General features: G+C 71.1%; 45 protein-coding genes, 2 tRNA genes and 1 pseudogene. 27 read left to right on the forward strand and 21 right to left on the reverse strand.

What is annotated here, in order from left to right; genetic code table 11:
• A pseudogene (locus tag IEY82_RS36730) lies at positions 1-797 on the forward strand (serine/threonine protein kinase); the annotation flags it as partial.
• Positions 798-816: 19 nt separating this feature from the next.
• On the opposite strand, the gene IEY82_RS36735 reads toward IEY82_RS36730, so the two are convergent.
• Complete coding sequence (locus IEY82_RS36735; RefSeq protein WP_372459761.1) at positions 817-1,848, reverse strand: M48 family metallopeptidase; 1,032 nt, start codon at positions 1,846-1,848, stop codon at positions 817-819.
• A gap of 87 nt (positions 1,849-1,935) precedes the next feature.
• Here IEY82_RS36735 and nadD point away from each other — a divergent pair, with 87 nt between their 5' ends.
• The 5 genes from nadD to IEY82_RS36760 all read left to right on the forward strand — a co-directional run bounded on the left by nadD (position 1,936) and on the right by IEY82_RS36760 (position 5,087).
• Positions 1,936-2,556, forward strand: a complete 621-nt coding sequence (gene nadD / locus IEY82_RS36740; RefSeq protein WP_189128906.1) for a nicotinate-nucleotide adenylyltransferase — start codon at positions 1,936-1,938, stop codon at positions 2,554-2,556.
• A 91-nt stretch (positions 2,557-2,647) separates the two neighbouring features.
• The gene (gene rsfS, locus IEY82_RS36745) at positions 2,648-3,043 is read left to right on the forward strand and encodes a ribosome silencing factor (protein WP_189128907.1); all 396 of its coding nucleotides are present in this window, start codon (positions 2,648-2,650) and stop codon (positions 3,041-3,043) included.
• Positions 3,040-3,669, forward strand: coding sequence for a histidine phosphatase family protein (locus IEY82_RS36750; RefSeq protein ID WP_189128908.1), 630 nt, complete (start codon positions 3,040-3,042; stop codon positions 3,667-3,669). Before rsfS ends, IEY82_RS36750 begins: the two co-directional genes overlap by 4 nt.
• Before the next feature lie 112 nt (positions 3,670-3,781).
• Positions 3,782-3,854: transfer RNA gene (locus IEY82_RS36755), tRNA-Ala, on the forward strand.
• A 252-nt stretch (positions 3,855-4,106) separates the two neighbouring features.
• Positions 4,107-5,087, forward strand: coding sequence for a zinc-binding dehydrogenase (locus IEY82_RS36760; RefSeq protein WP_225264251.1), 981 nt, complete (start codon positions 4,107-4,109; stop codon positions 5,085-5,087).
• 108 nt (positions 5,088-5,195) lie between these two features.
• Here IEY82_RS36760 and IEY82_RS36765 read toward each other — a convergent pair whose 3' ends face one another.
• Positions 5,196-5,555 carry a MerR family transcriptional regulator gene (locus IEY82_RS36765; RefSeq protein WP_308425904.1) on the reverse strand — a complete coding sequence of 120 codons (360 nt, stop codon included), beginning with the start codon at positions 5,553-5,555 and terminating at the stop codon, positions 5,196-5,198.
• A gap of 10 nt (positions 5,556-5,565) precedes the next feature.
• Here IEY82_RS36765 and IEY82_RS36770 point away from each other — a divergent pair, with 10 nt between their 5' ends.
• Positions 5,566-6,537 carry an NAD(P)-dependent oxidoreductase gene (locus IEY82_RS36770; RefSeq protein WP_229697784.1) on the forward strand — a complete coding sequence of 324 codons (972 nt, stop codon included), beginning with the start codon at positions 5,566-5,568 and terminating at the stop codon, positions 6,535-6,537.
• A gap of 216 nt (positions 6,538-6,753) precedes the next feature.
• On the opposite strand, the gene IEY82_RS36775 is transcribed toward IEY82_RS36770, so the two are convergent.
• Complete coding sequence (locus IEY82_RS36775) at positions 6,754-7,386, reverse strand: pyridoxamine 5'-phosphate oxidase family protein (protein ID WP_189128910.1); 633 nt, start codon at positions 7,384-7,386, stop codon at positions 6,754-6,756.
• A gap of 346 nt (positions 7,387-7,732) precedes the next feature.
• Here IEY82_RS36775 and IEY82_RS36780 point away from each other — a divergent pair, with 346 nt between their 5' ends.
• The gene (locus IEY82_RS36780; protein ID WP_189128911.1) at positions 7,733-7,957 is read left to right on the forward strand and encodes a hypothetical protein; all 225 of its coding nucleotides are present in this window, start codon (positions 7,733-7,735) and stop codon (positions 7,955-7,957) included.
• Here the strand turns inward: IEY82_RS36780 and IEY82_RS36785 are convergent.
• The 12 genes from IEY82_RS36785 to IEY82_RS36840 form a co-directional block, all read right to left on the reverse strand.
• Positions 7,924-8,970, reverse strand: coding sequence for an agmatinase family protein (locus tag IEY82_RS36785; RefSeq protein WP_189128912.1), 1,047 nt, complete (start codon positions 8,968-8,970; stop codon positions 7,924-7,926). The two genes, IEY82_RS36780 and IEY82_RS36785, sit on opposite strands and share 34 nt — an antisense overlap.
• A gap of 25 nt (positions 8,971-8,995) precedes the next feature.
• Positions 8,996-9,781, reverse strand: a complete 786-nt coding sequence (locus IEY82_RS36790; RefSeq protein WP_189128913.1) for an amino acid ABC transporter ATP-binding protein — start codon at positions 9,779-9,781, stop codon at positions 8,996-8,998.
• Positions 9,778-10,749 (reverse strand): amino acid ABC transporter permease, encoded by a 972-nt coding sequence (locus IEY82_RS36795; RefSeq protein ID WP_189128914.1) that lies wholly within the window; start codon positions 10,747-10,749, stop codon positions 9,778-9,780. The genes IEY82_RS36790 and IEY82_RS36795 overlap by 4 nt, the downstream gene beginning before the upstream one ends.
• Positions 10,736-11,644, reverse strand: a complete 909-nt coding sequence (locus tag IEY82_RS36800; RefSeq protein WP_189128915.1) for an ABC transporter substrate-binding protein — start codon at positions 11,642-11,644, stop codon at positions 10,736-10,738. The genes IEY82_RS36795 and IEY82_RS36800 overlap by 14 nt, the downstream gene beginning before the upstream one ends.
• A 259-nt stretch (positions 11,645-11,903) precedes the next feature.
• Positions 11,904-13,199, reverse strand: a complete 1,296-nt coding sequence (locus IEY82_RS36805) for a PucR family transcriptional regulator (RefSeq protein ID WP_189128916.1) — start codon at positions 13,197-13,199, stop codon at positions 11,904-11,906.
• 57 nt (positions 13,200-13,256) lie between these two features.
• On the reverse strand, positions 13,257-14,366 hold the full coding sequence (locus tag IEY82_RS36810; protein ID WP_189128917.1) for an L-2-amino-thiazoline-4-carboxylic acid hydrolase: 1,110 nt from the start codon (positions 14,364-14,366) through the stop codon (positions 13,257-13,259).
• Entirely contained in the window at positions 14,363-15,601 is a 1,239-nt protein-coding gene (locus tag IEY82_RS36815) for a metal-dependent hydrolase family protein (RefSeq protein WP_189128918.1), read from the reverse strand. The genes IEY82_RS36810 and IEY82_RS36815 overlap by 4 nt, the downstream gene beginning before the upstream one ends.
• Complete coding sequence (locus IEY82_RS36820) at positions 15,601-16,476, reverse strand: dimethylsulfonioproprionate lyase family protein (protein ID WP_189128919.1); 876 nt, start codon at positions 16,474-16,476, stop codon at positions 15,601-15,603. Before IEY82_RS36820 ends, IEY82_RS36815 begins: the two co-directional genes overlap by 1 nt.
• A gap of 178 nt (positions 16,477-16,654) precedes the next feature.
• A complete protein-coding gene (locus IEY82_RS36825) occupies positions 16,655-17,245 on the reverse strand; it encodes a TetR/AcrR family transcriptional regulator (RefSeq protein ID WP_189128920.1) in 591 nt (196 codons plus the stop codon).
• 24 nt (positions 17,246-17,269) lie between these two features.
• Positions 17,270-17,995: an ABC transporter ATP-binding protein gene (locus IEY82_RS36830; RefSeq protein WP_189128921.1), complete on the reverse strand. Its 726-nt coding sequence runs from the start codon at positions 17,993-17,995 to the stop codon at positions 17,270-17,272.
• Positions 17,992-19,134, reverse strand: coding sequence for an ABC transporter permease (locus tag IEY82_RS36835; protein WP_189128922.1), 1,143 nt, complete (start codon positions 19,132-19,134; stop codon positions 17,992-17,994). The genes IEY82_RS36830 and IEY82_RS36835 overlap by 4 nt, the downstream gene beginning before the upstream one ends.
• A gap of 69 nt (positions 19,135-19,203) precedes the next feature.
• On the reverse strand, positions 19,204-20,208 hold the full coding sequence (locus IEY82_RS36840) for a helix-turn-helix transcriptional regulator (RefSeq protein WP_189128923.1): 1,005 nt from the start codon (positions 20,206-20,208) through the stop codon (positions 19,204-19,206).
• A 46-nt stretch (positions 20,209-20,254) separates the two neighbouring features.
• Between IEY82_RS36840 and IEY82_RS36845 the strand changes: the two genes are divergently transcribed.
• Positions 20,255-20,707 (forward strand): hypothetical protein, encoded by a 453-nt coding sequence (locus IEY82_RS36845; RefSeq protein WP_189128924.1) that lies wholly within the window; start codon positions 20,255-20,257, stop codon positions 20,705-20,707.
• Here IEY82_RS36845 and IEY82_RS36850 read toward each other — a convergent pair.
• Positions 20,685-21,437, reverse strand: coding sequence for a hypothetical protein (locus IEY82_RS36850; protein ID WP_189128925.1), 753 nt, complete (start codon positions 21,435-21,437; stop codon positions 20,685-20,687). The genes IEY82_RS36845 and IEY82_RS36850 overlap by 23 nt on opposite strands.
• An 84-nt stretch (positions 21,438-21,521) precedes the next feature.
• Complete coding sequence (gene nhaA, locus IEY82_RS36855) at positions 21,522-23,351, reverse strand: Na+/H+ antiporter NhaA (RefSeq protein WP_189128926.1); 1,830 nt, start codon at positions 23,349-23,351, stop codon at positions 21,522-21,524.
• A 208-nt stretch (positions 23,352-23,559) separates the two neighbouring features.
• Here nhaA and IEY82_RS36860 point away from each other — a divergent pair, with 208 nt between their 5' ends.
• Positions 23,560-25,104: a M28 family peptidase gene (locus IEY82_RS36860; protein ID WP_189128927.1), complete on the forward strand. Its 1,545-nt coding sequence runs from the start codon at positions 23,560-23,562 to the stop codon at positions 25,102-25,104.
• Between the two features lie 13 nt (positions 25,105-25,117).
• Here IEY82_RS36860 and IEY82_RS36865 read toward each other — a convergent pair whose 3' ends face one another.
• Positions 25,118-25,699 carry a TetR/AcrR family transcriptional regulator gene (locus IEY82_RS36865; RefSeq protein WP_189128928.1) on the reverse strand — a complete coding sequence of 194 codons (582 nt, stop codon included), beginning with the start codon at positions 25,697-25,699 and terminating at the stop codon, positions 25,118-25,120.
• Positions 25,700-25,796: 97 nt separating this feature from the next.
• Here IEY82_RS36865 and IEY82_RS36870 point away from each other — a divergent pair, with 97 nt between their 5' ends.
• The gene (locus IEY82_RS36870; RefSeq protein ID WP_189128929.1) at positions 25,797-26,639 is read left to right on the forward strand and encodes an SDR family NAD(P)-dependent oxidoreductase; all 843 of its coding nucleotides are present in this window, start codon (positions 25,797-25,799) and stop codon (positions 26,637-26,639) included.
• A 195-nt stretch (positions 26,640-26,834) separates the two neighbouring features.
• Positions 26,835-30,449, forward strand: coding sequence for a S8 family peptidase (locus tag IEY82_RS36875; protein ID WP_189128930.1), 3,615 nt, complete (start codon positions 26,835-26,837; stop codon positions 30,447-30,449).
• A 135-nt stretch (positions 30,450-30,584) separates the two neighbouring features.
• Here IEY82_RS36875 and IEY82_RS36880 read toward each other — a convergent pair whose 3' ends face one another.
• Positions 30,585-31,574: a helix-turn-helix domain-containing protein gene (locus IEY82_RS36880; RefSeq protein ID WP_189128931.1), complete on the reverse strand. Its 990-nt coding sequence runs from the start codon at positions 31,572-31,574 to the stop codon at positions 30,585-30,587.
• A gap of 78 nt (positions 31,575-31,652) precedes the next feature.
• Entirely contained in the window at positions 31,653-32,147 is a 495-nt protein-coding gene (locus IEY82_RS36885; protein WP_189128932.1) for a 2-thiouracil desulfurase family protein, read from the reverse strand.
• A gap of 105 nt (positions 32,148-32,252) precedes the next feature.
• On the opposite strand from IEY82_RS36885, the gene IEY82_RS36890 reads away from it, so the two are divergent.
• The 15 genes from IEY82_RS36890 (at position 32,253) to araA (ending at position 45,817) form a co-directional block, all read left to right on the forward strand.
• Complete coding sequence (locus tag IEY82_RS36890; protein WP_189128933.1) at positions 32,253-32,618, forward strand: hypothetical protein; 366 nt, start codon at positions 32,253-32,255, stop codon at positions 32,616-32,618.
• Positions 32,615-32,995: a hypothetical protein gene (locus tag IEY82_RS36895; RefSeq protein ID WP_189128934.1), complete on the forward strand. Its 381-nt coding sequence runs from the start codon at positions 32,615-32,617 to the stop codon at positions 32,993-32,995. The genes IEY82_RS36890 and IEY82_RS36895 overlap by 4 nt, the downstream gene beginning before the upstream one ends.
• Positions 32,996-33,026: 31 nt before the next feature.
• Complete coding sequence (locus IEY82_RS36900) at positions 33,027-33,641, forward strand: SRPBCC family protein (protein WP_189128935.1); 615 nt, start codon at positions 33,027-33,029, stop codon at positions 33,639-33,641.
• A gap of 162 nt (positions 33,642-33,803) precedes the next feature.
• A complete protein-coding gene (locus IEY82_RS36905) occupies positions 33,804-33,980 on the forward strand; it encodes a hypothetical protein (protein WP_189128936.1) in 177 nt (58 codons plus the stop codon).
• Positions 33,977-34,810, forward strand: coding sequence for an alanyl-tRNA editing protein (locus IEY82_RS36910; RefSeq protein WP_189128937.1), 834 nt, complete (start codon positions 33,977-33,979; stop codon positions 34,808-34,810). Before IEY82_RS36905 ends, IEY82_RS36910 begins: the two co-directional genes overlap by 4 nt.
• 79 nt (positions 34,811-34,889) lie before the next feature.
• Positions 34,890-34,962 (forward strand) — tRNA-Ala (locus IEY82_RS36915).
• Positions 34,963-35,239: 277 nt separating this feature from the next.
• Positions 35,240-36,022: a calcium-binding protein gene (locus IEY82_RS40050; RefSeq protein ID WP_189128938.1), complete on the forward strand. Its 783-nt coding sequence runs from the start codon at positions 35,240-35,242 to the stop codon at positions 36,020-36,022.
• Positions 36,023-36,247: 225 nt separating this feature from the next.
• Positions 36,248-37,231 carry a LacI family DNA-binding transcriptional regulator gene (locus IEY82_RS36925; RefSeq protein WP_189128945.1) on the forward strand — a complete coding sequence of 328 codons (984 nt, stop codon included), beginning with the start codon at positions 36,248-36,250 and terminating at the stop codon, positions 37,229-37,231.
• Positions 37,232-37,300: 69 nt separating this feature from the next.
• Positions 37,301-38,287, forward strand: coding sequence for an ABC transporter substrate-binding protein (locus IEY82_RS36930; RefSeq protein ID WP_225264247.1), 987 nt, complete (start codon positions 37,301-37,303; stop codon positions 38,285-38,287).
• 3 nt (positions 38,288-38,290) lie between these two features.
• Positions 38,291-39,886, forward strand: coding sequence for a sugar ABC transporter ATP-binding protein (locus IEY82_RS36935; RefSeq protein WP_308016015.1), 1,596 nt, complete (start codon positions 38,291-38,293; stop codon positions 39,884-39,886).
• Entirely contained in the window at positions 39,883-40,896 is a 1,014-nt protein-coding gene (locus IEY82_RS36940) for an ABC transporter permease (RefSeq protein ID WP_189128939.1), read from the forward strand. Before IEY82_RS36935 ends, IEY82_RS36940 begins: the two co-directional genes overlap by 4 nt.
• The gene (gene yjfF / locus IEY82_RS36945) at positions 40,893-41,885 is read left to right on the forward strand and encodes a galactofuranose ABC transporter, permease protein YjfF (RefSeq protein ID WP_189128940.1); all 993 of its coding nucleotides are present in this window, start codon (positions 40,893-40,895) and stop codon (positions 41,883-41,885) included. The genes IEY82_RS36940 and yjfF overlap by 4 nt, the downstream gene beginning before the upstream one ends.
• Positions 41,886-41,949: 64 nt before the next feature.
• The gene (araB, locus tag IEY82_RS36950; RefSeq protein WP_263648843.1) at positions 41,950-43,611 is read left to right on the forward strand and encodes a ribulokinase; all 1,662 of its coding nucleotides are present in this window, start codon (positions 41,950-41,952) and stop codon (positions 43,609-43,611) included.
• A 68-nt stretch (positions 43,612-43,679) separates the two neighbouring features.
• A complete protein-coding gene (locus IEY82_RS36955; protein ID WP_225264258.1) occupies positions 43,680-44,366 on the forward strand; it encodes an L-ribulose-5-phosphate 4-epimerase in 687 nt (228 codons plus the stop codon).
• Positions 44,363-45,817 carry an L-arabinose isomerase gene (gene araA / locus IEY82_RS36960; protein WP_189128942.1) on the forward strand — a complete coding sequence of 485 codons (1,455 nt, stop codon included), beginning with the start codon at positions 44,363-44,365 and terminating at the stop codon, positions 45,815-45,817. Before IEY82_RS36955 ends, araA begins: the two co-directional genes overlap by 4 nt.
• A gap of 299 nt (positions 45,818-46,116) precedes the next feature.
• Here the strand turns inward: araA and IEY82_RS36965 are convergent.
• A partial coding sequence (locus IEY82_RS36965; RefSeq protein ID WP_229697785.1) for an RNA-guided endonuclease InsQ/TnpB family protein occupies positions 46,117-46,464 on the reverse strand: 348 nt, incomplete at its 5' end.

The following is a 46,464-nucleotide window of genomic DNA, read 5'->3' on the forward strand; positions in this document are numbered from 1 at the left end:
TCCAGCTCGCCGCCGCCGCGGGAGCGCGCGGCCGTGCGGCCGCCGACGGAACGGCGCGGAGTCGCGCCGCCGCCGAGGGGCCGGCGCGGAGCCGTACGGCGACCGAGGGGGCGGCCCGGACGCGCACGGCCGCCGAGGGGAAGGTGCCCGCGCCACGCGGACGGGTCAATGACGCCAGGGTCCGGGCTCGTGCGGCGGAGGCCGCCAAAGCAGGACGGGCCCGGACCAAGGCCGCGACCGGCACCGCCAAGCAGCGCCGCGCCGAGTCGGGCGCCACCACGCTGCCGGCGGGCAACACGGCGCTGCTGCTGCTGGCCGTGCTGGCCGTGCCGTGTGTGGTGGCGTCCGTGATCTGGCCGATCGCGACCATCGTCATCACCGCGGTGTTCGTGGTGCTCATCAGGCTGGTCTGGATGAGCCACTGGATGGTGCGGAAACGCACGTCACGGCGGTGGCGGACGGCACTGCGGGTGCTGTTGTTCCCCTTCGCGCTCGCCGGGTCGGCCGTGACCGCGGTGGTGTGGCCGGGTGTGCCCGTCTCGGTGGCGGCCGGCGGAGCGCTCTGGCTCATCGGCGGCGGTCAGATCGCCGCCGACTGGTGGCTGCAGCCCGCTCCGGTCACCGCCGCCGGCGTGGTGTTCGGCATGCTGTGCGGCGGCATCACCGGCCGCGAGATCGAGCGGATCGGCGAGCACCTGCCGGAGCTGCGCCGGGAAGGGCTGCGCGCACTGGCCGTGCTGGGCGGGTTCGTCGCCCTGTGCGCGGCTGCCGTACGCGCGATCGCCCTGCTGCTCTGACCCCTGCTGCTCGGACGGATCAGCCCTGGCCGCCGTCACGGCGGGAGAAGCGGTTGAAGATGCGCTCGCCCGCGTTGACCGCGCCCTCGGCCACGTCGCGCAGCACGCCGATGAACGGGTCCTGCGACTGTGACCAGGACTCGCGGTAGGACTCGGCCGCCGCCTTGACCTCGTCGGTGACCCTGGCGTTGGCGTCGTCCTCCCTGCGCGGGTAGTCGCCGCCGAGAATGCGGTCGTAGTCGCCGCTGCGGTGCCACTTGTCCAGCTCGGCCACGCGCACCACGGCGAACGGGTGGGTGGTGCCGAGCAGGTTGAGGACCTTGAGGAAGCCGTCGCGCAGGTCGCCTGCGGTGTCGTACTCGTGGTACTGCTCCAGGAACGCCTCGATGTTCATCTCGTGTGTGTAGTCGCCGCCGGCGAGCTTCATCAGCGCGCGCTTGGCCGCCTCGGGGTCCTGGCCGGTGAGCAGGCCGCCGCGGTCGGAGGACAGCTCGGACTTGCGATACCACTCTTCGAGCCCCGCGACGATCGCGCGCAGGCCGATGTAGCCGAGCGGGATCCAGGCGACGCGGGTGGCGAGGCGGGTGAGGATGTCGAGCATCGTCCGGTAGACCGCGTGACCCGACAGGATGTGCGAGGTCTCGTGGCCGATGACGAAACGCTGCTCCTCCTCGTTCATGAGGTTGAGCAGGCCGGTGGTCACGACGATGAACGGGTCGTCGAAGCCGATGGCCTTCGCCTGCACCTGGGGGTCCTGCTGAACGTAGATCTCGGGGATCCGGTGCAGGTCGAGGGTGTAGGCGGCGTCGCGGCCCATGTCGTAGAGGGAGCGGAACTGGGTCTCGCTCACGCGCACGGCCGACGCGAGGTACATCAGGCGCAGTCGGCGCTCGCTGATCAGGCCGGACATCTGCTTGAGGACCGTGTCGAACCCGCTCAACTTACGCAGAGCGACCAGAGCCGACCGGTCTGCGGGGTGTTCGTAGGCACGGGACGAGATGCCGGGCAGTTGGACGCGGTTGCGGTCCGGGGTGGTCGTCATGCCCGGCATGCTACGTCCGCCGGGGAAGGGATGCGCGTTCATCACGAAGGGGGGTGCCATCATGTTGGGTCGCGGCTTCCGCGTAAGGTCCGTTTCATGATGAACGCGCCTGGCGCTCAGGGGAAGCGACGCGTTGGTGTCATGGGCGGGACGTTCGATCCCATCCACCACGGCCACCTGGTCGCCGCCAGTGAGGTGGCCCATCACTTCGACCTCGACGAGGTCGTCTTCGTGCCGACGGGGAGGCCGTACCAGAAGGCGGAGCGCGAGGTGTCGGCGCCCGAGGACCGCTATCTGATGACGGTCATCGCGACGGCGTCGAACCCGCGTTTCTCGGTCAGCCGGGTCGACGTCGACCGCCCCGGGCCGACCTTCACCATCGACACCCTGCGCGATGTCTCGGACATCTACCGGCACGACTGCGAGCTCTACTTCATCACCGGTGCCGACGCGCTCGGCGCCATCCTCACCTGGCAGGACGCCGACGAGCTGTTCGAGCTCGCCCACTTCGTCGGCTGCACCAGGCCCGGGCACACCCTGCACGATCCCGGGCTGCCCGAGGGCAAGGTCACGCTGCTGGAGATCCCGGCCCTGGCCATCTCGTCGTCGGAGTGCAGGCAGCGTGTGGCCAAGGGGGAGCCGATCTGGTACCTGGTGCCCGACGGCATCGTCCAGTACATCAACAAGCGCGGGCTCTACCGGGCCGCGGGCGCCTAGGGTCTTCGAGCCGTACGTGAGGTGTCTGTGCCGGGAAGGGTAGGCTCGGGGGCAAGGGCATGCTGCCGACACAGGAGGACAGACCCGCATCGTGACCGCATCTGAGAGAGCCGTCCAGCTGGTGCAGATCGCCGCCGAAGCCGCGGCCGACAAGCTGGCCGATGACATCCTCGCCTACGACGTGAGCGAGCAGCTCGTCATCACCGACGCGTTCCTGCTCTGCTCCGCCACGAACGACCGCCAGGTACGCGCCATCGTCGACGAGATCGAGGACAAGCTGCGCACCGAGGCCGACGCCAAGCCGGTGCGCCGCGAGGGCGAGCGCGAAGGCCGCTGGGTGCTCCTCGACTACATCGACATCGTCGTGCACGTCCAGCACGAGGAGGACCGCACCTTCTACGCGCTCGAGCGCCTGTGGAAGGACTGCCCGGCCATCGCGCTGCCGGAGAGCGTGATGCAGGCCAACATCCAGCGGGCCCGCACTTGAGCAGGCGCATCGTCTGCCTGCGGCACGGCCAGACACTGTGGAACGTCGAACAGCGCTTCCAGGGCCACTCCGACATCCCGCTCGACGAGACCGGCCAGGCCCAGGCGGCCAGGGCGGCCTCCCTGCTGGCGTCGCTGCGTCCGACGCTGATCGTCTCCTCCGACCTGCAACGGGCCAACGACACCGCGCTCGCGCTCGGCCGGATCGCCGGCCTGGACGTGCTGGTCGACAAGGACTTCCGAGAGCGGGGCGGCGGCCAGTGGGAGGGGCTCACCCGCGAGGAGATCGCCGCCCGCTGGCCGGAGGAGTACGTGGCCTGGGAGGCGCCCGACGGCGAGCTGGTCGGTGACGTCGCCCTGAGGGTGGCCGCGGCCATGCGCCGCTGGGCGTCCCGGCTGGAGGACGACGGCCTGCTGGTCGTCGCCTCGCACGGCGCCGCGCTGCGGCTCGGCATCTGCGAGCTGCTCGGCCTGCCCGAGCAGCTCTGGCCGGCCCTGGGCGGGCTGGGCAACTGCTCGTGGTCGGTGTTGCAGGAGGGGCGCAAGGGGTGGCGCCTCCTGGAGCACAACGCGGGCACGCTGCCGGAGCCCGTCAACAGCGACGACCGTCCCGACGCCGTGGCCTGATGACACATGAGCACGGGCCGCATGGTGCGCGGCCCCGTGCGATTAGGCGAATCCCGGGGTTGGATATATGCTGCCGGAGCGCCGCCCGCGAGCAGACTCGTGGCGGTGACCAGGGGCTATGGCGCAGTTGGTAGCGCGCCTCCATGGCATGGAGGAGGTCTGGGGTTCGAATCCCCATAGCTCCACATCATCCACCAGGTCGAAAGCTCGGTTCCAGAACATGGAGCCGGGCTTTCGTCGTACCGGGGCAGAGCAGGGGCAGGTCGGCGGTCCGACGGTGGCTTGCTCGCCGCCGACAGGTGGTGTGTGGCAGGCGGATGCGGCTCGTCCGCGACCGGTGCAGGGCCGCATGCCGTAGTACATCATCATTTGACCTCAACCTCGGTTGAGGGTGAAGAGTGCTCTGCGTCGCTGTCGGACAAGCTGAGCGCAGGGGAGTGATCGACGTGCGAGTGGTGCGGGCGACACGTTTCGGAGGTCCTGAGGTTCTGGTTCCAGGTGAGGCGCCGGAGCCGGTCGCCGGACCGGGACAGGTAGTGGTCGACGTATCCGTTGCGGGCATCACGTTTGTCGAGACGCAGATCCGGCGTGGGGTCGACAAGTGGCATGACAGACCCGCACTGCCGTACGTGCCGGGCGGTACGGTGGCCGGCCAGGTGGGTTCGGTCGGGGAGGGCGTGGATCCGAGCTGGTCCGGACGGCGTGTCCTCGCCGATGTGGGGGAGACCGGCGGGTTCGCCGAGCGTGCGGTGGCCGTGGTGCAGAATCTGATTCCGGTGCCGGATGGGCTGAGGCTGCCCGAGGCCACCGCTCTGCATACCGACGGCGGCACCGCACTGGGGCTGGTCGAGGGAGCTCGGATTCTTCCCGGGGAGTGGGTGCTGGTCGAGGCGGCAGGCGGAGGTGTCGGTACTCTGCTGGTGCAGTTGGTCCGGGCGGCAGGCGCCAGGGTCGTGGGAGCCGCGCGCGGTGCACGGAAGCTGGAGATGGTCCGTGATCTGGGCGCGGATGCCGCGGTCGACTACTCGGACCCGGATTGGGCGAAGCAGGTATGCGAGGCCACCGGTGGTGCGGGTCCTGATGTGGTGTTCGACGGGGTCGGCGGAGCGATCGGCCAGGCCGCGTTCGAGGTGACGGCGGTCGGCGGCCGCTTCTCCGTCCACGGTGCTTCCAGCGGTCACGTCACGGAGATCGATCCTGCCCAGGCGCGACGACGCGGAGTCGAGGTGATCGGGATCGAGCAGCTCTTCGGCTTCGGGCCGAAGATGCGAGGCTGGGCCGAGCGGGTGATGTCGGAAGCGGCGGCGGGCCGGATCCAGCCGATCATCGGGCAGACTTTCCCCTTGGAGCGCGCTGCGGACGCGCACGCCACGATCGAGTCGCGAAGTGCCCTGGGCAAGACTCTCCTGCTGATCTGACGGCGCTCCAGAGCGCTGCTGCGGCGCAGGACCGTCTCCCCGGTTTGAGGGGACTGACAGGTGAGCTTGAACGCCCCCTGGGCCCCTTGCCGAAACCCAACAGATGGCTCAGGCGGGGACGGGTTCCTGGTCAGCGTCGTCAAAGGGCGGGTAGCTCTCGCCGGCCATTCGATCGGCTGCGTCGATGTAGTGGGTGAGCGCGTCGCGGGACTGGGCGAGCCTTGCCATCTGATCGTCCAGGCGCTGCAGCCGTGACCGCATCGCGGCCAGCAACTCGGGACATCCGAGCAGCTCCGGGGCCTCACCGACCGCGCAGGGCAGCAGGTACGCGATGTCCTCAGAGGACAAGCCCGCACCAAGCAGGTGCCGGATCTGCTTCACCCGCAGCACGGCGCTCTCGTCGTACTCGCGGTAACCGTTCGCGCCCCGGTCCGCCTCCAGCAGACCCTGGGTCTCGTAGTAGCGCAACTGATGGGCGTTGACGCCCGTCCGACGACTAAGTTCCCCGATCAGCATCGAACCCTCACTTGACCTTCACACCGGTATCAACGTTGACGATGCTGCCATGAACCGCAAAACGGATACACCCGTGACAGTCATCGGACTCGGACTGATGGGCCGGGCACTCGCCGGCGCGTTCCTGAAAGCCGGGCATCCCACCACCGTGTGGAACCGCACCACCTCCAAGGCCGACCAGCTGGTGGCCGAGGGGGCACGGCTGGCGCCAACGGTCGGCGACGCGCTCAGGGCTGGTTCCCTGACGATCGTCTGCGTCACCGATTACCAGGCCGTGTACGAGCTGCTCGGTGTGAGCGACAGCGAGCTGGACGGCAAGATGTTGATCAATCTGACCTCGGGCGACTCGGCCCAGGCCCGGGAAGCCGCCCAATGGGCCGAGCAGCGTGGCGCCCATTACCTGGACGGGGCCATCATGGCCATCCCGCCGGCGATCGGGACCGCCGAGGCGGTGATTCTGCACAGCGGGCCGCGGTCGGGCTTCGAGATCCACAAGGCAACGCTCGACGCGCTCGGCACCGTCACCTACCTTGGTGCGGACCATGGGCTGGCGTCCCTGTACGACGTGGCCGGCCTCGCCATGATGTGGAGCGTCCTGAACGCCTGGCTCCACGGCACGGCCCTGCTCAGGACGGCCGGTGTTGACGCCGCGACGTATGCGCCGTTCGCGCGGCAGATCGCCGCCGGTGTGGCCGAATGGCTGCCCGGATATGCCGAGCAGATCGACAGTGGCTCCTTCCCGGCCGAGGTGTCGGCCCTGGAGACCGACGTGCGGGCGATGGCACACCTGATCGAGGAGAGCGAGGCAGTGGGGGTCAACGCCGAACTGCCGAAGTTGATCAAGGCGATGGCCGACCGCTCGATCGCCGCCGGACACGGTGGGGAGCAGTATCCCGTGCTGATCGAAGAGTTCAGCAAACCCCGCAACGACTGACCGATCCCGATACCGGGATCTCGGCGCTGTCGGTGAAGTCGAGTCCGTGGTGGGGGCCCGGAAACGATCATCTCCATCTCGTAAGGCGATCTTCCAGGCTCCGCCCCGCCCCAGCTCACCCCCACTAGTGAACACACCACCCAGGTCAAAGGCCGTTTCCCAGTCGTGGGAAGCGGCCTTTCGCGTCGCTGGGTGACCAACTGAGTGCGCGGGACGTCAGTACTGGTTCGTCCTGGCGTCCAGGTCGAGCCCCTCGTCGAGCTCCTTGGCGGATACGCCCTTGATGCGCAGCTGGTCCTTGGCGATCCGGCCGAGCGTGGGCAGGCCGCCGCGATCCGGCCAGGTCTCGGGCCGCCACAGCGACGAGCGCAGGAACGCCTTCGCGCAGTGCATGTACAGCTCCTCGACGTCGACGAGCACCGCCAGCCGCGGCCGCTTGCCCTGGACGGTCAGGTCGTCGAAGAACGGGGCGTCCGACACGAGCGTCGCGCGGCCGTTGACGCGCAGTGTCTCGTTCATCCCCGGCACGATGAACAGCAGCCCGACGTGGGGGTTGTGCACGATGTTGCGGAGGCTGTCGAGCCGGTGGTTGCCGGGCCGGTCGGCGAGCACCAGCCGGTGGTCGTCGAGGACCAGGACCGACCCGGCGGGGTCCCCTCGCGGCGAGAGGTCGCAGGCTCCGTCCGCGTTGGAGGTCGCCAGCAGGACGAACGGAGAGTGGGCGATGATCGTGCGCGCGTGCTCGTCGATCCGGCCGATGTCCTTGTCCCAGGCGTTCTGCCTCGGCTCCACTACGATCTCCCGGAGCTCGGCCTCGGTCGCCACCGTACGGATTTCAGAAGGGTTCACCCCCCAAGCCTAGTCAAGCCGGGCGTTTCACGATTTTCCCGGCTGGGGAGCCCGAGGGTGCCGCCCGGTCGTCGTGCTGCCGCGCTCACTAGGGTGGGGGAATGCCGCTCGCGCTCCACCGCGTCCTCCCATGACCAGAGAGGCCCGCATCCATCCTGCCCGCCCTCGCGGCGGGGTCGGTCGAGACGCCGTTCGTGATCCTCGGCTGGAGCGAGACCATCGCCCGCGACACCACCTGGAACGAGCACTCCCACCCCTTCCACGAGCTGCTCTGGAACGAGCGGGGCGCGTCCACGGCCGTGGCGGGGGCGGAGGTCTGGACGGTCACCCGTCCCTGGGGCTGTGGATGCCCGCGGGCACGCTGCACTCCGGCTCGGCGATCGCCGGCACCTGGTGCGGCGCCAACTTCTTCGGCTTCGGCAGCATGACCGCGATCTCTCCCACGCCCATCGGCGTCGAGATCACCCCGCTGCTCAGGCTGCTGCTGGAGCGGCTCGCCGACCCGGAACTGCCCTCCGGCTCACGGGCGGCGGATCGTCAGTCCTCGTGGGTGATGGGGGTCGGGTCGTAGCCGCGCCAGCCGTCGTTGCGGCGCAGGAAGAGGCCGGCCAGGAAGCTGAGCAGGCCCCCGGTCATGGTGCGGCCCGTCATCGCGGAGACGTCCCGGGACGGGTCGTGCTCCACGAAGTCGATCGCCGCCACCTTCGGGTGCTGGCCCAGCGCGTACAGCGCCTCGTACAGGTCGACCGGGTGCAGGCCCTCCGGGGTGGCCGCTCCGGTGCCGGTCGCGTAGCCGAGCTCCAGCACGTCGACGTCCACGGTGACGTAGATCGCGTCGGTGCCGTCGCCGGCGATCCGCACCATCTGCTCGATCACGGCGTCGATGCCCGTCCGGCGCACCTGGCGGCCGGTGATGATGGTGCCGCCCTGTCCCTCGACCCACCGCTTGTAGTAGCTGGCGTTCATGAAGCCGTGGATGCCGACCTGCACCAGGTTCTTGCCCGAGAAGGGGAGACCGGATTCGAGGAGCTGGCGGATGGGCGTGCCGTTGGTCGGGCCGTGGTCCATGACCCGTACGTCGTTGTGCGCGTCGAAGTGGATGAGGCCGAGCTTCTGCCCGGGGTGGGTGCGGGCGAAGGCGCGCGCGGCCGGCGCCGTGATGGCGTGGTCGCCGCCGATCAGCACCAGGAACGAGTCACCCGAGGCCCGCCACAGCGCGGACATGGTGTCCTCGATGCGCCGCAGGCCCTCGTACTGGTCCAGCACCGGCACGGCGATGTCGCCGAGATCCCGGGCCGTCATGCTGGCCAGGTCCACGTCGAAGTCGGGGCTGTAGGTGGTGAAGGACGGCGTGGACAGCCGCAGCGCGTCCGGCGCCGCGAAACAGCTCGTCGGCAGGATCGAGGTCGTCGACAGGCCCACACCCACCAGACCGACGTCGAAGGACGAGTCGAAGTCCCAAGGACGCAGCCAGTTCCACACCCGGGGCTCGAAGCGGTCCTCGAACCTGCCGTTGAGCACGATGCCGGGCTCCTTGAGGTGCGCCACGTCGTGCGCGCGCAGCCATTCCTCGCGTGCGGTCATCGTTGTCTCCTTCCTGTGTCCCGAGCTAGAGGACCCGGCGCAGGAAGGCCTGGGTCCGTTCGTGGCTCGGGCGCTCCAAAATCTCGGACGGGTGGCCCTGCTCGACGAGCCGCCCCTGGTCCATGAACACCACCCGGTCGGCGACCTCGCGGGCGAACCCCATCTCGTGGGTGACCACGATCATGGTCATGCCGTCCCGGGCCAGGTCGCCCATCACCGCCAGGACGTCGCCCACCAGCTCCGGGTCCAGCGCCGACGTCGGCTCGTCGAAGAGCATCAGGCGCGGGCGCATGGCCAGCGCGCGGGCGATCGCCACCCGCTGCTGCTGGCCCCCGGAGAGCTGCCTCGGGTACGCCGACTCCTTCTCCGCGAGACCGACCCTGGCCAGCAGTTCGCGACCGGCGGCCTCGGCCTCCCGTTGCCGCATCTTGCCGAGCCGTACTGGCGCCTCGACGACGTTGCCGAGGACGGTCATGTGGGGGAAGAGGTTGAACTGCTGGAAGACCATGCCGATCTGCTCGCGCTTGCGGCAGATCTCGCGGTCCTTCAGCTCGTAGACCTTGTCGCCCTTGCGGCGGTAGCCGACGAGTTCGCCGTCCACCTCGATCCGGCCGCCGTCGACCTTCTCCAGGTGGTTGACGCAGCGCAGCAGCGTGGACTTGCCCGAGCCGGACGGCCCGATCAGGCAGACGACCTCGCCGGGCCACACCTCCAGGTTGATGCCGCGCAGCACTTCGAGCCGGCCGAAGGACTTGCGGACGCCGCGGATGCGGACCGCGGGCGGGGACGCGGACGCTTCGGATGTCGTCATGGGCGTTCCCTCCCCGCGGTCACCCGCGTGTCGTGCGGCCGGAGCCGGCGCAGCAGGCCGCCGGCGAAGGTCTCGGTCGTCCGCCGGTGGCGGGACGTCCTGCGTTCCAGATAGGTCTGGCCGAGGGTGAGCACGCTGGTCACGATGAGGTACCAGAGGCTGGCCACCATCAGCAGCGGGATCGTCTCGTAGGTCCGCGAGTAGATGACCTGTGCCGAGTAGAGCAACTCGGGCATCGCGATCACGCTGATCAGCGAGGTGTACTTCAGCATCGAGATCGTCTCGTTGCCGGTGGGCGGCAGGATGACCCGGATGGCCTGCGGCAGCACGATGCGCCGCATGATGACCGAGCGGCGCAGGCCGAGCGCCTGGGCGGCCTCGGTCTGGCCGTGTTCGACGGAGTTGATGCCGCCCCGCACGATCTCGGCCATGTAGGCGGCCTCGTTGAGCGACAGCCCGATGATGGCGACCAGCGCCGGAGTGAGGATGTCGTTGGCCGGGATGTCGAAGAACTTGGGGCCGAACGGCACGCCGACGGTCAGCACGGGATACAGCGCGGAGATGTTGAACAGGAAGATCAGCTGAACCAGCAGCGGGGTGCCGCGGAAGAACCACGTGTAGAGGTTGGCGCCGCCCTTCAGCACCGGATTCGGCGAGAGCCGCATCAACGCGATGATGATGCCGAGGACCACCGCGATGGTCATGGACACCGCGGTCAGCCAGAGCGTGGTCCACAGGCCGGACAGGATCGCCGAGGAGAAGAAGTACTCCCCGACGACGTCCCACTGGAAGCGCTCGTTGGTGACGAGGGAGGAGGCGACCGCCACCGCGACGACGAGCACGAGTGCCGAGGCGACCCAGCGGCCGGGGTGCCGCAGCGGCACGGCGCGTACGTCGTCGCCGTGCCCCCGCGGGTCCCCTGCCACGTTGCCGTCGTCCAGGGAGGTCGTACGGTCAGCTTCGGGCATCGTTCACAGTGATCTTGGTCAGCGCGCCGTCCGCGACGCCGTACTTCTCCAGGATCTTGAGGTAGGCGCCGTCGTCGACGAGCTTCTGCAGGGCCTTCTGCAGGACCGGCACGAGCTTGCTGCCCTTCGGCAGGGCCATGCCCACCGGCGCCTCGTTGATCGCCTCACCGACCTGCTTGATCTTGGAGTCGGGCTTGGCCTCCAGGTAGGCGTTCTGCAGGCTGTCGCCGCACAGCGCCTCGATGCGGCCGCTGGTGACGGCCAGCATGGCCTGCTGGAGCTGCTGGAACACCTGCAGCTTGACGGCGGGCTTGCCGGCCTGCTCGCACTTGGTGCTCTGCTCCGACAGGTACATCTCCTCGGCGCTGCCCCGCACCACGCCGATGGTCCGGCCGCAGCTGGTCTCCAGCGTCAGGTCGTCGATGTCGCTGTCGGCGGTGACGACGAAGCCGGAGGAGTCGATGATGAAGTCGACGAAGTCCACCTGCTCCTGGCGCTTCTTGTTGTCCAGCATCGCGGAGATCGTCACGTCGTAGCGGCCCGCCGCCAGCCCGGGGATCAGGCTGTCGAAGCTGGTGTTCTGCAGGTCGATCTCGGTGCCCAGCACATCGCCCAGGGCCTCGCCCAGGTCGATGTCGAGCCCGGCGGGCTTGCCGCCCTCGTCCACCGCCCACGGCATGCCGATCGTGAGGTCGGTCGCGCCCTTGAGCGGGCCGGTGAACCCGGCGGCCTTGAGCTCCTCGGCCAGCGCGGGATCGGCGCTGGCCCAGGTGCCGGCGGGCTTGGCGGTGGTCTGGCCGGCGCCCGAGCCGGCGTCGCCGGAGCCGCCACCGCACGCGGTCAGCGCGAGCGTGGCGGTCAGCGCGAGGGTGAGCAGTCTCGTCGTCCGGTTCATCGTCCGCCCCCTACCTGGAACACGACAGTGGAGCGCGGAGTGCCCGCCGGGGCGGGATCCGGTGGAGAGCGGTCATCGAACCTCCAGGGAAGGGGTGGGATTGCCGGAATCTTCGCAGAGTGACCTTCCGCTGACTGCCGACAGATGTTGCACGTCGGGACGGGTGGAGCGACATTTGTCAACGCGACGCGAACCGGCGGGCGCGTCGAGGGCGGGGATCATGACCGGCGGGCGTCTCCGGCCGTTGGCGTACGCTCGCCTACGTGTCGCTTAACGCGGGGGAGCCGGTGCTCGCGGCGCCGGCCGCGTCCACGCCGTACGGCTGACGCAGCCGCAGGAGCCGGGCCAGTTTCAGCTCCAGATGGGCGACCAGGCGATCGTGGCCGTTGCCCAGGTCCAGGCCGGTGAGCTCCTCGATGCGGCGCAGCCGCCCGTAGAGCGAGGCGCGGTGCAGGTGCAGCCGCTGGGCGGAGCGCGCCACGTCTCCGGCGTTGTCGAGGAAGACCTCCAGCGTCTCGGCCAGCGGGGCGCCCACGCTCTCCCGGTCGATCAGCAGGCGGATGCCGGGATGGAGGACGACCTCCTCCGGCTGGTCGTTCACGAGCTGGGCGATGCGCGCGTACACGCCGAGGCCGCTGTGGTGCACGGTCCGGGCCATGCTGCCGAGGGAGGCGGCCACCTGGGCGCCGCGCAGCGCCTCGCGGTAGGAGGCGACCAGCTCCGTGAGCTGCGGGCACGCGTTGCCCACGCCGGCCCAGACGGTGAACGGACCGGTCGCCGACAGGGCCAGCTCGATCTTCTCCCGGGCCGTCTCGGCGAGTCTCTGGTCCAGGGTGTGCCTCGGCACCGCCCCGTCGTCCGGCCTGGCCATCACCAGGAGGCCGTGGTTCTGGCGTACCAGGCTCAGGGTCTGCCTCGCGGGAAGGGTCATCCGCACCGATTCGAGGGCCGCCGACAGGCTCGACCGCTCGGCCTCGCCCAGCCCGGCCCCGGTGCCGGAGACAGGCAGGAACACCGCCACGGCGGCCGGCCATTCGTGCCGGAAGATGTCCGCGTCGGCGATGCGCTCGACCGCGCGGACGCGGGCCTCGATGTCGTCGGACAGCAGCCGGATCAGGCTCTCCCGCTCGCTGAGGCTGCGCAGCTCGTCGATGTGCCGCTGGCGCTGGAACACCTCGGCGACGCTCTCGGCGGCGGCCTCGATCCGGCGTCGCCGCGACTCGGCCAGCTCGGGATCGTCGACCTGCACCCAGATGTAGGCGACGGCCTTGCCGCCGACGCGGGCGACCGCGGCCCAGCGCGGGCAGGTCATCCCGATGGCGGGGTTGGCGGGGAGCAGGAAGGCGCCCTTGCGTTCCGGGGCCCGGTGGACGGTGATCCAGCGCAGGATGTCGGGGCCGGCGTGACGGCGCAGGATGGCCTGCTCACGGGCCGGGTCGTTGCCGCTGGGATGGTAGGTGTAGACGTACTGCCGGAGCTGCGTGTCGTCGATCGCCACCGGCCGGTCAAGGGCCGCCCCCAACCGGTCGGCGATGCGTTGCAGCTCGGCAATCATGCCGCCATCGTAGGGGCAAAACCCCCTCACCTGGGCAAATAGCTATTAAAGCGATATTTAGCCCAGACGGTCGAACTCCTCAGGGGTGGGATCGTCCTCGGTGAGCAGCCCGGGAACGGTGAAGCGGAACCTGCAGACCTGGTCGCCGCGCGACTTCACCGACGTCCAGCGCACCTCGGTCTCCGGGTTGTAGCCCTGGAAGAGCCCCCGGTGGTTGGAGGAGTCGAACAGGTAGCCGAGCCGCAGTCCTTCCTCGCCCTCCGACGCCCAGACCTCCGCCAGGGGGCAGTAGGTGCAGTCGAGGTAGTAGGCGCCGTCGCTGATGTGCTGGCGCTCCTTGAAGACGAAGACCGCCTCGCTTGGGTCGCGCTCCTGCAGGCCGTCGGTGCTCGCGAAGTTGGCCATGGTCAGCGGCTTGCCCAGGGCGAGCATGCGGTCGCGGATCGCGCCGCCCCGGTCGGCGCCGAACCGGTAGGCCGCCTGCCGGATGGTCTCCTCGCCGGAGGCGTCGTAGGCCCGTACCAGCTCTCGCGAGATGTACATCTGCATCGCCGCGAGCAGGCCGGTGGTGCGCCGGTTCACCTCGATCAGCCGGACCGGATCCGCCGCCAGGGCGCCGAGGCGCGGCGCCCGCTGCGCCGGATCGGCCCCCGTGACGCGCAGGCGCCAGGGACGGGCGGCCACGTCGTCGGCCTCGATGCCCACCCCGGCGCCGTAACCCGTCGCGATGCCCGCCGACAGCTCCGGCCAGTAGAGGCGCAGGGCGGACAGGGCGGCGGTCTCGCCGATCTGCTCGGTCAGGTACGCCCGGCCGGGAGCCTCCGGCAGGGTCAGCACGACGGCCGGCCCGTCGGTGGCGACCGAGAGCTCGCCGTCGGCGGCGGCCAGCTCCCATTCGCCGCTGTCCCAGTGTTCGAGCAGCGCGGCCGGGTCGCGGCCGGTGACGAACGAGGCGGCCTGATCGCGCATGGCGGTGCCGCGGAAGACGCCCTCCTGGCGGACTCCGCGGGCGATCGCCTCCAGGCCCGGGGCGCCGTGCTGGCGCTCGACCGCCTGGTAGAACACCTTCAGCTTCAGCCAGTGGTAGTCCTGGAAGGACCGCAGCGACGCGAGAGACGACGCTCCCGTCTCCTTCGTCCCGGACGCGGTGGCGTGGTCGGCGGTCATGAGCGGTTGCCGTCCTCTCTTCGGTTGTACACGCGGCGGCCGGCCTGCCACGTCTCGGTCACCCGGCCGCGCAGGTCGGACAGATCGGTTAGTTCGCCTTCGAGCAGCACCAGGTCCGCCGTCAGGCCCGGCGCGACGCGGCCGATCCGGTCCGAGAGGCCGAGCAGCTCCGCCGCCCGGGAGGTGGCCGCGGCCCACACCTCGTACGCGGGCAGCCCGCACTCCGCGAGCAGCGGAAGTTCGCGCAGGTTGTCGCCGTGCGGGCCGATTCCGGTATCGGTGCCGAGCGCGATGTCGACGCCCGCCTCGATGGCCTTGGCGACGGCGTCACGGTGCACGGACGCGACTTCGAGCGCCTTGTCGAGCACGGCGGGCTCGTGCAGTTCGCCGCGCTGGGCCGCCTCGATGACCGACGTCGGCGCGATGAGGGTGGGAACCAGCCAGGTGCCGTGCGCCAGCATGAGCTCGATCGCCTCGTCGTCGAGGAAGATGCCGTGTTCGATGGAGCGGACCCCCGCGCGTACGGCGTTCTTGATGCCCTCCACGCCCTGGGCGTGCGCCATCACGTGCACGTGCGCCGCGTTGGCCTCGGCGACCAGCACGGCGAGCTCGTCGGGGCGGAAGTGGGCATGGCGCGGATCGTCCGAGGGCGACAGCACGCCGCCCGTGGTGGCGACCTTGATCACGTCAGCGCCGGCCCGCAGCATGGTGCGGACCGTCCTGCGCATCTCGTCGGGGCCGTCGGCGATCCCCGACGGCACGCCCGGATGCTGGGCGAAGAGGGCCAGGTCCACGCCACAGCTCAGGTTGCCGTCGTTGTGCCCCCCGGTCTGGCTGATCATGTTCACCGCGATCAGGGTGCGCGGACCCTCGATCAGGCCCCGCGCCAGCGCCTGCTTCAGGCCGAGGTCGGCGCCCGCCGCGTCCCGCACGGTGGTGATGCCGGTCTCCAGCGTCTTGCGGCAGTTGACCACCGCCTGGAAGAAGTGCAGCGAGAACGGGTTGGAGACGCGGTTGACCAGGTTGATGTCGGAGAGCGTCAGGTGCACGTGCGTGTCGATCAGGCCGGGCAGGACGATCCGGCCGGTCGCGTCGACCACCCGGTCGCCGTCGCCGATGGCGAGCTCGGTGCCCACCCCGACGATGACGCCGTCCTCGACGAGTACGTCGGCGGCTTCGGGAGCGGTGCCCGTGCCGTCGAAGACCCGGCCGCCGGTGAAGAGGGTGCGGCCCATCAGACGTGACATCCCCGGCGGGGGCCCGTCTCCAGCGGACGGCGCGGCGGCGTGGAGTAGACCGGCTCCAGCGGCTCCCAGGCCCAGGTGCCGTCGCACGCGTCGAGTGTGTAGAACCAGTACATGCGCAGCTCGGAGTCGCCGGTGTCGATGCCGTGCGGAGCCCACGCCGGCACGTACACCGTGTCGCCCGGCGCGACCTCGTAGGCGTCGTCGCCCACGTAGATCGTCGCGGTGCCCTCGAGCACGTGGTAGATCTCCGCCGGGGCGTGGCGGTGGATCGTGTAGTGCAGGTGCGGGTCGACGCCCGCCGTGCCGATCACGAACTCCTTGGTGCCGGACGCCGGCTCCAGCAGGTAGCGGCAGCGCAGCCGCATCCCCTTCGACGGCTCGACCGGGACCCACGAGACCATGTCCTCGGCGACCGCCCACCGGTCGAACAGCCCCGTGGACGGGGCGGTGTTCGGGTTCGCGCCCGATTCGAGCGCCGTGTCGGGCAGCAGCCGGGAGGTCACGGTCTTCTCGTGGCCGCCGGTGGCGTAGGCGACGAAGAAGCGCGCGGGCTCGGCGCCGAGGTTGGCGATGGAGTGCGCCTCTCCGGGCGGGAAGTAGGCGGCGCCCGGAGCCGACAGCTCCACCGAGCCGCCCGGTCGCCACAGCCGCAGCGTGCCCTCGGCGATGAAGATCGCCTCGGCGTGCCCGTTGCTGTGGGTGGGCACGACCTGGCCGGGCGCGAGCGTGACCTCGCCGAAGGTGATGTCCGCGTCGGCCCCGAGGGTGTCCGGCAGCAGGCCGAGCACCTGCGTGTCACGGAATTCGGGCAGTTGGTGGAGGTTGTCTCCGGAACGCGAGGCGACAGACCGCGGAAAGTGCATCGAAGCGGGCAACAAAGCTCCCAGTGCGACAAAAGCCGTTTTCGGGCATAGAGCCCGTTTCGCCGACGATGCTAGGCGGGGGCGGGATCTCACGGACCGGGTATTCGTCGCGTGCATCCGGCGGGCGGCGCAACATCTGTCGAGCCGTCTCGTCCTGGTGGAGACGAGGCGGCCCCGCTCAGGCCGTCGTCTCGCCCGCGGCGCGTACGAACGGCTCCAGCAGGGCCCGCGCGGACTCCCAGACGGTCTCCAGCTCGGTGCCGGACTCGATCAGCCGGGATCCGGCGAACACGATGGCGTTGATCATCTCGGCCGTCTCGGACACCGCGGGGACGCCGAGGTGGCGCAGCGCATCCACCAGCGGCTCCAGCAGCTGCTCGTGCATGGCACGGCTCTGCTCGGCGACCGCTTCGCCCGGCGCGACCTCCGCCAGGACGGTGGCCAGCGCGTGCTCGCCCTCGGTGATGAGCTCGAAGTTGGTCAGCACGTAGGCGAGCACGCGGTCGGCGGGGGTCGCGGCGGCCTCCATCGCGGCGGCGACCCGGGCCGACCAGCGAGGGAAGACGTCCTCCACCAGCGCGTTGAGCAGGTCCTCCGATGACCGGAAGTACTGGTAGAGGCTGGGCCGGGCCAGCCCGGCGCGTGCCGCGACCCGGGTCAGCGTCGGTGGCCGGCCGGTCTCCGCGAGGATCTGCCTGGCCGCGTCGAGCAGCGCCCGGTGCTGGGCGGCCCGATGCTCGGCGACGGTCGGCGCCTGGATGCGTGGCACCTGCCCTCCTCCACCATGGTCGGCCTACTCCGACAGTCTCCCATCCACCATCGACAGGACGCGGTCGCAGTGGCCGAGCACGTCGTGATCGTGGGTGACCATGATCGTGGCCACGGCGGACTCGTGCGTCTCGTGCGCGAGCAGCTTGACGATGTCGTCACTGCGGGCGCGGTCGAGCGCGGCGGTCGGCTCGTCCACCAGCAGCACGGCCGGGCGGGTGACGAGCGCGCGGGCGATGCCCACCCGCTGCCGCTCGCCGCCGGACAACTGGTGGGGGCGGTGCCCGGCGCGGTGCCCCATGCCGACCCGGTCGAGCAGCTCTCGCGGGTCGTGCCCGTCACCCGCGCGCTTGCCCGCCACGTCGAGCGCGAAGCGGAGCTGGTCGAGCGCGGTGAGGGCGGGGATGAGGTTGCCGGACTGGAAGACGAACCCGATCCGCTCGCGGCGGTGGCGCGCCTTCTCGCGGGAGCTCGCCCGCGAGATGTCGACGCCGTCGAGCAGGACCCGGCCGGTGTCGGGCGTGGTGAGCGCGCCGGCGACGGCGAGCAGGCTCGACTTGCCGGAGCCGGACGGCCCGACGATGGCGACGAACTCGCCGGACGCCACGTCGAGGTCGACGTCGTCGAGCGCGGTGACCGTGGCGTCGCCGTCGCCGAGGGACAGGGTGACGCCCTCCACCAGCAGGCCACCCCGTTCCTGGGCGCCGGCCCGGCGGGAGTCCGGGTGCGGGGACGTGGAGCGGGTGGTCATCGTTGCCCTCCCAGGGCTGCGAGCGGGTCGACGCGGACGATGCGGCCCACGGCCGCCGCGGCGCCGGCGAGGCCGAGGCCGACGAGGAGCAGGGCGGCGAAGACGAGCGGGCCCGCCTCCAGCGCGAACGGCATGGGGGTCGTGGTGAGCAGGGTGCCGCCGCCCACCCCCAGCAGGAAGCCCGCGGCGGTGGACACGGTCAGGATCACGGTCGCCTGGATCATCGTGTCCCGCATGAGATAGCCGGTCGAGGCGCCCATGGCCCGTACGACGGCGAGCTCGTGCTTGCGCTGGATCGTCCAGACGGTGAAGAACGTTCCGACGACGAGCGCGGAGATGGCGTACAGGAAGACCTGGATGAGGGTGAGGGTGGAGGTCTCGGCGGAGTAGCCGGGGGAGGCGCTGAAGGACTCGTCGAGCGTCATGCTCGTGGTGCCCGCCGCGGCGTCGCCGCCGGCCAGGTCGATCCGGTCGCCGTCCCGGGCGCGCAGGGCGATGGCCGTGGCCTCCTCGTACGCGCCCTCACGCGCCTGGTCGTCCGGCCCGGCGCCGGCGTGCACCTGCTGCCAGGCGCGCAGCGGCAGGTACGCCACGTCGACGTGCCCGAAGGTGCGCTGGTCGCCCGTGCTGCCGACGACCTTGAGCCGGGTGCCCAGGCGGTCGATGACGACGGTGTCGCCGATGGCCAGGCCCTCGTCCAGGACGGTCTGGCTGACCACGATCCCGTCGGGGTCGCCGAGCCCGGCGCCGTCGGAGACGGTGGGCGCGAGGAACGAGCCGGGCTCGACGCCGAACAGGGCCAGATCGATCGGCACCTGACTGCCGGCGGCGGTCGTGGCCTTGGCGTTGACCAGCATGTTGCCGAACGCCGCGGCGTCGGCGACGTCGTCGCGGCCCTTCCACGCCTCGGCCTGGTTCAGGTTGACGGTGCTGCGGGAGAACGCGGAGTCGGTCTTGGTGCCCTCGGCGAAGGCGAACGCGGTGACGGGCAGCCGCTGGAGCCCGGAGACGCCGTCGTTGACGAGCCCGGAGGACAGGCCGGACAGCAGGACGACGAGGATCGCGATGAGGGCGACGACGCCGCCCATCAGGCCGAAACGTGCGCGGGCGAAGACCAGCTCGCGCCAGGCCAGGAACATGGCACTCCTTTTACACGGGGACGGACGAGCGCCCCGACTTGCCGACGCGCCGTTGGCAAGATACCAACATTAAGTCGGAAAGATGGAATTCCCGATGTGGCCGGCGCGATAGAGCAGGGCCACCTGCTCGGCGGCGGTGAGCACCCGTTCGCGCAGCTCCGGCGGGGAGATCACCTCGGCGTCGGCCCCCAGCCTGAGGAACTCGCCCACCGCGTGGCCGATCGACTCGATCGGCACCGTCACCCGCGTCCAGCCTTCCGCGTCGGCCGGCTCGGCGCTGGCCCGCGCCGCCGTGACCACGCCGGGCGTCATCAGGTCGGCGAGTCGGCGCAGCCCGTCCGGCGACAGCCGCACCACCGCCTGCCCCCAGCGCAGCCGGGCCTCGAACTCCGCGAGGTGGCCCTGCCAGTAGGCGACCAGGTCGAAGTCCTCGGGCCGGGTGAAGCGCTCGGGCAACGGCCGCAGGCGGAGGATCTGCGAGACCCGGTAGGTGCGCACCTGCTCGCCGGACCGCGCCACCAGATACCACCGCCCCGCCTTGACCACCAGCCCGTACGGCTCCAGCCGCCGGTCCACCTCCTGGGGAGCCTTCCACCGGCGGTACCTGATCTGGAGCGCGTGCTCGTTCCACACGGCGTCGGCCACGGCGGGCAGATGGGGGACAGGGTCCTGGTCGCGGTACCAGGAGGGGGCGTCGAGATGGAAGCGCTGCTGGATCCGTCCGGCCCGGTCGCGCAGCTCCTCGGGCAGCGCGGCCATCAGCTTGAGCTGCGCGGCCGTCACCACCGCGCCCAGCCCCAGCTCGGCCGCGGGCCCCGGCAGCCCGGCCAGGAACAGCGACTCCGCCTCGTCGGGGGTCAGCCCGGTCAGCCTGGTGCGATAGCCGTCGAGCAGCTGGTAGCCGCCCCTGGGGCCGGCGTCGCCGTACAGCGGGATGCCGGCCGCGTGCAGCGACTCGACGTCACGGTAGATCGTCCGGACCGAGACCTCGAGCCGCTCGGCGAGGGCCTGCGCGGTCATGCGGCCGCGGGTCTGCAGAAGAAGCAGGATCGAAACGAGGCGAGATGCGCGCATATTCACTGACATTACCTGTCAGTGACCCTGCCCTACGGTCTCGCTCATGAACGACTTCGACTTCCTCATCGGCACCTGGAACGTGACCAACACCCGGCTCGTCAAGCGGCTCGCGGGCAGCGACGAGTGGGAGGAGTTCCCCGGCAGGTCCGTCATCACCCGGCACTTCGACGGCGCCGCCAACTTCGACGAGATCGTCTTCCCGACCAAGGGCTACGCCGGGCTGACGCTCCGGATCTACGACCCGGCCACCGAGCTGTGGTCGATCTACTGGGCGAGCAGCGTCACGGGCGTGCTCGGCCTGCCGCCCATGGTCGGCCGCTTCGAGGGGCGCCGGGGCGAGTTCTACGCCGACGACACCGACGAGGGGAGGCCCGTGCGCTGCCGCTTCGTCTGGACCGTCCTGGGGGAGGACGCCTGCCGGTGGGAGCAGGCCTTCTCGGTGGACGGCGAGCAGACCTGGGAGACCAACTGGATCATGGAGTTCGCGCGGGCGTGACGCTGTCCAGGATCGCGTCCAGCGCCTGGCGGGCCGCCTGTCCGTCGGGCTCGGCGTTGCCGTAGACGTAGGAGATCGCGCCGTCCGCCTGCACCGCCACCAGGCGGACGTAGGCGGGATCCTGGCCGGCGCCGGCGAAGACCACCCGGAACGACGCCGTCGCGGCGGGCAGGCCGCCGAGCTCCAGCGGCCGCGTGCGCGTCTCCTCGCCGCTGTCGATGGCGGGCAGCAGGCGCCGGGCGGTCTCCATCGCGACGGTGCGGGCCCTGGCCTGCAGCTGCTCGGGGCTCAGCGCGGGCCCCTCCTGACGGAACGCGACCACGGTCGTGCCGCCGTGCGCGATGCCCGAGGTGAACGCCGGGTCGCCGGTCTTCGCCCAGCCCGCCGGGAGAAGGTAGGAGACCTGGGCGCGCGTGTCCGTGACCCGCGGCGGCCCCGTGGGCGCTCCCACCGGCCCGGCCGGCGTTCGGGCATCGGCCTGGGCCCGCGTCCAGAGGATCGCGGCCACGGCCAGCGCCGCCACGAGCACCGCGATGCCGCCCACCACGATCGCCCACCACCAGCCGGACCTGCTGGGCTTGGTCTCGTACTGGGGGACGTCGGGCAGCATGTCGGGGGTGTAGGGCAGGCGCTGCGTGCCCGGGTTCTCCGGCGGGGCGGGACGCGGCCAGCGGTGCCTGACCGTCCGGCTGGGATCGGGGTCCTGCGGGCCGGGACGTTCTGAAGTCATGGATCCTCGGAACACGGGCAGGGGGCGGGCTACAAGGCCATTGTCACATCCGTACGCTACGTCCAGATCAGCGGGAAATATCGGTTAACTGCCGGGATCGGATTCGGCCGCGGCCACGTTCACCCGAGCGTGGGCCGCGTCGATGGCCCGGGAGAGCGAGACGCGGTCCAGCTTGCCCTGGTAGCGGACCCCGTTGACGAACAGGGTGGGCGTGCCGCGCACCCCGCTCGCGTGGCCCGACTGCTCGTCGGCGGCGATCCGGGCGGTCTGCCGGGCGGGGTCGGGCCAGGGGTCCACGCCCAGGTCGGCGGCGTAGCGGGCCAGGTCGGCGTCGGTCAGGGCCCGCTGGTTGGCGAAGAGGACGTCGTGCATCTCCCAGAACCTGCCCTGCTCGGCGGCCGCCTCGGCGACCAGCGCGGCGGGGAAGGCCCTCGGGTGGATGGCGCGCAGCGGGAAGTGCCGGAACACGTGCCGCACGTCGCGCCGCTCGTCGAGCAGTTGCCGCAGGACCGGGTGCAACCGGCCGCAGTAGGGGCACTCGAAGTCGCCGTACTCGACGATCGTCACCTTCGCGCCGGCCGGGCCGCGCACGTGGTCGCCGGGGCCCACCGGGACGCTCAGCCGGTCGGGCAGCTCCTCCTCCGGCTCGGCCTCGGGCGGCGCGCACACCCCGCCGCGGTCCCAGGCCATCCGGAAGATGATCCAGCCGGCCAGCGCCGACATCAGGGAGCCGGCCAGAATGCCGATCTTGGCCTGGTTGTGCAGCGAGGTGTCGTCGAAGGCCAGGTCGACGATGAACAGCGACACCGTGAAGCCGATGCCCGACACCGCCGCGCCGCCGAACAACTGCCCCCACACCAGGTTTCCCGGCAGCACGCCCCAGTTGAGCCGCAGCGGCAGCCAGGTGCCGAGCGCGATGCCGGCGAACTTGCCGAACAGCAGGCCGAGGGCCACGCCGATGGCGATGGGCGAGGTCGCGGCCTGGCGCAGCGTCTCGGCGTCCAGCCGCACCCCGGCGTTGGCCAGCGCGAACACCGGCACGATCACGTACGCGCTCCACGGATGCAGCCGCAGTTGCAGCCGCTCGTTGACCGAGACGGCCCGCTGCACCCGCCGCGTCACCTCGCGCGCCGCGCGGGGGTTGGGGTCGTTGGTGAACTCGTGCACCGCCTCGCCCGCGGCCAGCAGTTTGTACTCGCTCGGCGCGTACACGAAGACCAGCACCCCCAGCGCGATGCCGACCAGCGTGGGGTGCACGCCGCTCTCCAGCGTCGCCACCCACAGCCCGAACCCGAGCACGATGTACGCGGGCGCCCGCCAGATCTTCAGCCACCGCAACGTCATGATCGCCGCCAGCAGCGCCGCGGCGATGAGCAGCGCGACGACGGACAGGCTCTCGGTGTAGAAGATCGCGATGACGATGATCGCGAGCACGTCGTCCACGATCGCCAGCGTGAGCAGGAACGCCCGCAGCGGGTCCGGGCACCTGGCTCCCACGATGGCGAGCAGCCCCAGCACGAAGGCGGTGTCGGTGGCGATCGGGATGCCCCAGCCGCCCGCGCCGGGCCCGCCGGCGTTCAGCGCGAGGTAGACGCCGGCGGGCAGCAGGATGCCGCCGAGCGCGGCGATGGCCGGGACGGCGATCAGCCGCCGGTCCCTGAGCTGCCCCAGCCGGACCTCGTAGGAGATCTCGAGACCGATGAGGAAGAAGAAGATCGCCATCAGGCCGTCGTTGACCCAGTGGCGCAGGTCGAGGGAGAAGTCGGCGGTGCCGAACGACAGGCCCATCGGGGTGTGCCAGAAGGCGTCGTAGGTGTCGCCCCAGGGCGAGTTGGCCCAGAGGAGGGCCAGCAGGGTGGCGCCCAGCAGCACGCTGGTGCTCCCCGCTTCGGTCCTGAAGAACGCCCGCAACATCCTCAAACCTCCGATGTCCGTTGATACGGAAGTTGAACGTGAAGCCGCCCGCTCTGATTTCCGGCCGGCCGGACATTTATGGGTCTTCTCAAGATGAGCGTGGCTCGTTACGTTCGGGCGGCGCGCAGATAGGCCAGGACGGAGCGGCGCACCCCCGGCCGCCCCCTTGGCGAGCACTCCTCTGTCCTACCCCCCAACGGAGGAAGCCATGAAGCTGCTCCACACCACGTTAGGCGCATTGGCGCTGGTCGTCCCGCTGGCGCTGACCGCACCGGCGGCGGCGTCCCCAGCGGCGTCCACGGCGACGGCCACGGCGACGGCCATGGCCGTGGCGCCGCCCAACATCCCGCTGGCCAACGTCAAGGCCCATCTGACCCAGTTGCAGACGATCGCCACCGCCAACGGCGGCAACCGGGCGCACGGCCGCCCCGGCTACCTGGCCTCGGCCAACTACGTCAAGGGCCGGCTCGACGCCGCCGGGTACACCACCACGCTGCAGTCCTTCACCTACAACGGCGCCACCGGCTACAACGTCATCGCCGACTGGCCCGGCGGCGACCCGAACGACATCCTGATGACCGGCGCCCACCTCGACAGCGTGACGGCCGGGCCCGGCATCAACGACAACGGCTCCGGGTCGGCCTCGATCCTGGAGGTCGCGCTGGAGGTCTCGCGCCAGGCGCTGCAGCCGTCCAAGCACCTGAGGTTCGCCTGGTGGGGCGCGGAGGAGCTGGGGCTGCGCGGCTCGCAGTTCTACGTCAACAACCTGCCCGCCACCGAACGCGCGAAGATCAAGGGGTATCTGAACTTCGACATGGTCGGCTCGCCCAACGCCGGCTACTTCCTGTACGACGGCGACAACTCCGACGGCGTCGGCGCGGGCCCCGGCCCGGCGGGATCGGCCGAGCTGGAGCAGACGCTGCAGTCGTACTTCGCCTCCATCGGCGTGCCCACCCGGGGGACCGACTTCGACGGCCGCTCCGACTACGGCCCGTTCATCGCGGTCGGCATCGCGGCCGGAGGCACGTTCACCGGCGCGGAGGGGATCAAGTCGTCCGCCCAGGCGCAGCTCTGGGGAGGCACGGCGGGGCAGGCGTTCGACCCCTGCTACCACCGCGCCTGCGACACGACCGCCAACATCAGCGACACGGCGCTGGACCGCAACGCCGACGCCGTCGCCCACGCGGTGTGGACGCTCGGCACCGCCGTGCCGCCGGTCACCGTGTGGTCGGACACGTTCGAGACGAGCACCGGCTGGGTCACCAACCCCGACGGCACCGACACCGCGACCGCGGGCCTGTGGGAGCGGGGCGACCCCGAGGCGACCACCTCCAGCGGCGCCAAGCAGCTCGGCACCACGGTGAGCGGGACGAACGACCTGGTCACCGGGCGCACGGCCGGTTCGAGCGCGGGCGCGAACGACGTCGACGGCGGCCTCTCGTCGATCCGCTCGCCGGCGATCACGCTGCCCGCCAGCGGGGTGCTGAAGGTCTCGATGTCGTGGTACCTGGCCCACGGCAGCAACTCCTCCAGCGCCGACTTCTTCCGCGTGCGGGTCGTGGGCTCCTCCAGTGCCACGGTGTTCACCCAGGCCGGCGCGGCCACCGACCGTGACGGGGCCTGGGGCACGGCCAGCGCGGACATCTCCGCCTTCGCCGGGCAGAGCGTCCGCATCGTGATCGAGGCCGCCGACGCCTCGGGCGCCAGCCTGGTCGAGGCGGGCGTGGACGACGTCAAGATCACCCAGCAGTGACGTGGAGGGTCCCTCAGCCGGCGGCTGGGGGACCCGCCTCCGTCAGGGCGGTCACCACGCGGGCGACCAGCTCGCGGGTCTCCTCGAAGCCGGCCGCGGCCAGCGCGGGAGTGCCGGCGAGCGAGCGCATCACGCCGAGGCCGAGCAGCAGCGCGCCGACCATCTCGGCCCGCAGGGCGGGATCGTCGCCGCCCATGCGCTCGGTGAAGTCCTTCAGGTAGCCCTCGCAGAGCTCCTGGCGCAGCCGGTCGCGTACGGCGGCGCGGCCCGAGGAACGCAGCATCACCAGGAGCGGATGCTCGCCGTCGAACTGCTCCCAGTCGGCGAAGACCACGTCGTGCAGCAGGGTGGCGGCCAGGTCGGTGAGCGGTCGCCCGGGCGCCGGCCCGGCGGGCAGCTCGGTGCGCACCGCTTCGGCGTAGAGCCGGTCCTTGGACTCGAAGTAGCGGAACACCAGGGCGGGGTCCACGCCCACGTCGCCGGCGATCTCGCGCACTCCGGTGCCGTCGTAGCCCTGGCGGGCGAACCTGAGGCGCGCGGCGTCGAGAAGGGCCGCGCGGGTGGCCGCCTTGTCACGGCGTTTGGGTCGCTGCATGAAGTCAGCATAAGTCATCAGTTGTTGACTTAGCCTGCCGGGGCACCTAGAGTCTCCTTGTCATCGACCGATGACTTATTGACTCGGAGGCTCCTGCATGCGTACGTATGTGATCACCGGCGGTACTGACGGGATGGGCAAAGGGCTGGGCCTGCACTTCCTGGAGCGCGGCGACCGGGTGATCGCCGTCGCCAGCGGGAAGCCGAAGGGCAGGGCCTTCCTCGCCGAGGCGGAGGCGCTCGGCGCGGGCGAGCGCGCGGTGTTCCTGCGGGCCGACCTGAGCACCGTGGCGGGCATGCGGCGGGTGGTCGAGGAGGTGACGGCGACCACGGAGGCGGTGGACGGGCTCGTCTTCGGGGCGCAGCGCTTCCGGCCCGTCCGCGAGGAGACCGCCGACGGGCTCGAGTTCACCTTCGCGCTCAGCTACCTCAGCCGGGTCGTCATCGGCGAAGGACTGATGGAACGCCTGGAGCGCGCGGACGCGCCCGTCATCATGAGCCTCGCCGGGTCCGGCGGCCTCCCCGGCCAGATCTTCTGGGACGACCTCCAACTGCGCGAGGGCTACAAGGGGATGCGCGCGTCGATGCAGTCCTCCCGCTGTCTCGACCTGCTGGGGGCCGGCTTTCCCATCCGCCACCCCGGAGCCCGGACGAGGTACGTCCTCTACAACCCGGGGTTCGTGAACACCGGCATGGCCGACCCGCTCCGCCAGCCGATGCGCTCCCTGACCAAGGTGCTCGCCAGGTTCTTCGCCATGCCCGTGAGCAAGGCGATCGTGCCCATCGCGCGGCTCCTCGACCACCCGCCCGAGGCCGCCGCCACGGCGTTCATGCGCGGAAAGCCGCTCCCGCTGACCGGCAGCGCCTTCGCCCCGGCCGCCGCGGACCGGCTCCACCGGGTCACCGCCGACCTGCTGGCCGGCCTGCCCGCCACGCGATGACCGCGACCGGTGCCGCTCCGTGGCCGGCGACGGAGCGGGTGCTCCCGCGCCACGCGTGATCGGGCGCTTTGGCTGTCATGTTCGCGACATGTCGCTGTTTGCCCACGCGAAAATCCCCTATGAGCAGGCGTGATCCTCCATCGTCTTGGACGACTGAAGTTTGGGGCCAGCCCCCACCGACAGATCGGTTCGTTCATGCGATGGATCCCCCGCCTCGCCGCCATCGGCGCGGGCCTGGCGATGATTGCCGTACCGGTGCCCGCGCACGCCGCGGCGCCCGAGCCAGCGGCCGGCTCAGACCCGCACCGGGTGACGCTGATCACCGGTGACGTGGTGACGGTTCAGGAGTTCGCGGGCGGCAAGCGAGCGGCGACCGTGCGGCCCGGCAAGGGCCGCGAGAACATCAGGTTCTTCACCAGGGAAGAGAACGGCGACCTGGTGATCACCCCCGCCGACATGGTCCCCTACCTCTCCCGGGGCCTCATGGACGAGCGGCTGTTCGCGGTCAGTGACCTGATCGAGCAGGGCTACGACGACGAGAGCAGCGACGTCCTGCCGCTGATCCTGGCCTACAAGGAGAGCAGGCAGGCCGTCACGCTGAAGAGCGTCAACGCGCGCACGCTGCGGGCGGACAAGGACGCGCTGCCCGTGCTCTGGGCCGCCGAGCGCGCGGGAGGCGAGCCACGGCTGCGCGACGGGCTGGCCAAGATCTGGCTCGACGGAAAGGTCACCGCGTCGCTGGAGCACAGCGTCCCGCAGGTGGGCGCGCCACAGGCCTGGCAGGACGGGTACGACGGCAAGGGGGTGAAGGTCGCCGTCCTCGACACTGGGATCGACGAGACCCACCCCGACGTCGCGACCAAGGTCACCCAGGCCCGCAACTTCACCGACGACCCCTCGGCCAAGGACGAGCACGGCCACGGCACCCACGTCGCCGCCACCGTGGCGGGCACCGGCGAGGCGTCCGGCGGGCTGCGCAAGGGCGTCGCGCCCGGCGCCGAGCTGATCAACGGCAAGGTGCTGAACGCCGAGGGCAGCGGCACCGAGTCGCAGGTGCTCGCCGGCATGGAGTGGGCCGCCAGGGAGAGCGGGGCCGACATCGTCAACATGAGCCTCGGCGGCGGCCCCACCGACGGCACCGACCCGCTCAGCACGGCGGTGGACGTCCTGACCGAGGAGACCGGCAGCCTGTTCGTCATCGCCGCGGGCAACCAGGGCGGCGACTACACGGTGGGCGCGCCGGGAGCCGCCGCCTCCGCGCTGACCGTCGGCGCGGTCGACGCGAACGACGCGCTGGCCCCCTTCTCCAGCCGCGGCCCGCGTCTGGACGAGGCGCTCAAGCCGGACATCACCGCCCCAGGCGTGAGCATCACCGCCGCACGGGCCGCGGGCACCGGGCTGGGCACGCCCGTCGACGACCGGTACACGAAGCTGTCCGGCACGTCGATGGCCACGCCGCACGTGGCGGGCGCGGCGGCGGTGCTGGCCCAGCGCCATCCGGAGTGGAAGCCCGGGCAGCTCAAGGACGCCCTGGTGTCCACGGCGAAGACCGTCGCGGGCCAGACGCCGTACGAGCAGGGCGGCGGCCGCCTGGACGTGGCGCGCGCCGTCCGGCAGGGCGTCACGGCCACCGCGTCGCTCAGCATGGGCGTGCACGACGAGGGCGGAACCGGCACCCCCGGCGGCACCGTCACCTACACCAACACCGGCCAGGAGCCCGTCTCGCTGACCGTCGCCGCCACCCTGACCAACTTGGACGGCGCCGCCCCCGGCGAGGGGGCGGTGAAGCTGTCGGCGACGACCGTCACCGTGGACGCCGGGGCGAGCGCGGCCGTCGAGACCACCGTGGACCTGGCCAGGCTCGCGCACGGCAGGCACGTCGGATACGTCACCGCCACCACGGCGGACGGCTCGGTGGCCGCGCACACCACGCTCGCGCTGACCCGGCGCGGCAGGATGCACACGGTGCGCTTCACCGGCGTCGACCGGGACGGCAGCCCCGCCCGCGTGCCGCTGATCACCATGTACGGCGCCGCCGCCAGGGACGACGCCTTGGGCCACATCCTGCACGAGCACGAGGGCTGGACGGTGGAGCTGCCGGAGGGCACCTACCACATGCAGGCGATCATGAATGAGTCGAAGGAAGAGCTGCCCGTCGGGGCCTTCATCGTCAACCCCGAGCTGCCGGTCACGTCGGACATGGAGGTCGTGCTCGACGCGAGGACCGCCGTGCCCATCGAGATCAGGACCTCTCAGGAGGTGATGCAGGACGGCATCTCCACCTTCTTCACCCATCGCACGTACGGCTCCCGCGAGATCAGCCTGAGCGCGATGAACTACCCCTCGATGGAGACGCTCGCGGTCACCCCCACCGCGCCGGTGCGGAACGGCACCTTCGAGTTCTCCTCGCGCTGGCAGCTGGCCGCGCCCCGGGTGACCGCCCGGCTGGGCCGCGATCCGCTGGTGGTCCGCCCCACGATCAGGTCGCCGGAGATCGCCGGCAGCAAGCGCCTGCCGCTGGTCCACGGCGGCACCGGCGACATGACCGGGCTGGACGTCAAGGGCAAGGCGGTGGTCATCACCAGCGAGGCGTTCGACGACTGGACGGACAAGCTGGCGGGCATCGCCGCGGCCGGCGCGGCGGTGGTGTTCGTGGTCGGGCCCGACGGCGAGGTCATGTGGCAGCCGTGGTCGCCGGTGGGCGAGCGCGACCCGCTGCCCACGATGATGGTCACGCACGACCGCGGCCAGGCGCTGCTGGCCAGCGCCCGCACCGGCCGTGCCGTGCTCGACGTGACCGGCCAGTTCGCGACGCCCTACCTGTACGAGGTCATGCAGGTCTCCTCCGGCCAGGTGCCCCAGCGGATCGTGCACGAGGTCAACTGGCGCAACACCGCCCGGGTCGACACGGGCTACCAGGAGTCCGGCGGCGGCTCGTACGGCAAGGACCAGCGGTACGGCTGGCGGCCGTGGCAGACCTACGACCTGGCCCTGCAGATGGAGACCCAGCGCGTGATGCGCACCCCGCTGAACAGGGCCGAGTACGTCAGTTCGGGTGACACCCAGTGGCAGCACGTGGTCCAGCACACGCTCACCTGGGAGTCGATGAACCAGCTGCGCGGCGGCCTGACCGACCGGCCCAGGACGTACCGCGCGGGCGAGATCGTCAAGGAGCGCTGGTTCGCCCCCGTCGTACGCCCGGCCGCTCTGGCCGCCACCCGCACGGGTGACGTCCTGTCGGTGCGGGTGCCCGAGTTCGTCGACGCCGACGGCCATTACGGCCACGCGGGCGGGAGCAACGACGAGGACACCACCGCGGCCCGGGTCTACCGCGACGGTGAGCTGCTGGAGGAGCGGACAGGCCTGTGGGCCGACCTCGCCGCCGTGCCGGAGGACGCCGAGTACCGCCTGGAGCTGTCCACGACCCGGACCTCGCAGGAGTGGCGGTACGCCACGGCCACCGAGAGCTCCTGGACGTTCAGGTCCGCCAGGCCGGCGGGCACGCAGCCGCTGCCGCTGCTCGGCGTGGACTACGACGTGCCCGCCGATCTGGAAGGGAAGGTGCGCCGCACGCTGCCGGTCGCGCTGGGCTTCACCGCGAGGGACGCGAAGAAGCTGACCGCGGAGATGTCCTACGACGACGGCAGGACCTGGAAGAAGCTGACGCTCCTGCCTCTGGGGCAGGGCCGGCACAAGGCGGTGGTCTCCCACCGTAAGACCGACACCGGGGTGTCCCTGCGGGTCACCGCGACCGGCGCCTCGGGCCAGCGGTTCGCGCAGACCGTCACCCGGGCGTACGGGGTCGAGTAGCGGGCCGGGGGCCGTGCTCAGGATGAAACAGCCCCTCCGCCCCTCTCCCGGGCGGCGGAGGGGCGGAGGGGTGGCGTCCGAGTGGATGACCGTGGCGAGGCTCGCCCACTCCGCCGGCCCCCAGGCAGCGCGACGCTACAACCAGCGCTCGCGGGCCGCATGCCAGGCGAGTTGCATCCTGGTCTGCGCGCCCGCGAGCCGCATCAGGTGGTAGACGCGGCGCTGCACCGTACGCAGGCTGAGCCCGAGCTGGCTGGCGATCGACTTCTCCGGCACCCCGGCGACCAGCAGCGAGAGCAGGTAGAGCTCGTCGGCGTCCAGCGGGCAGCCGGGCGTGGTGTCGATGACCTGCCCGTCCTCCAGGAACCTGATCGGCGTGGCCCGCTCCCACTGGGCCTCGAACAACGCGATCAGCGCCTCCAGCAGGCTGCTCCCACGCACCAGCGCGGCCGTCGGCTCGGTCGTCCGGCCGGCGTACTGCACCAGCGGCAGCAGCGCGATGGACCGGTCGGCGATCATCATCCGCACGGGCAGCGACCGCACGGCCCGCGCCTGTTCGCCCAGCTTGATGCCGAACGCCACGTTGGCCACCATCCCGGGCTCCTCCAGCAGGGCCCGCTCGTAGATGACCCGGTAGGTCACCCCGCGGCCGAGCGCCTCAAGCTCCTCGGTGTTGTCCGTGGACGGCATCACCACGTGCCCGGCCCGGCAGAAGTACATGACCTCCTCGCGGGCGCTGTCCTGCAGATGGCGGACCTGTTCGCGCAGCGCGGCCCCGCTGGGCAGCACCTCGATCAGCCGGTCGGCGTCCCTGCGGCGCAGGCTGGCGCGGTATTCCTCGGCGAGCTGGTCGACCGCCTGCCGCGCCCAGTCGATCGTCTCCTGCTGCCGCGCCAGCCGCGGCCCGAGAGCCACCTCCGGCGCCACGGGCGCGAACCTGCGGCCCCCACTGCCCGCGACCTCACGGACGAGCTCCATGCCCACCATGGACGCCAGCGCGGTGGCCGCGGCCTCCGGGGTGATGCCCAGTTCCTCGGCCAGCCCGGTCAGATCCGCCTCACCGGCCCGCACCAGTAACCGGTAGGCCCGCTCCTCCACCTCGTCCAGCCCGGCGACCTTCAGCATTCCCCCATGATGGCATGTGCCAAAAAGCGGATAAATGCTGCACATAACGGCACATATGGCGCCGGTCCGGTGCGCCGGCTACGGCTCCAGTGCGCGCAGGTAGGCCGCGGCCTCGTCGAGCTGGTCCTCGGTGAACACGCGGACGCCGTGGCGCTCCAGCAGGGCGGTGGTGACGCCCTGGCCGGGCACGCGCCGTCCACTGAACGTGCCGTCGTAGACGGCCAGCGCGCCGCACGAGGGGCTGCCCTCCTTCAGCACCGCGAGCCGGACCCCGTCCGCCCGGGCGGCGTCGAGCGCGGCCCGCGCCCCCGCGAGGAACTGCGCCGTGACGTCGGACCCGTCGGCGGTCAGCACGCGGGCGTCGCCCGCGAGCACCGCCGCGCCACCGAGACCGCGCTCGATCTCCGCGGCCGGCCGCGGGACCGCCAGGCCGCCTTCCACCTCCGGGCAGAACGGCACCAGCCGGCCCTCGCGCCGCCAGGCGGCCAGCACGGCGTCGGCGCTGGCCTTGGCGCCGCCGTCGTAGCGCACCCGCCGGCCCATCAGGCACGCGCTGACGAGGATCCTCTCCACCCTTCGATCCTACGAGCGCGGCCGCCCACGACGACGCCGGCGGCCGGTGCCGCGCGGGGCCGGACGGAATCGAGGGCGGGCCGGCCGGGCGATAGCCTTTCCACGATGAACACCACCGTTGCGACGATCGTCATCGCCGGGTCCCTGCTGCTCGCGCTGTCGAGCCTGATCGTGGCGATCCGAAACCGGCCCATGGGCATGGTCCTGCTCATCGGCTTCGCCGTGCTCGAGGTGGCCGTGCTGGTGCAGGCGGGCATCGTGATCGCGGCCGTCGTGGGCGGTGAGGGCGCGCACGTCCCGAAGGGCACGCTGTACGGCTACCTCGTCGGCCAGGCCGTCATCCCGCCCGCCGGGGTGTTCCTGGCGCTGGCCGAGCGGAGCCGCTGGGGCTCAGGGATCCTCGTCGTGGCCGGATTCGCGATCGCGGTCATGACCGGGCGGCTGCTCCAGGTCTGGCAGGGCGCCGCGTGACCCCCACCTCACTCGGCACCGGCCCCGGCCGCGCGCTGATCGCCCTCTACGGGCTGTTCGCCCTGGCCGCCGGTGCGCGGGCCACCGTGCAGATCCTCACCCGGTTCGACGAGGCGCCGCTGGCCTACTCGCTGTCCGCGTTCGCCGCGCTGGTCTACCTGCTGCTCACCGTCGCCCTGATACGGGGCGCGCGCCGGCTCGCGCTCGTGGCGCTCGGCATCGAGCTGGCGGGCGTCCTGGTCATCGGCACGGCCAGCGTGCTCGATCCGGCGGCTTTTCCGGAGGCCACCGTCTGGTCGGTCTACGGCAAGGGTTACCTGTTCATCCCCCTGGTGCTGCCCCTGGTGGGCCTCTACTGGCTGCTGCGCCGACGTTAACGGCACGAACGCCGGGGCAGGGGCGGACGTCATGAGCAGCATCGAACACGCCGTAGACGTCAATGTCCCCGTACGGGTCGCCTACAACCAGTGGACCCAGTTCGAGAGCTTCCCCGAGTTCATGGAGGGAGTCGAGTCCGTCAAACAGATCACCGACACGCGTACGCACTGGATCAGTGAGATCGCCGGTGTGAGGCGCGAGTTCGACGCGGAGATCACGGAGCAGCACCCCGACGAGCGCGTCGCCTGGCAGTCGGTCGACAAGCCCCGGCAGGCCGGAGTGGTGACCTTCCACCGGCTCGACGGCGACACCACCCGGGTCACGCTCCAGATGGAGTACGACCCCGAGGGCTTCGTCGAGACCGTCGGCGACTGGCTCCAGGTCGTCCGGCTCCGGATCAGGAACGACATGGAACGCTTCAAGTCGTTCATCGAGTCGCGCGGCGGCGAGACCGGCGCGTGGCGCGGCGACGTGCCCGGCCCGCACCAGCAGGGTTCCGGCTACGACGCGGGTGACCAGCCCGTGCCCCCCGGCACGGTGGGCGGCGCCGACTACCCGCCGACCGCCCCCGGTTCCACGCTCCCGCCTCCCGGGCCGTTCCCCACGCGCGACCAGCCGCCCCAGGGGCCGCGTCCCGTCCTGTGAGCAGCCCTTCCCGCAAAGCCCCCGATATCGGGGGCTTTGTCATGTAAGCAGAAGCTAAGGCAGGTTTTGGGGCTGTTAGTATGGCGATTCATCCCATGACTTGATGAATGGAGGATTGCCCCGGATGAGTGTGCTCGCCGGAGCGTCCCGAAACCGGGCCGCGTGATCGCGGGCAGCGGGCCGCTCCTCGTGGGCGTGCTGCACGAGGCCGCCGGCGGCTGGTCACTCCCGTACCTGCTGATCTTCGCCGTCCTCGGCGCGCAACTGCTCGCCGGCCTGTACGCGGGCCGCGACCGCTACCTCGAGGACGAGCTCGCACCTGCCAGACTGGCCGGATGAAGTCGACCATCGTCACCTTCCCGGACGGCTGGATCAGCGGGCGCTCTGAGATCGTCGGGGCCGTGCCGGCGGGGGTGCGGCACGGCCTCGTCGTAGCCGAGACCCCGTTCCACCCGCTCGACCACACCTGGCCCGACCAGCCCGCCGACCGCGGCACCATCGGCGGTCTCCCGGTCGTCGACTGCGTCACGGGAGCCTGGTCGGCCGGCAGCCTCCACCTGGGCGAGGACATCCCGGCGCGGCGTGGAGCCGAGGGCTGGCAGTGGCTCGTCGTGCACGTGACCGACACCCCGCTGCCCGTCGGCGCGACCGTCGAACTGGAGGTGGACGCGGGCCACCGGGCCGCCCTGTCGGCCGGCCACACCGCCTGCCACCTGGCCGCCCTCGCGCTCAACCACGCCCTCGCCGGCCGCTGGCGCAAGGAGGTGGCGCTCGACGGGCTCGGCCGTCCCGACTTCGACCAGGCGGCGATCACCTCCTCGCGGATCTCGCCCAACGGCAGCGTGGACGTCTACCGGCTCGGCAAGTCGCTGCGCAAGAAGGGTTTCTCGGCCGAGGGCCTCGACCTGGCCCTCGACGAGATCGCCGGCGAGGCCAACGACCGGCTCAAGGCCTGGGTGGCGGCCGACGCGCCGGTCCGGCTCGACGTGCCGGGGCCCGAGCTGACCGCTCGCCGCACCTGGCACTGCTCGCTGCCCGAGGGGGCTGCGTCGATCCCGTGCGGCGGCACCCACGTCACGCGCACCTCCGAGCTGGGCGCCGTCACGATCTCCCTCTCGCTCGACGACGCGGCGCTGACCATGCGCACCACCGCCACGCCCCCTGCCTGACGGCCGTCCAAGACGTATGGCGGGCGGCCTGGTGTGGCACGGGTGCGGCGGGATTCCGATACACTTGGCGGCGGATCAAGGGGCTATGGCGCAGTTGGTAGCGCGCCTCCATGGCATGGAGGAGGTCTGGGGTTCGAATCCCCATAGCTCCACCCGATCGAGCCGCCCCCTGCCTGTGGATCCACAGGCAGGGGGCGGTTTTCGCATGTAGGGGCGCCTGCCCGTCGCAGGGCGCCCGTGGTGTCGCTCGCTCCGGCGCAGCAAGGGGTAACACGTGGTGCGGGCGGCGGGCGCGGGCCGGGGCGCTAGGGATAACCCCTGCCCGGCACCCGTGTTGCCGCGCCGAGCGCGCGCCTACCGTCCGAATGGTTGGAGCACATCCCGAGGAGCGCTTCTCCGGGGCGAGCGAGCGTTCACAGGAGGACAACCATGAAGGGAAGGCTTCTGGCCCGTGCGCTGGTCGCGGTGGCGGCCGTCACCCTGGCCGGAGCACAGGCTCTGCCCGCGGCGGCCGGCACCGCGTTCGCCGACGCCGGCACCTGCACCCGCGTCGGCGCCGAGCTCAGGTACACCGCCGAGCCCGGCATCGACAACGACGTCATCATCAGGTTCGGTCCCGGCAACGCCACCATCGTCATCGAGGACCAGGGCGGCAACGTCGTCGCGGGCGCCGGATGCACGGCCGCCGGCGACAACGCGTTCGCCCCCGCCGGCGCGGTCGCGCGAATCCGCGTGACCACCCTCAACGGCGACGACAGCGTGCGCGTGAACGTCGTCCGGCCGTCGACGCTGCGTGGCGGCGACGGCGAGGACGCGCTGTTCGGCGGCCCGCAGGCCGACAACATCGGGGGCGGCAACGGTGAGGACGACCTGCGCGGCCTGGGGGGCGACGACGTCCTGTCCGGCGGGGCGGCCGACGACGTCATCCGGGGCGGCGACGGCAACGACACGGCGAACGGCAACGGCGGCAACGACGACCTGCGCGGCGGCAACGGCGACGACGAGCTCAACGGCGGCGCCGGTGACGACGAACTGAACGGCGGCGCCGGCAACGACGAGCTCAACGGCGGCGCGGGCGTCGACGAACTGGCCGGCAAGGCGGGCAACGACGAGCTGAACGGCAACGGCGGCAACGACGAACTGAACGGCGGCGCCAACACCGACGACTGCAGTGGCGGCCCCGGCACCGACACCGTGGTCAACTGCGAATGACCCGTACGAGACGGGGGTCGTCCACATCGGTTCGCGACGGCGGCCAGGCTCTCCGGCCTGGTCGCCGCTGTCATTGCGCGACCGGCAGCCGAGGGCTGCCACGTGCGTGTAACACGACCGTGATCTGGCCATGCCTTGACGAGACCCGTTGTTAACGTTCACAGTCTTGCCAGAGCCGAAAAAGGAGTTCCTGTGGGATCGATCCGGGATCGCCGGCCGCCCGTCATGGCCGACGTCGCCAAAGAGGCGGGCGTGTCCCACCAGACGGTCTCCCGGGTGCTCAACGAGCATCCCAACGTGCGCGGCGAGACCCGCGCCCGGGTGCTGGAGGCGATCGAGAAGCTCGGCTACCGCCGCAATCTGGTCGCCCGCGCGCTCGTCACCAAGCACTCCAGGACTCTCGGCGTGGTCAGCTTCGACACCACCCTGTACGGCCCGGCCAGCACGGTCTACGGCATCGAGCGGGCGGCCAGGGCCGCGGGCTACTTCGTCAGCATCGTCAGCCTGAAGTCCATCGACCGCTCCGGGGTCCGCGACGCCCTCGACTACCTGGCCGACCAGGCCGTCGACGGCATCGTGGTGGTCGCGCCACAGCGCTCGGCCGCCGAGGCGCTGGCCGATCTGCCGGTCGGCGTGCCCACGGTCGCGGTCGAGGGCGGCGAGGCCGGCGACGTGTCCGTGGTGTGCGTGGACCAGGTCGAGGGAGGCAGGCTGGCCACCCGGCACCTGCTCTCCCTGGGGCACGAGACGGTGTGGCACGTCCGCGGACCGTCCGACTGGCTGGAGGCGGAGGGGCGCGTGGCCGGCTGGCGGGCCGCGCTGGCGCTGGAGGGCCGCGAGGCCCCGGAGCCACTCGCCGGAGACTGGAGTCCCCGCTCGGGTTACGAGGCGGGGCGCAGCCTGGCGAGCATGAGGGACGTCACCGCGGTCTTCGTCGCCAACGACCAGATGGCGCTCGGAGTGCTGCGGGCGTTCACCGAGCGGGGGGTGAGGGTGCCCGACCAGGTGAGCGTCGTCGGTTTCGACGACATTCCGGAGTCGGAGTTCTTCTCGCCGCCGCTCACGACCATCAGGCAGGACTTCGGCGCCGTGGGCAGGCACAGCATCGAGGTCCTGCTCCGGCAGATCGAGGGGCAGGGGCCTTGGGCGCGCGAGCGTCTGGTGGTGCCGCCCTCGTTCGTCTCCCGGGCCAGTACGGCCCGGCCCTAGCCGGGCGCGGCAGCGGGGATGCCGGCACGGCGCTTATGTTAGCGCTCACATGAGGAAGGAACCCCCCACGTGTTGAACAGGATCTCGACGCTGGTGCTCGCCGGGCTCACCGCTCTGGCGATGGCCGGCTGCGGCAGCGGCAGCGGCACCGACAGCGCCGCTACGAGCGGCGGCGACGACTCGATCACCATGGGCTTCTCGCAGGTCGGCGCGGAGAGCGGCTGGCGGACCGCCAACACCAAGTCGGTGCAGGAGGCGGCCAAGGAGGCCGGGATCACGCTGAAGTTCTCCGACGCCCAGCAGAAGCAGGAGAACCAGATCAAGGCGATCCGCTCCTACATCCAGCAGAAGGTGGACGTGATCGCCTTCTCGCCGGTCGTGGAGTCGGGCTGGGAGCCCGTGCTGAAGGAGGCCCAGAACGCGAAGATCCCGGTCATCCTCACCGACCGGGCCGTGGACTCCAAGGACACCACGCTCTACAAGACCTTCCTCGGCTCCGACTTCGTCGAGGAGGGCCGCAAGGCGGGGCAGTGGCTGGTGGAGGAGTACAAGTCGAGCACCGACCCGGTGAACATCGTCGAGTTGCAGGGCACCACCGGCTCGGCGCCGGCCAACGACCGCAAGGCCGGCTTCCAGGAGGTCATCGGCGGCGAGGCAAAGTTCAAGATCATCGCTTCGCAGACCGGTGACTTCACCAGGGCCAAGGGCAAGGAGGTCATGGAGGCCTTCCTGAAGTCCAACCCCGACATCGACGTCCTCTACGCGCACAACGACGACATGGGCCTGGGCGCGATCGAGGCCATCGAGGGCGCGGGCAAGGTGCCCGGCAAGGACATCAAGATCATCACTGTCGACGCCGTCAAGGACGGGATGCAGGCGCTCGCCGACGGGAAGATCAACTTCATCGTCGAGTGCTCCCCGCTGCTCGGCCCGCAGCTCATGGACCTGGCCAAGAAGGTCGTCAAGAATGAGAGCATCCCGGCCCGCGTGGTGACGGAGGAGACGACGTTCACGCAGGAGCAGGCCAAGACCGCGCTGCCCGACCGCAAGTACTGACCGATGACCGGGCCGGCCCCCGGGGCCGGCCCGGTGCCGCGCGAGCGGCCCTGCCCGGGCGGGGCCGTCGACAGAGAGGGGGCCGTCGAGATGGCCGCACTCGCGCCGATCCTGCGGATGAGCGGGATCGGCAAGCAGTTCCCCGGAGTCAAGGCGCTCGACGGCGTGGACCTGCGGCTGCTGCCGGGCGAGGTGCACGCGCTGATGGGCGAGAACGGCGCCGGCAAGTCCACCCTGATCAAGGTGCTGACCGGCGTGCATCCCGTCGACGCGGGCGAAATCGAGCTGGCCGGCCAGGCGGTGGCCTTCGGCAGCCCGCTGGAGGCCCAGGCAGCCGGCATCAGCACGGTCTACCAGGAGGTCAACCTCTGCGCCAACCTGTCGGTGGCCGAGAACATCTTCATCGGCCGCGAGCCCCGCCGGTGGGGCCGCATCGACTGGCGCCGGATGCGGGTCCGGGCCGCCGACCTGCTCGACCGGCTGGAGCTCGATCTCGACGTCTCCGCGCCGCTGTCCACCTACTCCCTGGCCATCCAGCAGATGGTCGCCATCGCCCGCGCGATCGACATCGAGGCCCGGGTGCTGATCCTCGACGAGCCGACGTCGAGCCTCGACGCGGGCGAGGTCGAGCAGTTGTTCCGGGTGATGCGCGCTCTCAAGGAGCAGGGGATCGCGATCCTCTTCGTGTCCCACTTTCTCGACCAGATCTACGAAATTTCGGATCGTATGACGATCCTTCGGAACGGGCGGCTCGTCGGCGAACACCTCACCAGCGAGCTCAGCCAGGTCGAGCTGGTCGCCAAGATGATCGGCCAGGAGCTGGCCGATCTGGAGAAGCTGCACGGCGAGGCCAAGGTGTTCGACCGGCCGTTGGTCGAGGCGCGCGGGCTGGGCCGCACCGGCGCCATCGAGCCGTTCACGCTCACCGTCCACGAGGGCGAGGTCGTGGGCCTGGCCGGGCTGCTCGGCTCCGGCCGTACCGAGATCGCGCGGTTGCTGTTCGGCGCCGACCACGCGAGCACCGGGGAGATCGCGGTCGGCGGCGTGCCCGTGTCGCTGCGCACGCCGCGCGCGGCGATGACCCACCGGATCGCGTTCTGCTCCGAGAACCGCAAGTCCGACGGGCTGATCCCCGACCTCACGGTCAGGGAGAACATCATCCTGGCCCTGCAGGCCACCCGAGGCTGGACCAGGCCGGTCCCGCGCGAGCAGCAGGACGAGCTGGTCGGCCGCTACATCAAGGCGCTGAAGATCAACCCGGCCAACCCCGAGCATCTGGTGCGCGACCTCAGCGGCGGCAACCAGCAGAAGGTCGTGCTGGCCAGGTGGCTCATCCTGGAGCCCCGGCTGCTCATCCTCGACGAGCCGACCCGGGGCATCGACGTCGGCGCCAAGGCCGAGATCCAGCGCCTGGTCGCGCGGCTGTCCGACGGCGGCATGGCGGTGCTGTTCATCTCCGCCGAGCTGGAGGAGGTGCTGCGGCTCAGCCACCGCGTCGGCGTGCTGCGCGACCGCAGGCTGGTGGCCCAGTTACCCAACGACGCGACCCTGACCAACGACGTGCTGCTGGAGACCATCGCGAGCGGAGGGCCGGCATGAGAAGGCTGCTGTGGCCGCTGGTCGTCCTGGCCCTGCTCCTCGTGGTGAACGTGATCTTCACTCCCACCTTCTTCTCGATCCAGATGCGCGAGGGCCACCTGTACGGCAGCCTGATCGACATCCTGCGGTTCGGGGCCCCGCTGATCCTGGTGTCGCTCGGGATGACGCTGGTCATCGCGACCGGCGGCATCGACCTGTCGGTGGGCTCCGTGGTGGCGATCTCCGGCGCGCTGGCCTGCCTGCAGATCAGCCAGGACGCGGGCGTCCTCACCGCCGTCGTGCTGGCGCTCGGCCTGTCGGTGCTGCTCGGGGCGTGGAACGGGTTCCTGGTCGCGGCGGTCGGCATCCAGCCGATCATCGCCACGCTGATCCTGATGGTCGCCGGACGGGGCCTGGCGCAGCTGATCACCGACGGCCAGATCATCACCGTCAACGACCCGGCCTACAAGCTCATCGGCGGCGGCTACTGGCTGACCGTGCCGTTCGGCATCCTGCTGGTGCTCGCCGTGCTGGCGGTCACCGTGTTCCTCACCCGCAGGCTGGCCCTCGGCATGCTGATCGAGTCGGTCGGCGGCAACGCCGAGGCGAGCCGGCTGGCGGGCATCCGCTCGCGCGGGATCGTCATCATGGTCTACGCCTTCGCCGCCCTCTGCGCGGGCATCGCCGGCCTCATGATCAGCTCGAACGTCTCCAGCGCCGACGGCAACAACGCCGGGCTCTGGATCGAGCTGGACGCGATCCTGGCGGTGGTGATCGGCGGCACCTCGCTGGCCGGCGGGCGGTTCTCGCTCGGCGGCACCGTGCTCGGCGCGCTGATCATCCAGACGCTGACCACGACGATCTACTCGGTGGGCGTGCCACCCGAGACGACGCTGCTGTTCAAGGCGCTCGTGGTGACCGCGGTCTGCCTCATCCAGTCCCCGGCCTTCCGCGACAAGGTGTTCCGCCGTCGCGGCCGGCCGCCCACGCCGCGACCGGCGGCCGAGGAGAAGGTGCGGGTGACGGCATGACCACGGAGACCCTCACGCACGGCCGGCGGCTCGCCGTCCCGGCCAAGTACGTGCCCATCCTGGTGACGGCCTGCCTGTTCGCGGCGATGTTCGTGGCCGGCGGCGTCCGCTACGAGGGGTTCGCCAGCGGGCAGGTGATCCTCAACGTCTTCATCGACAACGCGTTCCTGCTGGTCGTCGCGGTCGGCATGACGTTCGTGATCCTCACCGGCGGCATCGACCTGTCGGTGGGCTCGGTGGTCGCGCTGTCCACGATGATCTCGGCCAGCCTGATGGCCGGGCCGGGCTGGCCGCCGTACCTGGTGATCCCGCTGGTGCTGCTCATCGGGTCGGGCCTGGGGCTGGTGATGGGCTACATCGTGCACGCCTTCGACATCCAGCCGTTCATCGTGACCCTGGCCGGGATGTTCCTGGCGCGGGGGCTCTGCTACACGATCGGCACCGACTCGATCCCGATCGAGGACCCGACCTTCACCGCGTTCGCGCAGACCAGGATCGACCTGTTCGCCGACCTGTGGATCTCGCCGAGCGTGCTGATCGCGGCGGTCGTCGTGCTGGGGGCGGCGTACGTGCTGCACTACACGCGGCTGGGCCGCGGTGTCTACGCGACGGGCGGCAGCGAGCAGTCGGCGCTGCTGATGGGCCTGCCCGTGGGCCGGACGAAGATCACGGTCTACACGATCAGCGGGTTCTGCTCGGCGCTCGGCGGGGTGCTGCTGTCGTTCTACATGCTCTCGGGCTACGGGTTGCACGCCGTGGGCATGGAGCTCGACGCGATCGCGGCGGTCGTCATCGGCGGCACGCTGCTGACCGGTGGCTCCGGCTTTTTGTTCGGCACCGTGCTCGGGGTGCTCGTGCTGGGACTGATCCAGACGATCATCAGTTTCGAGGGAACGCTCAGCTCCTGGTGGACCAAGATCTTCATCGGTCTGCTGTTGTTCGTCTTCATCCTGTTGCAGCGTCTGTTCTCGGCGCGGCGCCGTAACTGATCTTCCGTACGGCGGAGCCGTACCAAGTCTGGGAGAGTGTGTGAACGCTAACACGGACAGTTATCTGATCGGCGTCGACTTCGGGACCCTGTCGGGGCGGGCCGTCGTGGTGCGCGCCTCCGACGGCGCCGAGGCCGGCACGGCGGTGCACGAGTTCGCCCATCGCGTGATCGAGGACCGGCTGCCCGGCGGCGGGGTGCGGCTGGGGCCCGACTGGGCGCTGCAGTCGCCGCTCGACTGGCTCGACGTGCTGCGCACCGCCGTGCCGGAGGCGGTGGCGGCGGCCGGGGTCGACCCGGCCCGGGTGATCGGGATCGGCACCGACTTCACCGCCTGCACCGTGCTGCCGGTCCGGGCCGACGGCACGCCGCTCTGCTTCGAGACGCCCGAGCGCCCGCACGCCTGGCCGAAGCTGTGGAAGCACCACGCCGCGCAGGCGCACGCCGACCGGATCAACGCGCTGGCGGCCGAGCGGGGTGAGCCCTGGCTGGCCAGGTACGGCGGGAAGATCTCCGCGGAGTGGGAGTTCGCCAAGGGCCTGCAGGTGCTGGAGGAGGACCCCGAGGTCTACGCCCGGGCGGAGCGGTGGATCGAGGCGGCCGACTGGATCATCTGGCAGCTCACCGGGGTGGAGACCCGCAACGTCTGCACCGCCGGATACAAAGGGATTTTTCAGGACGGGTCCTATCCGTCGGCGGACTTCCTCGCCGGGCTGAATCCCGATTTTTCGGGATTCATCGATAAATTGGGGCGCGAGCTGTCCCCTCTCGGTGGCCTGGCCGGGCGGCTGACCGCCGAGGCCGCCGGATGGACCAAGCTGCCCGAGGGCATCGCGGTCGCCGTCGGCAACGTCGACGCGCACGTCACCTCGGCCGCCGCCGACGCGGTCCGGCCGGGTCAGATGGTCGCCATCATGGGCACCTCCACCTGCCACGTGATGTCCTCCGACCGGCTGGCCGAGGTGCCCGGCATGTGCGGCGTCGTACGCGACGGGATCGTGCCCGGCCTGTGGGGCTACGAGGCCGGGCAGTCGGGGGTGGGTGACATCTTCGCCTGGTTCGTCGACACCTGCGTGCCCGCCTCCTACCTCCGCCGGGCCGACGAACGCGGCCTGACCGTGCACGACCTGCTCGCCGAGCTGGCCGCCGCGCAGCCGGTCGGCGCGCACGGCCTGGTCGCGCTCGACTGGCACAACGGCAACCGCTCGGTGCTGGTCGACCACGACCTGTCCGGCGTGATCGTCGGACAGACGCTCGCCACCCGGCCCGAGGACATCTATCGAGCGCTCGTCGAGGCCACCGCCTTCGGCGCCCGGCTGATCGTCGAGACGTTCGAGGCGGCGGGGGTGCCCGTGGCGGAGTTCGTCGTGGCCGGCGGGCTGCTGAAGAACCCGTTCCTCATGCAGGTGTACGCCGACGTGCTGCGCCGCCCGCTGTCGGTGATCGGCTCCGAGCAGGGTCCGGCGCTCGGCTCGGCCATCCACGCGGCGGTCGCCGCCGGGGCCCACGCCGACATCCAGCGGGCCGCGGCCGCCATGGGCCGGCGGCGCGAGGACGTCTACCTGCCCGACGAGCGCCGGGCCGGCGTCTACGACCTGCTCTACGCCGCGTACCGCGCGCTGCACGACCACTTCGGCGACGGACGGGTGCTGCACGCGCTGCGCGCCATCAGGAACGAGGCTCGACGCGCCCCGGCGGCCCAGGCACTCGACGGAGCCCGCCCATGAGCGCGTACGAGATCGACGCCGGACGGAGCGCGGCCCCGAGCACGAGTGGGAGCGAGGCTGGACGGAGCCTGAGTGGGAGCGACCTGGAGGCCGGAAGGGCCGCGGCCGTGCGGAGGATCGTGAGTGACCTGCACGCCGAGCTGGTGCGCAACCGGCTCGTCGCCTGGACCGCCGGGAACGTCTCCGGCCGGATCCCCGGCGCGGACCTGTTCGTGATCAAGCCCTCCGGCGTCTCCTACGACGAGCTGACCCCGGAGACCATGGTCGTCTGCGACCTCGACGGCAACCTGGTCGAGGGCGAGCACCGGCCGTCCAGCGACACCGCCGCGCACGCGTACGTCTACCGCGCCATGCCCGAGGTGGGCGGCGTCGTGCACACCCACTCGACCTACGCCTCCGCGTGGGCCGCCCGGGGCGAGGCCATCCCGTGCGTGCTGACCGCGATGGCCGACGAGTTCGGCGGCGAGATCCCGGTGGGGCCGTTCGCGCTGATCGGCGACGACTCCATCGGCCAGGGGATCGTGGCCACGCTCAGCGGCCACCGCTCGCCGGCCGTGCTGATGCGCAGCCACGGCGTGTTCACGATCGGCGCGGACCCGCGCGCCGCCGTGAAGGCCGCCGTGATGTGCGAGGACGTCGCCCGTACCGTGCACGTCGCCAGGCAGCTCGGCGAGCCGCTGCCCATCGCCCCGGACGACGTCGACCGCCTGTACGACCGCTACCAGAACGTCTACGGACAGAGGAGCCCGCGTTGAACATCTGGTTTCTGACCGGCAGCCAGGGGCTGTACGGCGAGGACACGCTGTGCCAGGTCGCCGAGCAGTCGCGGCGGATCGCCGAGGCGCTGCCGATGCCCGTGGCGTGGCGGCCCGTGCTCACCGACGCGGCCTCGATCAGGCGGATCATGCTGGAGGCGAACGCCGACGACTCGTGCGCCGGGGTGATCGCCTGGATGCACACGTTCTCGCCGGCCAAGATGTGGATCGCCGGGCTCGACGCGCTGCGCAAGCCGCTGCTGCACCTGCACACGCAGGCCAACGTGGAGCTGCCGTGGAGCACCATCGACATGGACTTCATGAACCTCAACCAGGCCGCCCACGGCGACCGCGAGTTCGGCCACATCCAGACCCGGCTGGGCGTCGCCCGCAAGACCGTCGCGGGCCACGTCAGCGACCCGTACGTGGCCGAGCGCATCCTGGCCTGGGCGCGGGCGGCCTCCGGGCTGGCCGAGGTGCGCACCCTGAAGCTGGCGCGGTTCGGCGACAACATGCGCGACGTGGCCGTCACCGAGGGCGACAAGGTGGAGGCCCAGCTGCGTTTCGGCGTCTCGGTCAACACCTACGGCGTCAACGAGCTGGTCGAGGTCGTCGACGCCGCCTCCGACGCCGAGGTGAACGCGCTGGTCAAGGAGTACGACGAGCGCTACCGGGTGGCGCCCGAACTGCTCGGCGAGCGGCGCGAGTCCCTGCGTTACGCGGCCCGGATCGAGCTCGGCCTGCGCCACTTCCTGGAGCGCGGCGGGTTCGGGGCGTTCACCACGAACTTCGAGGACCTCGGCGGCCTGCGCCAGCTGCCCGGCCTGGCCGTGCAGCGGCTGATGGCCGACGGCTACGGCTTCGGCGGCGAGGGCGACTGGAAGACGGCGGTGCTGCTGCGCACGATCAAGTCGATGGCGCCGGGCGGCACCTCGTTCATGGAGGACTACACCTACCACCTGACCCCGGGCGAGGAGCTCATCCTCGGCGCGCACATGCTGGAGGTCTGCCCCTCGATCGCCGGCGCCGTCCCGGCCTGCGAGATCCACCCGCTCGGCATCGGCGGCAGGGAGGACCCGGTGCGGCTGGTGTTCGACGCGGCGCCCGGCCCCGGGATCGTGGTGGGGCTGGCCGACCTCGGCGACCGGTTCCGGCTGGTGGCCAACGAGATCGACCTCGTCAAGCCGCCCAGGCCGCTGCCCGCGCTGCCCGTGGCCCGCGCCGTCTGGCGGCCCCGTCCCGGCCTGCGCACCAGCACCGAGGCATGGCTGACCGCCGGCGCCCCTCACCACACCGTGCTGTCCACCGCCGTCGGCACCGAGGAGCTCACCGACCTGGCCGACATGCTCGGCGTCGAGCTGCTGGTGATCGACGCCGACACCACCGTCCGGCAGTTCGCCAGGGAGCTGCGCTGGAACCAGGCCTACTACCGCCTCGCCCAGGGCTTCTAGGGATCTCCTGCCCGAGGCGCGACCTGACCTTCCAGACATCCCGGCGACCGGCCGCCCGCCGGCGTCGAGTTCGAGGATCGGCGCCCGCTCGTGTGGTGCGGTGCAGGACACGCTTGCCTGTCGCCAACTCCCAGTGTTGGGAGATGTTGGGAGTTGGCCGGGAGCCGGATGGCACACGGTTCCCGATCTGGAGGAGCGAGACAGGTGCTTCAGTGGGATGTGATCCGTCAGCTTCTCAGCCCTGAAGGGACTGAGCTTGCAGCTCCTGGCCGTCGGTGGTTTCGACGGTCTGGTCCGCGTCAGGCAGCGTGACTCACTGCCCAGCCCGTCTCACCGCGTGCGGCGATGTTGCGGGCTGCGTTGACGTCGGCGTGCTCAGCGAAGCCGCACGACGTACAGGCGAAGGTTTCCTGGTCGGGCCGGTTGTTCTTGGCCACGTGCCCGCAGGCCGAGCAGGCCTGCGAGGTGTAGGCCGGGTCCACCCAGACCAGGGCGACACCGGCGCGGGCCGCCTTGCAGGCGATGAAGTGGCCGAGCTGGTGAAAACTCCATGAATGCAGCGTGACCCGCTGGGGCTTGCGGAGCCGTACCCGGTCGCGGATCCCCTGGAGATCTTCCAGGGCGATGCCTCGCCCGGTGCGTGCAGC

It is taken from the genome of Nonomuraea cavernae (assembly GCF_014646355.1).
In the GTDB taxonomy this organism is placed as follows: domain Bacteria; phylum Actinomycetota; class Actinomycetes; order Streptosporangiales; family Streptosporangiaceae; genus Nonomuraea; species Nonomuraea cavernae.

Excerpts from the sequence above, each read along its gene's own strand:
- IEY82_RS36735 (WP_372459761.1), bottom strand. The coding sequence starts at position 1,848 with ATGCCGGGCATGACGACCACCCCGGACCGCAACCGCGTCCAACTGCCC.
- nadD (WP_189128906.1), top strand. The coding sequence starts at position 1,936 with ATGATGAACGCGCCTGGCGCTCAGGGGAAGCGACGCGTTGGTGTCATG.
- IEY82_RS36780 (WP_189128911.1), top strand. The coding sequence starts at position 7,733 with ATGCCCGCGGGCACGCTGCACTCCGGCTCGGCGATCGCCGGCACCTGG.
- IEY82_RS36785 (WP_189128912.1), bottom strand. The coding sequence starts at position 8,970 with ATGACCGCACGCGAGGAATGGCTGCGCGCGCACGACGTGGCGCACCTC.
- IEY82_RS36790 (WP_189128913.1), bottom strand. The coding sequence starts at position 9,781 with ATGACGACATCCGAAGCGTCCGCGTCCCCGCCCGCGGTCCGCATCCGC.
- IEY82_RS36795 (WP_189128914.1), bottom strand. The coding sequence starts at position 10,749 with ATGCCCGAAGCTGACCGTACGACCTCCCTGGACGACGGCAACGTGGCA.
- IEY82_RS36800 (WP_189128915.1), bottom strand. The coding sequence starts at position 11,644 with ATGAACCGGACGACGAGACTGCTCACCCTCGCGCTGACCGCCACGCTC.
- IEY82_RS36805 (WP_189128916.1), bottom strand. The coding sequence starts at position 13,199 with ATGATTGCCGAGCTGCAACGCATCGCCGACCGGTTGGGGGCGGCCCTT.
- IEY82_RS36810 (WP_189128917.1), bottom strand. The coding sequence starts at position 14,366 with ATGACCGCCGACCACGCCACCGCGTCCGGGACGAAGGAGACGGGAGCG.
- IEY82_RS36815 (WP_189128918.1), bottom strand. The coding sequence starts at position 15,601 with ATGGGCCGCACCCTCTTCACCGGCGGCCGGGTCTTCGACGGCACGGGC.
- IEY82_RS36820 (WP_189128919.1), bottom strand. The coding sequence starts at position 16,476 with ATGCACTTTCCGCGGTCTGTCGCCTCGCGTTCCGGAGACAACCTCCAC.
- IEY82_RS36830 (WP_189128921.1), bottom strand. The coding sequence starts at position 17,995 with ATGACCACCCGCTCCACGTCCCCGCACCCGGACTCCCGCCGGGCCGGC.
- IEY82_RS36835 (WP_189128922.1), bottom strand. The coding sequence starts at position 19,134 with ATGTTCCTGGCCTGGCGCGAGCTGGTCTTCGCCCGCGCACGTTTCGGC.
- IEY82_RS36840 (WP_189128923.1), bottom strand. The coding sequence starts at position 20,208 with ATGCGCGCATCTCGCCTCGTTTCGATCCTGCTTCTTCTGCAGACCCGC.
- IEY82_RS36845 (WP_189128924.1), top strand. The coding sequence starts at position 20,255 with ATGAACGACTTCGACTTCCTCATCGGCACCTGGAACGTGACCAACACC.
- IEY82_RS36850 (WP_189128925.1), bottom strand. The coding sequence starts at position 21,437 with ATGACTTCAGAACGTCCCGGCCCGCAGGACCCCGATCCCAGCCGGACG.
- nhaA (WP_189128926.1), bottom strand. The coding sequence starts at position 23,351 with ATGTTGCGGGCGTTCTTCAGGACCGAAGCGGGGAGCACCAGCGTGCTG.
- IEY82_RS36860 (WP_189128927.1), top strand. The coding sequence starts at position 23,560 with ATGAAGCTGCTCCACACCACGTTAGGCGCATTGGCGCTGGTCGTCCCG.
- IEY82_RS36865 (WP_189128928.1), bottom strand. The coding sequence starts at position 25,699 with ATGCAGCGACCCAAACGCCGTGACAAGGCGGCCACCCGCGCGGCCCTT.
- IEY82_RS36870 (WP_189128929.1), top strand. The coding sequence starts at position 25,797 with ATGCGTACGTATGTGATCACCGGCGGTACTGACGGGATGGGCAAAGGG.
- IEY82_RS36875 (WP_189128930.1), top strand. The coding sequence starts at position 26,835 with ATGCGATGGATCCCCCGCCTCGCCGCCATCGGCGCGGGCCTGGCGATG.
- IEY82_RS36880 (WP_189128931.1), bottom strand. The coding sequence starts at position 31,574 with ATGCTGAAGGTCGCCGGGCTGGACGAGGTGGAGGAGCGGGCCTACCGG.
- IEY82_RS36890 (WP_189128933.1), top strand. The coding sequence starts at position 32,253 with ATGAACACCACCGTTGCGACGATCGTCATCGCCGGGTCCCTGCTGCTC.
- IEY82_RS36900 (WP_189128935.1), top strand. The coding sequence starts at position 33,027 with ATGAGCAGCATCGAACACGCCGTAGACGTCAATGTCCCCGTACGGGTC.
- IEY82_RS36910 (WP_189128937.1), top strand. The coding sequence starts at position 33,977 with ATGAAGTCGACCATCGTCACCTTCCCGGACGGCTGGATCAGCGGGCGC.
- IEY82_RS40050 (WP_189128938.1), top strand. The coding sequence starts at position 35,240 with ATGAAGGGAAGGCTTCTGGCCCGTGCGCTGGTCGCGGTGGCGGCCGTC.
- IEY82_RS36925 (WP_189128945.1), top strand. The coding sequence starts at position 36,248 with ATGGCCGACGTCGCCAAAGAGGCGGGCGTGTCCCACCAGACGGTCTCC.
- IEY82_RS36935 (WP_308016015.1), top strand. The coding sequence starts at position 38,291 with ATGACCGGGCCGGCCCCCGGGGCCGGCCCGGTGCCGCGCGAGCGGCCC.
- IEY82_RS36940 (WP_189128939.1), top strand. The coding sequence starts at position 39,883 with ATGAGAAGGCTGCTGTGGCCGCTGGTCGTCCTGGCCCTGCTCCTCGTG.
- yjfF (WP_189128940.1), top strand. The coding sequence starts at position 40,893 with ATGACCACGGAGACCCTCACGCACGGCCGGCGGCTCGCCGTCCCGGCC.